General features: G+C 71.0%; 51 protein-coding genes (2 of these 51 running past the window's edge). 26 read left to right on the forward strand and 25 right to left on the reverse strand.

The annotated features are described in order from the left end of the window. Positions 1-438, reverse strand: the 5' portion of a protein-coding gene (locus BM339_RS40910) for a flavoprotein (RefSeq protein WP_075024338.1). 111 nt of this gene lie to the left of the window's left edge; only the first 438 of its 549 coding nucleotides appear in the window; its start codon is at positions 436-438; its stop codon lies beyond the left edge, outside the window. 34 nt (positions 439-472) lie between these two features. Then, positions 473-838 carry a nuclear transport factor 2 family protein gene (locus BM339_RS40915; RefSeq protein WP_021594745.1) on the reverse strand — a complete coding sequence of 122 codons (366 nt, stop codon included), beginning with the start codon at positions 836-838 and terminating at the stop codon, positions 473-475. A gap of 53 nt (positions 839-891) precedes the next feature. On the opposite strand from BM339_RS40915, the gene BM339_RS40920 reads away from it, so the two are divergent. After that, entirely contained in the window at positions 892-1,458 is a 567-nt protein-coding gene (locus BM339_RS40920; RefSeq protein ID WP_075024339.1) for a thioredoxin family protein, read from the forward strand. A gap of 46 nt (positions 1,459-1,504) precedes the next feature. Here BM339_RS40920 and BM339_RS40925 read toward each other — a convergent pair whose 3' ends face one another. From BM339_RS40925 to BM339_RS40940, 4 genes are all read right to left on the reverse strand, one after another. Beyond that, positions 1,505-1,867, reverse strand: a complete 363-nt coding sequence (locus BM339_RS40925) for a hypothetical protein (RefSeq protein WP_143118800.1) — start codon at positions 1,865-1,867, stop codon at positions 1,505-1,507. Positions 1,868-1,940: 73 nt separating this feature from the next. Further along, positions 1,941-2,600, reverse strand: coding sequence for a response regulator (locus tag BM339_RS40930; RefSeq protein ID WP_021594742.1), 660 nt, complete (start codon positions 2,598-2,600; stop codon positions 1,941-1,943). Between the two features lie 14 nt (positions 2,601-2,614). Further along, positions 2,615-3,751, reverse strand: coding sequence for a sensor histidine kinase (locus BM339_RS40935; RefSeq protein ID WP_218163893.1), 1,137 nt, complete (start codon positions 3,749-3,751; stop codon positions 2,615-2,617). A 154-nt stretch (positions 3,752-3,905) separates the two neighbouring features. Next, a complete protein-coding gene (locus BM339_RS40940; RefSeq protein WP_075024341.1) occupies positions 3,906-5,996 on the reverse strand; it encodes a DNA gyrase/topoisomerase IV subunit B in 2,091 nt (696 codons plus the stop codon). Positions 5,997-6,208: 212 nt separating this feature from the next. Between BM339_RS40940 and BM339_RS40945 the strand changes: the two genes are divergently transcribed. The 3 genes from BM339_RS40945 to BM339_RS40955 all read left to right on the forward strand — a co-directional run bounded on the left by BM339_RS40945 (position 6,209) and on the right by BM339_RS40955 (position 8,531). Then, complete coding sequence (locus BM339_RS40945; protein WP_021594739.1) at positions 6,209-7,111, forward strand: ABC transporter ATP-binding protein; 903 nt, start codon at positions 6,209-6,211, stop codon at positions 7,109-7,111. After that, the gene (locus tag BM339_RS40950; RefSeq protein WP_083598456.1) at positions 7,108-8,181 is read left to right on the forward strand and encodes an ABC transporter permease; all 1,074 of its coding nucleotides are present in this window, start codon (positions 7,108-7,110) and stop codon (positions 8,179-8,181) included. Before BM339_RS40945 ends, BM339_RS40950 begins: the two co-directional genes overlap by 4 nt. Before the next feature lie 119 nt (positions 8,182-8,300). Further along, positions 8,301-8,531 carry a DUF7455 domain-containing protein gene (locus BM339_RS40955; RefSeq protein ID WP_021594737.1) on the forward strand — a complete coding sequence of 77 codons (231 nt, stop codon included), beginning with the start codon at positions 8,301-8,303 and terminating at the stop codon, positions 8,529-8,531. Positions 8,532-8,714: 183 nt separating this feature from the next. On the opposite strand, the gene BM339_RS40960 is transcribed toward BM339_RS40955, so the two are convergent. After that, positions 8,715-9,440, reverse strand: a complete 726-nt coding sequence (locus tag BM339_RS40960; RefSeq protein WP_075024342.1) for a GNAT family N-acetyltransferase — start codon at positions 9,438-9,440, stop codon at positions 8,715-8,717. 24 nt (positions 9,441-9,464) lie between these two features. Between BM339_RS40960 and BM339_RS40965 the strand changes: the two genes are divergently transcribed. Next, positions 9,465-10,217: a YaaA family protein gene (locus BM339_RS40965; protein ID WP_021594735.1), complete on the forward strand. Its 753-nt coding sequence runs from the start codon at positions 9,465-9,467 to the stop codon at positions 10,215-10,217. Between the two features lie 120 nt (positions 10,218-10,337). Here the strand turns inward: BM339_RS40965 and BM339_RS40970 are convergent, their stop codons facing one another. From BM339_RS40970 to BM339_RS40980, 3 genes are all read right to left on the reverse strand, one after another. Further along, positions 10,338-12,011, reverse strand: coding sequence for an RNA polymerase sigma factor (locus BM339_RS40970; protein ID WP_075024343.1), 1,674 nt, complete (start codon positions 12,009-12,011; stop codon positions 10,338-10,340). Between the two features lie 253 nt (positions 12,012-12,264). Continuing rightward, a complete protein-coding gene (locus BM339_RS40975) occupies positions 12,265-14,352 on the reverse strand; it encodes a SpoIIE family protein phosphatase (RefSeq protein WP_177287901.1) in 2,088 nt (695 codons plus the stop codon). A gap of 452 nt (positions 14,353-14,804) precedes the next feature. Continuing rightward, positions 14,805-15,395, reverse strand: coding sequence for an HhH-GPD-type base excision DNA repair protein (locus BM339_RS40980; RefSeq protein WP_075024345.1), 591 nt, complete (start codon positions 15,393-15,395; stop codon positions 14,805-14,807). 94 nt (positions 15,396-15,489) lie between these two features. On the opposite strand from BM339_RS40980, the gene BM339_RS40985 reads away from it, so the two are divergent. The 10 genes from BM339_RS40985 (at position 15,490) to BM339_RS41030 (ending at position 25,571) form a co-directional block, all read left to right on the forward strand. Then, positions 15,490-16,197, forward strand: a complete 708-nt coding sequence (locus BM339_RS40985) for a molybdopterin-dependent oxidoreductase (protein ID WP_218163894.1) — start codon at positions 15,490-15,492, stop codon at positions 16,195-16,197. After that, positions 16,184-16,891, forward strand: a complete 708-nt coding sequence (locus tag BM339_RS40990) for a cytochrome b/b6 domain-containing protein (protein WP_143118801.1) — start codon at positions 16,184-16,186, stop codon at positions 16,889-16,891. The genes BM339_RS40985 and BM339_RS40990 overlap by 14 nt, the downstream gene beginning before the upstream one ends. 135 nt (positions 16,892-17,026) lie before the next feature. Further along, positions 17,027-17,275, forward strand: a complete 249-nt coding sequence (locus tag BM339_RS40995; protein ID WP_021594729.1) for a hypothetical protein — start codon at positions 17,027-17,029, stop codon at positions 17,273-17,275. 186 nt (positions 17,276-17,461) lie between these two features. Further along, positions 17,462-19,000, forward strand: a complete 1,539-nt coding sequence (locus tag BM339_RS41000; protein ID WP_075024348.1) for a hypothetical protein — start codon at positions 17,462-17,464, stop codon at positions 18,998-19,000. A gap of 97 nt (positions 19,001-19,097) precedes the next feature. Continuing rightward, positions 19,098-20,630 (forward strand): TY-Chap domain-containing protein, encoded by a 1,533-nt coding sequence (locus BM339_RS52020; RefSeq protein ID WP_256255767.1) that lies wholly within the window; start codon positions 19,098-19,100, stop codon positions 20,628-20,630. Between the two features lie 61 nt (positions 20,631-20,691). After that, positions 20,692-22,968, forward strand: a complete 2,277-nt coding sequence (locus tag BM339_RS41010) for an SseB family protein (protein ID WP_075024350.1) — start codon at positions 20,692-20,694, stop codon at positions 22,966-22,968. Next, on the forward strand, positions 22,965-23,333 hold the full coding sequence (locus tag BM339_RS41015; RefSeq protein ID WP_021599015.1) for a hypothetical protein: 369 nt from the start codon (positions 22,965-22,967) through the stop codon (positions 23,331-23,333). The genes BM339_RS41010 and BM339_RS41015 overlap by 4 nt, the downstream gene beginning before the upstream one ends. Before the next feature lie 29 nt (positions 23,334-23,362). Further along, positions 23,363-24,115 (forward strand): LamB/YcsF family protein, encoded by a 753-nt coding sequence (locus tag BM339_RS41020; RefSeq protein WP_021599014.1) that lies wholly within the window; start codon positions 23,363-23,365, stop codon positions 24,113-24,115. Continuing rightward, positions 24,112-24,726 (forward strand): 5-oxoprolinase subunit PxpB, encoded by a 615-nt coding sequence (pxpB, locus tag BM339_RS41025; RefSeq protein ID WP_075024351.1) that lies wholly within the window; start codon positions 24,112-24,114, stop codon positions 24,724-24,726. The genes BM339_RS41020 and pxpB overlap by 4 nt, the downstream gene beginning before the upstream one ends. Continuing rightward, on the forward strand, positions 24,723-25,571 hold the full coding sequence (locus BM339_RS41030) for a 5-oxoprolinase subunit C family protein (protein WP_075024352.1): 849 nt from the start codon (positions 24,723-24,725) through the stop codon (positions 25,569-25,571). Before pxpB ends, BM339_RS41030 begins: the two co-directional genes overlap by 4 nt. Before the next feature lie 30 nt (positions 25,572-25,601). Here BM339_RS41030 and BM339_RS41035 read toward each other — a convergent pair whose 3' ends face one another. From BM339_RS41035 to BM339_RS41045, 3 genes are all read right to left on the reverse strand, one after another. Then, on the reverse strand, positions 25,602-26,297 hold the full coding sequence (locus BM339_RS41035) for a histidine phosphatase family protein (RefSeq protein WP_075024353.1): 696 nt from the start codon (positions 26,295-26,297) through the stop codon (positions 25,602-25,604). Positions 26,298-26,370: 73 nt separating this feature from the next. After that, the gene (locus tag BM339_RS41040; RefSeq protein WP_075024354.1) at positions 26,371-27,456 is read right to left on the reverse strand and encodes a winged helix DNA-binding domain-containing protein; all 1,086 of its coding nucleotides are present in this window, start codon (positions 27,454-27,456) and stop codon (positions 26,371-26,373) included. A gap of 72 nt (positions 27,457-27,528) precedes the next feature. Beyond that, positions 27,529-30,063: an AAA family ATPase gene (locus BM339_RS41045; protein WP_075024392.1), complete on the reverse strand. Its 2,535-nt coding sequence runs from the start codon at positions 30,061-30,063 to the stop codon at positions 27,529-27,531. 215 nt (positions 30,064-30,278) lie between these two features. Here BM339_RS41045 and BM339_RS41050 point away from each other — a divergent pair, with 215 nt between their 5' ends. Together BM339_RS41050 and BM339_RS41055 are read left to right on the forward strand one after the other, a co-directional pair. Next, positions 30,279-31,028: a ribonuclease HII gene (locus BM339_RS41050; RefSeq protein ID WP_075024393.1), complete on the forward strand. Its 750-nt coding sequence runs from the start codon at positions 30,279-30,281 to the stop codon at positions 31,026-31,028. 71 nt (positions 31,029-31,099) lie between these two features. Beyond that, positions 31,100-31,732, forward strand: a complete 633-nt coding sequence (locus BM339_RS41055; protein WP_021600223.1) for an HhH-GDP family DNA glycosylase — start codon at positions 31,100-31,102, stop codon at positions 31,730-31,732. Positions 31,733-31,745: 13 nt separating this feature from the next. Here the strand turns inward: BM339_RS41055 and BM339_RS41060 are convergent, their stop codons facing one another. Both BM339_RS41060 and BM339_RS41065 read right to left on the reverse strand, forming a co-directional pair. Beyond that, positions 31,746-33,185, reverse strand: coding sequence for a TerD family protein (locus tag BM339_RS41060; RefSeq protein ID WP_075024355.1), 1,440 nt, complete (start codon positions 33,183-33,185; stop codon positions 31,746-31,748). A 124-nt stretch (positions 33,186-33,309) separates the two neighbouring features. Then, complete coding sequence (locus BM339_RS41065; protein ID WP_021599851.1) at positions 33,310-33,945, reverse strand: TetR/AcrR family transcriptional regulator; 636 nt, start codon at positions 33,943-33,945, stop codon at positions 33,310-33,312. 118 nt (positions 33,946-34,063) lie between these two features. Here BM339_RS41065 and BM339_RS41070 point away from each other — a divergent pair, with 118 nt between their 5' ends. Then, positions 34,064-35,605 (forward strand): MFS transporter, encoded by a 1,542-nt coding sequence (locus BM339_RS41070; RefSeq protein WP_143118802.1) that lies wholly within the window; start codon positions 34,064-34,066, stop codon positions 35,603-35,605. 5 nt (positions 35,606-35,610) lie between these two features. Here the strand turns inward: BM339_RS41070 and BM339_RS41075 are convergent, their stop codons facing one another. Next, entirely contained in the window at positions 35,611-36,660 is a 1,050-nt protein-coding gene (locus BM339_RS41075) for a lipoate-protein ligase LplAB (protein WP_024936798.1), read from the reverse strand. 323 nt (positions 36,661-36,983) lie between these two features. Between BM339_RS41075 and BM339_RS41080 the strand changes: the two genes are divergently transcribed. The 3 genes from BM339_RS41080 to BM339_RS41090 all read left to right on the forward strand — a co-directional run bounded on the left by BM339_RS41080 (position 36,984) and on the right by BM339_RS41090 (position 39,113). Further along, a complete protein-coding gene (locus BM339_RS41080) occupies positions 36,984-37,268 on the forward strand; it encodes a winged helix-turn-helix transcriptional regulator (RefSeq protein ID WP_021594200.1) in 285 nt (94 codons plus the stop codon). Positions 37,269-37,342: 74 nt separating this feature from the next. After that, positions 37,343-37,900 carry a carboxymuconolactone decarboxylase family protein gene (locus tag BM339_RS41085; RefSeq protein ID WP_075024358.1) on the forward strand — a complete coding sequence of 186 codons (558 nt, stop codon included), beginning with the start codon at positions 37,343-37,345 and terminating at the stop codon, positions 37,898-37,900. A 247-nt stretch (positions 37,901-38,147) separates the two neighbouring features. Next, complete coding sequence (locus BM339_RS41090; RefSeq protein WP_075024359.1) at positions 38,148-39,113, forward strand: pirin family protein; 966 nt, start codon at positions 38,148-38,150, stop codon at positions 39,111-39,113. A 2-nt stretch (positions 39,114-39,115) separates the two neighbouring features. On the opposite strand, the gene BM339_RS41095 is transcribed toward BM339_RS41090, so the two are convergent. Continuing rightward, positions 39,116-40,069 (reverse strand): hypothetical protein, encoded by a 954-nt coding sequence (locus BM339_RS41095; protein ID WP_143118803.1) that lies wholly within the window; start codon positions 40,067-40,069, stop codon positions 39,116-39,118. Between the two features lie 165 nt (positions 40,070-40,234). Between BM339_RS41095 and BM339_RS41100 the strand changes: the two genes are divergently transcribed. Continuing rightward, positions 40,235-41,113: a serine hydrolase gene (locus BM339_RS41100; RefSeq protein ID WP_075024360.1), complete on the forward strand. Its 879-nt coding sequence runs from the start codon at positions 40,235-40,237 to the stop codon at positions 41,111-41,113. A 109-nt stretch (positions 41,114-41,222) separates the two neighbouring features. Continuing rightward, entirely contained in the window at positions 41,223-41,924 is a 702-nt protein-coding gene (locus BM339_RS41105; protein WP_021594195.1) for a DoxX family protein, read from the forward strand. A 60-nt stretch (positions 41,925-41,984) separates the two neighbouring features. Here the strand turns inward: BM339_RS41105 and BM339_RS41110 are convergent, their stop codons facing one another. The 3 genes from BM339_RS41110 to BM339_RS41120 all read right to left on the reverse strand — a co-directional run bounded on the left by BM339_RS41110 (position 41,985) and on the right by BM339_RS41120 (position 47,435). Then, on the reverse strand, positions 41,985-45,875 hold the full coding sequence (locus tag BM339_RS41110; RefSeq protein WP_075024361.1) for a vitamin B12-dependent ribonucleotide reductase: 3,891 nt from the start codon (positions 45,873-45,875) through the stop codon (positions 41,985-41,987). A 122-nt stretch (positions 45,876-45,997) separates the two neighbouring features. Continuing rightward, on the reverse strand, positions 45,998-46,468 hold the full coding sequence (gene nrdR, locus BM339_RS41115; RefSeq protein ID WP_075024362.1) for a transcriptional regulator NrdR: 471 nt from the start codon (positions 46,466-46,468) through the stop codon (positions 45,998-46,000). 634 nt (positions 46,469-47,102) lie between these two features. Further along, complete coding sequence (locus BM339_RS41120; RefSeq protein WP_075024363.1) at positions 47,103-47,435, reverse strand: LysM peptidoglycan-binding domain-containing protein; 333 nt, start codon at positions 47,433-47,435, stop codon at positions 47,103-47,105. A 176-nt stretch (positions 47,436-47,611) separates the two neighbouring features. Here BM339_RS41120 and lexA point away from each other — a divergent pair, with 176 nt between their 5' ends. Further along, the gene (gene lexA, locus BM339_RS41125; protein WP_021594191.1) at positions 47,612-48,298 is read left to right on the forward strand and encodes a transcriptional repressor LexA; all 687 of its coding nucleotides are present in this window, start codon (positions 47,612-47,614) and stop codon (positions 48,296-48,298) included. A 45-nt stretch (positions 48,299-48,343) separates the two neighbouring features. Here lexA and leuS read toward each other — a convergent pair whose 3' ends face one another. Together leuS and BM339_RS41135 are read right to left on the reverse strand one after the other, a co-directional pair. Beyond that, on the reverse strand, positions 48,344-50,812 hold the full coding sequence (gene leuS, locus BM339_RS41130) for a leucine--tRNA ligase (RefSeq protein ID WP_021594190.1): 2,469 nt from the start codon (positions 50,810-50,812) through the stop codon (positions 48,344-48,346). 173 nt (positions 50,813-50,985) lie between these two features. After that, positions 50,986-51,600, reverse strand: coding sequence for a TerB family tellurite resistance protein (locus BM339_RS41135; protein ID WP_143118804.1), 615 nt, complete (start codon positions 51,598-51,600; stop codon positions 50,986-50,988). A 125-nt stretch (positions 51,601-51,725) separates the two neighbouring features. Between BM339_RS41135 and BM339_RS41140 the strand changes: the two genes are divergently transcribed. Continuing rightward, positions 51,726-53,270, forward strand: a complete 1,545-nt coding sequence (locus BM339_RS41140; protein WP_021594188.1) for a long-chain-fatty-acid--CoA ligase — start codon at positions 51,726-51,728, stop codon at positions 53,268-53,270. Between the two features lie 68 nt (positions 53,271-53,338). On the opposite strand, the gene BM339_RS41145 is transcribed toward BM339_RS41140, so the two are convergent. Both BM339_RS41145 and BM339_RS41150 read right to left on the reverse strand, forming a co-directional pair. Continuing rightward, entirely contained in the window at positions 53,339-54,607 is a 1,269-nt protein-coding gene (locus BM339_RS41145) for a cytochrome P450 (RefSeq protein ID WP_075024364.1), read from the reverse strand. A 128-nt stretch (positions 54,608-54,735) separates the two neighbouring features. After that, positions 54,736-56,127 (reverse strand): aspartate aminotransferase family protein, encoded by a 1,392-nt coding sequence (locus BM339_RS41150; RefSeq protein WP_021594186.1) that lies wholly within the window; start codon positions 56,125-56,127, stop codon positions 54,736-54,738. A 162-nt stretch (positions 56,128-56,289) separates the two neighbouring features. Here BM339_RS41150 and BM339_RS41155 point away from each other — a divergent pair, with 162 nt between their 5' ends. Next, positions 56,290-57,171: an alpha/beta fold hydrolase gene (locus tag BM339_RS41155; protein WP_075024365.1), complete on the forward strand. Its 882-nt coding sequence runs from the start codon at positions 56,290-56,292 to the stop codon at positions 57,169-57,171. Here the strand turns inward: BM339_RS41155 and BM339_RS52025 are convergent. Then, on the reverse strand, positions 57,152-57,293 hold the final stretch of the coding sequence (locus tag BM339_RS52025; RefSeq protein WP_256255772.1) for a GMC family oxidoreductase. 554 nt of this gene lie beyond the right edge of the window; only the last 142 of its 696 coding nucleotides appear in the window; its start codon lies off the right edge, out of view; it ends in the stop codon at positions 57,152-57,154. The genes BM339_RS41155 and BM339_RS52025 overlap by 20 nt on opposite strands.

Here is a 57,293-nt window from a genome sequence, read left to right on the forward strand (position 1 = left end):
GGACGGGTCCAGCAGGACGGTGACGCCCCAGGCGCGGAGTTCGGCGATGCTGCGCCCGAAGACCGGGTGGCGGGCCAGGGCCGCGTTGGGCCAGGGCGCCGCGACGATGGGCAGGCCCAGGCCGACGGCCTCGTTGAGGAGGCCGAGCGCGAGGGTGTCGCTGGTCCCGTGGGCCCACTTGTTGACGGTGTTGAACGTGGCGGGCGCGACCGCCATCGCGTCGGCGGGCGGCAGGACGTCGGGCTCCTCCGGCCGCTTGTAGTCGGACCGGACGGGGCGGCCGGTGATGCCGGCGAGCCGCGCGGCGTCCAGGAACTTCAGGCCGGACGGGGTGGAGACGACGCACACCGTCCAGCCGTCCGAGCGGAGCCCTTCGACGAACGCGGGGAGGTCCGCGGCGGGACGGCCGCCGCAGGCGATGACATAGAGCACGGGCACCTCCCCACCCTGCCATGGGGCCGGGAGGTGCCGATCAGGTCTTCGCGATGTCGTCCGGGCCCCAGTGGGCGTCCATCCGGACGATCTTGCCGTCGGCGCCGAAGGTCATGACGTCGATGGCGCGGATCCGCATGCCGGGGATGTCGATGGTGAAGGCCATCGCGGCGCGGTCGCCGTGGGAGCCGCGGATGGGGCCGTCCAGGCTGAGCTTGGCACCGCCGGCGATGGCATTCGTGTAGAACTCCTCGATCGCGGCGCGGCCGGACATCGGCGGGTTGCCGACCGGGTCCTCGATGACGGCGTCCTCGGCGTACAGGCCGGATATGGCCGCGGCGTCACCGGCGTTGAAGGCGTCGATGTAGGTCTGGAGGACCTGCTTCATGTGCTCCTGGGTCGGCATGCGCGAAGCCTAGCAAGCGGTTGCTTACCGATCTACGGGTGTTGGATGGCCTCATGGCGATCGCATCCTTCATGGTTCCCCTCGGTTCACCCGTGCCCGCGTTCAAGCTCCCGTCCGTCGGCGGGGAGGTCGTGGCGGCCGACGACTTCGCGGACGCGTCCGCCCTGCTGGTCGTCTTCCTGTCGAACCACTGCCCGTACGTGCGGCGGATCGAGGCCGGCCTGGGCGCAGTCACCACGGAGTACGCCGAGAGGGGGCTGGCCACCGTCGCCGTGTGCAGCAACGACGTCGCGAACTACCCCGACGACGACGCCGATCATCTGCGCGAGCAGGCCGAGCGCGCCGGGTTCCGGTTCCCCTACCTCGTGGACGCGTCGCAGGAGGCGGCGAAGGCGTTCCGGGCCGCCTGCACGCCCGACTTCTTCCTCTACGGCCGGGAGCGCACGCTCGCGTACCGGGGCGAGTTCGACGGTGCCCGGCCCGGCAACCAGGTCGAGGTGGACGGCGCCTCGCTCCGGGCCGCGCTCGATCTGGTGCTGGCCGGGGAGGACGTCCCCGAACCGCACACGCCGAGCATCGGCTGCGGCATCAAGTGGAAGCCGGGCAACGGCCCGGCGTGATCACGCGGCCTGAACCGATGACGCGGCCTGAATCACGGCGGGCGAGTCACGCCACCGTTTTCCGGCCCTTGCGGGGCTGCGGCACCGGATGCCGCAGACCGCGCTCGGCGCAGTCGGCCAGCGCTTCGAGGAGGTCGGCCGGGCTGCCTGTGGCGTCGTCGTAGTGCCAGAAGCGGATGAGGTTCTCGCCCTCGGCGCCCGGGTTGAAGCGGCCGAGGGCGAAGCATCCGGCGATGGCCATGCGGACGATGACGCGTTCGCTGTCGTCCAGCCGGCTCACGTAGGCGGCCGCGTCGATCAGGCCGATCGCGGCGCGGGCGTTGCGGCCGCCGTCGCAGGGGTCCGGGCGGTTGATCCGCCATTGCGCGTACGGGCGCAGGTACTCCGCGATCATGAGGGTTCTGAGCACGTCCTCATGCTGGAGCCGCGCGGGCGCGGGCGCCCGCACCTTGACCCGGTCCTTGCCGGACGCTGACCGATGATCAGCCGGTGAGGCCGTGCCGGAAGGCGTAGGTGACGGCCTGCGCGCGGTCGCGGAGGTTCGCCTTGGCGAACAGGTTGTTGATGTGGGTCTTCACCGTCGCCTCGGAGATGAACAGGTCACCGGCGATCTCGGCGTTGGAGCGCCCCTGCGCGATCAGGGTGAGCACCTCCGCCTCGCGGCGGGTCAGGCCGTCCGGCAGCTCGCCGCGGGCGGCCCGGCGGGGGCTCTCGCCGGTGGCGACCGCCTCGACCAGGCGCCGCTGGACCGCCGGGTCGAGCTGGGACGCTCCCCCGCGGACGGCGGTGACGGCGCGCGCGATCTCGTCGGCGTCGGCGTCCTTGGTCAGGTAGCCGCGGGCTCCGGCGCGCAGCGCCGCGAAGATCGACTCGTCGTCGGCGTAGGTGGTGAGGACGACGATCCCGACGTCCGGGTGCGCCTCCTTGATGCGGCGGGTCGCCTCCACGCCGTCCACGCGCGGCATCCGCAGGTCCATGAGGACGACGTCGGGACGCATCTCCTCGACCATGGCGATCGCCTGCTCCCCGTCGCCGCACGCGCCGGCCACCTCGATGCCGGGCAGCAGCTCCAGCAGGAGGACCAGGCCCTCGCGCACCACGGTCTGGTCATCCACGACCAGGATCCTCGTCTTGTCGCTCACCGCTCCGTCTCCCGTCACGCCGGCACCCGGAGGGACACGCGGAACCCCGTGCCCTCCGGTCCGGTGACCAGGGTGCCATCGATCAGCTCGGCGCGCTCCCGCATCCCCACCAGGCCGTAGCCGCCACCGCCGAGCTGCACCACGGCCTCCGTCCCGCCGCTGTCGGTCACTTCGAGCTCGACCTTGTCGGCGAGGTAGCGCAGCGTGACATGTGCGCGCGCGCCGGGCGCGTGCTTGCGGACGTTGGTGAGCGCCTCCTGCGCGGTGCGGACGACCGCCAGCCCCGCCTGGGGCGTCAGCTCGCGCGGCTGCCCGGTCACCTCGACGTCGCAGGGACGGCCCGTGCTGGCGTAGAACTCCTCGGCGAGCTCCGCGATGACCTCCTTGGGCTCCGGCACCTCGCCCCGGAGGGTCGCGAGGGCCCGCCGTGTCTCGTCCAGACCGGTGCGGGCGAGGTTCCGCGCGCGCTCCACCCGGTCCAGGGCCTGGACGCGGTCGCCGTCCCGCGCGAGCAGCAGCCTCGCCCCTTCCAGATGGACGATCTGCGCCGACAGCGAATGGGCGAGGATGTCGTGGATCTCCCGTGCGAGGTGGGACCGTTCGGCGAGCACCGCGCTGGCGGCCTCGGCGCGCCGGGTGGCCTCCTGCGCGGCGACGCCCTGGCGGCTCGCGACGGCGCCCAGCGTGAGGCCCACGAACGCCGACATGAGGCCGAGATCGGCGCCGCCGGACCGGAACGCCTCCCCCAGCACGCCGATCGAGGCGATGGTCAGGCCGCTGACCGCGAGGCCCCAGGGCAGCGGCAGCCGCATCAGCAGCACCCAGAGCCCCGCCATGCAGAAGAAGAAGCCGCCGCCGGCGTGGGGCGCGAGCGCGTACAGCGCCATCGCCGCCCCCATCGCCCCGAGCAGCAGGCCGATGCCGATCGTCCGCCAGCGGGCGCTGTCGCGCCGTACGACCCAGATGCCCGTCCCCAGCAGCGAGAACATGATGACGTTGAGGGTCGCGATGGCGAGCCCCGCCCCGTGCAGCGCCGGCGCGGGCTCCTCGTGGATCAGGCCGCGGACGTAGGCGTAGACGCCCCACATCACCAGAACGCAGACGACGAGCGCGCGGGTCAGCCGCTCGATCGTGTTCGCCTCGCACTTCACGCCACGACGCTAACCGAGGCGGCTCCGCCGGGGGCCGGGAGCACGTTGTCCAGCGTGTTCATGCCCAAGACGGTAGGACACCCGCGCTCCGCGCGGATCGGCGCGCGGCTGTACTTCCGGTTCTCCACCGCAGGGTGGACGCCGCGCCCCGCGCTCAGGTGTCGATGCGCTCCGCGTCCAGCTCGGTGGCGCCCGCGGTGATGAACGCGCGGCGCGGCGCGACCTCGCTGCCCATCAGCAGGTCGAACACCTTGCCCGCCTCCTCGGCGTCCTCGATGCGGACGCGCCGGAGCACCCGGTGCCGCGGGTCGAGGGTCGTCTCGGCCAGCTGGTCGGCGTCCATCTCACCGAGGCCCTTGTAGCGCTGGATCGGCTCCTTCCAGCGCTGGCCCTTGCGCTCCAGCTCGACGAGGCGCTGCCGCAGCTCGGCGTCGGAGTAGGTGTAGATGTACTTGTCCTGGCCCTTCTTCGGCTTGATCAGCTCGATGCGGTGCAGCGGCGGGACGGCGGAGAAGATCCGGCCGGCCTCCAGCATGGGCCGCATGTAGCGGTAGAAGAGCGTGAGGAGCAGGGTGCGGATGTGGGCGCCGTCGACGTCGGCGTCGGCGAGGATCACCACGCGCCCGTAGCGGGCGGCGTCGATGTCGAACGTCCGCCCCGAGCCGGCGCCGAGCACCTGGATGATCGCGGCGCACTCGGCGTTCTTCAGCATGTCGGCGACGGACGCCTTCTGCACGTTGAGGATCTTGCCGCGGATCGGCAGCAGCGCCTGGAACTCGGAGTTGCGGGCGAGTTTGGCGGTGCCGAGCGCCGAGTCGCCCTCGACGATGAAAAGCTCGCTGCGGTCGTCGGCGGTGCGGCAGTCGACGAGCTTGGCCGGGAGGGCGGAGTTCTCCAGGGCGTTCTTGCGGCGCTGGTTGTCGCGCTGGGTGCGGGCGGCGATGCGGGTCTTGGCCGCGCCGACGACCTTCTCCAGAACCGCCCTGAGCTGCTGCTTCTGGCCGCGCGACGGGTTCTCGAAGATCGCCCGCAGCTCCCGCATCACGACCTGGGAGACGATGCGGGTCGCCGCGGAGGTGCCGAGGACCTCCTTGGTCTGGCCCTCGAACTGCGGCTCGGGCAGGCGGACCGTCACCACGGCGGTGAGGCCCTCCAGGACGTCCTCCTTGATGACGTCCTCGTCGCCGTTCTTCAGCAGCTTCGTCGCGCGGAGCTGCTCGTTGACGACCCGCAGGACCGCGCGGTCGAAGCCGCGCACGTGGGTGCCGCCCTTCGGGGTGGCGATCACGTTGACGAACGACTTGGTGATCGTGTCGTAGCCGTTGCCCCAGCGCAGCGCGATGTCGACCTCGAGGTCGCGCTCGACGTCGGTCGGCGTCAGGTGGCCCTGGTCGTCCAGGACCGGAACGGTCTCGGTGAAGTGGCCGCGCCCCTGGAGCCGCAGCACGTCGACGATCGCGGTGTCCTTGGCGAGGTAGGTGCAGAACTCGCCGATGCCGCCGTCGAACCGGAACCTCTCGTCGACGACCTCCTCGCCGCGCTCGTCGCGGACGTCGATGGTGAGGCCGGGGATGAGGAACGCGGTCTGGCGCATCCGGTCGAGGACGAGGGACTGCTCGACCGTGACGTCCTTCAGGAAGATCTGCAGGTCGGGCCAGAAGCGGACACGGGTACCGGTGACCTTCTTGGCGACCTTGCGGATCTGCCGCAGGCCCGACTTCTTCTTGAACCGGGCGTTGGGGCGCCCGTCGTCGGCGAACTCGCCGGGCAGCCCGCGCCGGAAGCTGATCGCGTGGGTGTGCCCGTCGCGGTCGACCTCCACGTCGAGGCGGGCGGAGAGCGCGTTGACCACGGACGCGCCGACGCCGTGCAGGCCGCCGGACGCGGTGTAGGACACCCCGCCGAACTTGCCGCCCGCGTGCAGCCGCGTCATGACCAGCTCGACGCCGGGCAGGCCCGTCTTGGGCTCCAGGTCGACCGGGATACCGCGGCCGTTGTCGCCCACCTCGAAGGACCCGTCGGCGTGCAGGGTCACGCTGATGTGGGTGCAGTGGCCGGCGAGGGCCTCGTCGACGCAGTTGTCGACGATCTCCCACAGGCAGTGTGCGAGGCCCCGGCTGTCGGTCGACCCGACGTACATGCCGGGTCGCTTGCGCACGGCCTCCAGCCCCTCCAGCACCGACAGGTGCCGGGCGGAGTAGCCGTGCGGGTCTTCGGTTGGCACTTCGGCGGTGGCGGCGGTCAACGTGCGTGTGCTCCTCGGGGGTAGGACGGTCGGCAGAAGGGTACCCCCGCCTGCCGACAATCCACCGAAAGGCTCGCCGCCACCGACGTTCGGGCACGTCCGTGCGGCGGGCCCGGACGGTTCGCCAGCGTACCCGGACTCCGACTTCTAGACCTGAACGTCCACCTTTAGGTGGGTGTGCTCGGAGAAGTTTCGTCCTTACCGTCCTCTGCATGGCGCAAACGATCGAGGTCACGGGCCTCCGCAAGCGATACGGGGACGTCCGGGCCGTGGACGGGGTGACGTTCGCGGTCGAGGAGGGCGAGTTCTTCGGCATCCTCGGCCCGAACGGCGCGGGCAAGACGACGACATTGGAGATCATCGAGGGCCTGCGGGAACCCGACGAGGGGGAGCTGAGGGTGCTGGGGCTGCCGCCGTGGCCCCGGAACGCGAAGCTGCTGCCCCGCATCGGCGTCCAGTTGCAGGCGTCGTCGTTCTTCGAGCGGCTGACGGCGCGGGAGCAGTTGCGGACGTTCGGCTCCCTGTACGGCGTCCCGGCCAAGAAGGCCGACGCGATGCTGGAGTTGGTCGGCCTGGACGACAAGGCCGACGTCCGGGTGGAGAAGCTGTCGGGCGGCCAGGCGCAGCGCCTGTCCATCGCGTGCGCGCTCGTCCACGACCCGGAGCTGGTGTTCCTGGACGAGCCCACCGCGGCGCTGGACCCGCAGGCGCGCCGCAACCTGTGGGACGTGCTCCGGACCATCAACACCGAAGGCCGCACCATCGTCCTGACCACGCATTACATGGACGAGGCGGAGAACCTCTGCGACCGCGTCGCCATCATGGACTCGGGAAGGATCCTCAAGCTCGGTCCCCCGGCAGTGCTGGTGCGCGGTCTGGACGCACCGGCCAGGATCAGCGTCGCGAGCGGCCTCCTGCGGCTGGCGGACGCGCGGCTGCTTCCGGGCGTGGACGGCGCGGACGACGACGGCGTCTCCCTGACCCTCTCCACCCGCGACCCGTCCGCCGTCGTCGCGGCCATGGCCGCGAAGGACGCTCTGGACGGCGTCCAGATCCGCGGCGCCACCCTCGAGGACGTCTTCCTGGAGCTCACCGGACGGGAGTACAGAGCGTGAGCACATACGACAGCTTCAAGAGCCTGTCCAGGGCCATGTTCCTGGGCTTCTGGCGCGACCGGTCGGCGCTGTTCTTCACCGTGCTGTTCCCCCTGATGTTCCTGGTCATCTTCGGCGGGGTCTTCGGCAACCAGACGACGTCCAAGGTGAAGATCCTGGAGGTCGGCCAGGCGTCGATCATCGACCAGGCCGTGGCGGGGGGCTCCGGCGAGATCGGCAAGGTCATGCAGGTGGAGAAGTCGTCCGACCTCGCGGGCGCCCTGCGCACCGTCGAGAAGGGCGACGCGGACGCGGTGGTCGAGCAGCACGGCGACCAGCTGGTCGTCCACTACTCCGCGGCCGACCAGGTGAAGTCCGGGACGGTGCGGGGGCTGATGAACTCGATCGTCCAGTCGGCGAACATCGCGGCCAGCGGCAAGCCGCCCGCCTACCACGTGACCGACCGGCAGGTGGAGGACGACTCCCTGAAGGCCATCCAGTTCTTCACGCCGAGCCTGCTCGGCTGGGCACTGGCGTCGGCGGGCGTCTTCGGCGCCTCCCAGACGCTCGTGTCCTGGCGGACCAAGGGCATCCTGCGCCGGCTCCAGCTCTCTCCCGCGCCGATCCCCACCGTGTTCGCCGCGCGGGTCGCGGTCAGCCTCGTCATAGCCCTCGTGCAGTTCGCCCTGTTCGTGCTGGTGGCCCAGCTGCCGGTGTTCGGGCTCCAGCTCAACGGCGCCTGGTGGATGGCGATCCCGATGGTGCTCGCGGGGGTGCTCGCCTTCCTGTCGATCGGGATGCTGATCGGCGCGTGGGCCAAGACGCAGGAGACGGCCCAGGGCGTGACGCAGCTCGTGGTGCTCCCGATGGCGTTTCTCGGCGGCTCGTTCTTCCCGCTGGACGCATCACCGGGCTGGATGAGGGCCCTGTCGTACATCTTCCCGCTGCGGTACCTGAACGAGGGCATGCTCAATGTGATGGGACGGGGCCTCGGGCCGACCTCCGCGCTGCCGCAGATCGCCGTTCTGCTCGGCGTCGCCGTCGTCGGCGCGCTGATCGCCGTGCGCCTGTTCCGGTGGGACTCCGTCTAATGTGACCTCGGTCACTTATTGGGCCATTCTGCTGTGGGCGTACGAAGAACCAGGTTGGGAACGCCAGCGTCGGGTTAGATGTTGTCCTAAGTACCGACCCCGAGCATGAGGAAGGTGCCGTGACTGGAGCCCTTGCCCCAACCAAGCCGCTGACCGTCGCCGACCGATGCGACCGCTGCGGCGCTCAGGCCTACGTCCGTGCAGTCCTTGTAGGCGGCGGCGACCTTCTGTTCTGCGCCCACCACGGGCGCAAGTACGCAGAGGCTCTCCGCGCCAACGGGGCCGACATTCAGGACGAGACCGATCGGCTCAACGAAACCCCGGCGACCGCGGTGGACGACGAGCGGTAGCCCTCGAAATAGCACGAGCCCCGGAACGGCGGCCACCGGACACGGTGGCCGCCGTTCACATTTCCGCCCCTTCGTCACTCCGCAGAGCCAAATGGACACCCACTCCGCAGTGTAATTACACAATCACTTAACGTAGCGGAAATCGGGATTCAGGTGATGCTGATCACGAGGGACGCCTGAGTCTCACCCGGCCGTGACATTCTTCACGCGGTAGTGATAGCCCCCGGCGGGCACGAAGCCCTCCGCCGCGTACATGGACCGGGCCGGGGCGTTCCGTTCGACCACGACCAGGTACGCCCGCTCGCACCCCTGCTCGCGTCCCCAGGCGAGGAGCGCTCGCAGGACGCGCCGCCCCAGGCCACGCCCGCGCGCCTCCGGGGCCACGGCCATCGCGTAGACGCCGAGCCACTCACCCTGGGGGACGCCGCGCCCGACGGCCACGCCGTCCAGCGACGCATAGCCGGCCGGCACACCGGTGAGGATCTTCTCCGCCATCGGCAGCTGATGGGCGTAGCGGCCGTCCACCGACCACCAGAGATCGAGCCACTCCCTGCTCGGCTCGTCCACGATCTCCACGTCCGCGCGTCCGGAGGCGTCCGGAACGTCCGCCACCATCGCGAGCGTCGGATCGGCGATCTCGTAGCCCCGTGCCTCCAGGAACGCGTCGAGGCCCGCCGGCCTCGCATGGGCGTCCATCGAGAACACGGTCGGCAGCCCCAGCGCGCTGTAGAAACGCTCCGCCCGATCGACGGCATGCTCCAGATCCCCTGGATCGTCCAGGGGCAGGACGGAGTTGGCACGCTTGGTCACGCCCTCCGCATGGCGGAGCAGCCAGCCGCCAATATCCTGGCTGAACGGCGCGGGCCACGCCTCGGCGACGAGCCGGCCGAACTCCAGGAGCTGTTCCATCAGCCACCGCTTTCGAGGGGAATCGTGCACATCCTGCTGCCGCCGTCGGAGAAGAAGGCCACTGGCGGGGACGGTCCGCCCCTCGACCTGGCCTCGCTGAGTTTCCCCGGCCTCACGCCCGTCCGTGAGCGCGTCCTCGCGGCCCTCGCCGAGGTGTGCCGGCGGGACGACGCACCGGACGTGCTCGGCCTCTCCCCCGGGCAGGCGGACGAGGCCCTCGCCCGCAACAGGGCGCTGCCCGAGGCGCCCGCGCTGCCGGCGGCCCGGCTCTACACGGGCGTCCTCTACGACAATCTCGACCTCGCCGCCCTGGACGCCGAGGCCGCCGCCGAGCAGATCATCGTCTTCTCAGGCCTGTGGGGCGCGCTGAGGCTCACCGACCGCGTCCCGCCCTACCGGCTGGCCATGGCGGTGTCCCTGCCGCCTGCGGGACGTCTGGGAGCGCTGTGGCGCCCGGCGATGCGCCAGGTGATGCACGAGGCCCTCCAGGATGGCGACCTGGTCGTCGACATGCGCTCCGGCCCGTACGCGTCGGTGTGGAAGGCGCCGCGGCCCGCCGTCGCGGTGCGGGTGTTCCGGGAACGGCTCGTCCGGGGCGTCCCGAAGCGGACCGTCGTCAGCCACATGGCCAAGGCCACCCGCGGGCGGATCGCGCACGACCTGCTCAAGGCGGGCGCGTCGCCGCGCACTCCGGACGCGCTGCTGAAGGCCGTGGCCGACCTCGGCCACACCGCCGAGCTGAACGGCACGAACCTCGACATCGTCCTCCACGACTGACGCTCGCGACACGCCCCGCAGGGCGGCGCAAGAACGCGGCGGAAGAAGAACGCAGCGCAAGAACAACGCGGCATAGGAGCAGGGCCCCGCACCAGGCGGGGCCCTGCCTCACGCGTGTTCTCAGTCCAGGTAGTCGCGCAGCACCTGGGAACGGGACGGGTGACGCAGCTTCGACATGGTCTTGGACTCGATCTGCCGGATGCGCTCGCGGGTCACCCCGTACACCTTGCCGATCTCGTCCAGCGTCTTCGGCTGCCCGTCGGTGAGGCCGAACCTCATCGACACCACGCCCGCCTCACGCTCGCTGAGCGTGTCCAGGACGGAGTGCAGCTGCTCCTGCAGCAGCGTGAAGCTGACCGCGTCCGCCGGGACGATCGCCTCGGAGTCCTCGATGAGGTCGCCGAACTCGCTGTCGCCGTCCTCGCCGAGCGGCGTGTGCAGGGAGATGGGCTCGCGGCCGTACTTCTGGACCTCGACGACCTTCTCCGGGGTCATGTCGAGCTCCTTGGCCAGCTCCTCCGGGGTGGGCTCGCGGCCCAGGTCCTGGAGCATCTGCCGCTGCACCCGCGCCAGCTTGTTGATGACCTCGACCATGTGCACCGGGATGCGGATGGTGCGGGCCTGGTCGGCCATAGCGCGGGTGATCGCCTGCCGAATCCACCAGGTGGCGTACGTGGAGAACTTGTAGCCCTTGGTGTAGTCGAACTTCTCGACCGCGCGGATCAGGCCGAGGTTGCCCTCCTGGATCAGGTCCAGGAACAGCATCCCGCGCCCGGTGTAGCGCTTGGCGAGCGAGACCACCAGGCGGAGGTTGGCCTCCAGGAGGTGGTTCTTGGCGCGGCGGCCGTCCTCGGCGATCCACTCGAAGTCCTCGAGGTCCTCCTCGGACATCGCGGGACCGGACACGGCGAGCCGCTCCTCGGCGAAGAGCCCGGCCTCGATCCGCTTGGCGAGCTCCACCTCCTGCTCGGCGTTCAGCAGGGGGACCTTGCCGATCTGCTTGAGGTAGTCCTTGACCGGGTCGGCGGTGGCGCCGGCGGCCGCGATCTGCTGGGCGGGCGCGTCCTCGTCGTCGTCGCCGAGGGTGAAGCCCTCCTCCTCGGTCGGGGTGTCCGGCTTGGCGCCGGGCGCGGGCTTGGCGGCGGCGGGCGCGGCCGGCGCCTCGTCCCCCTCGGCCTCGGGCTCCTCGACCTCGGCGGCCGCGTCGTCCTCCAGCTCGACGTCGAGGTCGGTCAGGTCCTCGTCGAGGTCGACGTCGACGTCGACCTCGTCGTCGACCTCCGGCGCGTCGCCCTTCTTGGCCGGCGCGGCCTTGGCGGCCGGCGCGGCGGCCGGGGCCGCGGCCTTCTTGACGGGCGCCGCCTTCTTGCCCTTGGCCTTGGCGCCCTTGGCGGGCGCGGCCTTCCTGCCCTTGGGCGGCGCGGGCTTGGGGGCCGCCGGGCGGGGCTCGGCGACGGCCTCCTCCGGCGCGTCGTCGCCGACGACGGCGGTCACCGTGTCGGGCTGCTCCTTGGCGGCGGCGGCGGTCTTGGGCCTGCGTGCCGGCTGCGTCGCGCGCTTGCGCGGACGCTTGGGCGCCGCGGAGTCGGCAGCGCTCACCATGACGGTCACACCCTCCTTGCTGAGGCTCCGCAGAATGCTGGAGGCCTTCGACACGGGGATGTCGGCCTCCTCGAACGTACGTCGTACGTCGTCGGCGTCGAGGTAACCCTGGGACCGTCCACGCTCGATCAGTTGCGCGATGACGTGATCGTGCAGATCTGACGCTTTCGAGGTCGAGCTAGCAGGCGACACAAATACCTCTCGAACGAACGTGTGGCTTGGTTGACCCAAGTGCCCTGACGGGCCCGGCCTCACACTGGGTGGGACCACACACGGAGCGGACCTCCCGGTGCGGGACCGCAGCGTACCCGCTCTCTCTGGGTCAAGCATTCTGGCACTGCTGCGCATTCCGCCTTGGAGTCCTACCCGGTAACTCTCCACCTTAGAGGGCGCGGGACGGTCCTTCGAACGCGCTCCACCGTCTTCACGCCGTCTTCGGCGGGCTTCACGCGGGCTTGGGCGGGACGTGCAGGGCAAGCACGGTCACATCGTCTACCTGCTCATATCCGGCAAGCATCCGATCGACCAGGAAGTCGACGAGTCTTTCGGGATCTCCTACCACTTCAGGTGGGGCGTCGGCCGCCACGGCGACGAGCTCCTCCAGCCCGGCGTCCACCCCACGCCTACGGTTCTCCACAAGTCCATCGGAATAGAACACCACAGTGTTGCCGGTCTCGATGGAAAAACTTGTCTGCTGCCGCTGGCTCGGCCAGCCGAGCGGCGTTCCGGGCTCCAGCGTGCTCACGCGCGCGGGCGCGTCGGGCGAGATCAGAAGAGGCGGCGGATGGCCCGCGTTGCTGAACTCCCCCTGCCCCGTCTCAGGGTCGATGACCACGTACGCGACGGTGGTGAACTGCTCCTCGTCCTCGGTCGCGCTGAACAGCCGGTCGAGCCCGGCCAGTACTGCGGCGGGACGCGGATCGTTGAGCGCGAGCGCGCGCAGGGCGTTGCGGACGCGTCCCATTCCGGCCGCGGCGAGGACTCCCTTGCCCATGACGTCGCCCACGGCCACGGCGAGCCGGTCGTCCGGGAGGCGGAAGACGTCGTACCAGTCGCCGCCCACCTGCACGTGGCGCGTCGCGGGGTTGTAGCGAGCGGCCAGGACCATGCCCGGCAGCTGCGGCAGGTCGCTCGGCAGCAGGCTGCGCTGCAGTTCCTCGGCCGTCTTGTGCTCGCGCTCGAACAGCAGCGCCCGCTCCACGGCCAGCGCGCACTGGCCCGCGAGCGCCTCCAGGAAGACCCGCTCTTCCTCGGTGATCTCCCTGGGCCGGGTGAAGGAGAAACGCAGCGCGCCGATCGGGGCGCCCGCCGCGAGCAGCGGCAGGCCAACCCAGGCGCGTTCCTCGGTGTGCTGGGCGAACAGATCGCGCTCACCGTGACCGAGTTGCAGGCGCAGGCTGTCGGGATGCTCGGCCAGAAACGGCCGACTCTCGCGGACCGCCACCGACATCACGGTCTGGTCGCTGACCTTGATCGCGTCGCGGGACGCCGAGGCCGATGCCGTCTCGCCGTCCGTCCCGGGCTGGGACGGGGCCACGATGCTGAGCCGCAGCTTGTCGTCGTCCAGCAGCGCCACCGCGGAGTAGTCGGCGCCGATGGCGGACCGTCCGACCTCGGTGATGACCTGGACGACCTGGGAGACGGTCAGGGCCTCGGCGAGCATCGAGGTGGCCTGCTGGAGCCGCGCGGTGCGCAGCGCCGCCGCCGACAGCTGCTCGGTCAGCCGGCCCCGCATCTCCTCGGCCTCGCGCTGCCCGGTGACGTCGGTGTTGGCGCCGACCCACTCGATCACCGCGTCGCCCTGCCAGATGGGCACGGCCCTGACGTCGAAATGGCGGTAGGTGCCGCTCTTGGTGCGGATCCGGTAGTTGGTCTCGAAGACCCGGTTCTCCTCGACGCACTCGCGCCAGACCGCCTCGATGCGCGGCCGGTCCTCCGGATGCACCACCGACAGCCAGCCACCGACCGCGTAGTCGTCCGGCGTCTGGCCGGTGATCGCGCGCCACTCGGGCGCGTCGTCGATCACACCGCCGCCCGGCGCGGCGACCCACACCACCTGAGCGCTGGCCTCCACGAGCGACCGGTAGCGCTGCTCCTTGCGGCGGATGACCTCTTCGGCCCGGCGCCGCTCCGTGACGTCCAAGGCGGTCAGGACGACCCCCGGGCGCTCATCGTCGCCGTTCCTGGCGGGCAGCCACGTGCACGCCAGGATGCGCTCCTCGACGGCCGTGGCCACGCCGGAGGCGTCGCCGGGCGGCCCTTCCGGGGTGTCCGCGGGGACGACCAGATCGAGGTCGCTCACCGGCCGGTCCTCGTCGATCACCTTGCGCAGGGCCGTCTCGAACGCGGCGGCCACGGCCTCGGGCAGCACCTCGGAGGGCCTGCGCTTCTGCAGATCCCGGACGGCCACGCCCAGCAGTGCCGCCAGCGCGTCGTTGGCCCTGCGGCAGCGCAGGTCGCCGTCGAAGAACGCCAGCCCGCCGGGGGCCTCCTTCAGAAGGGTCGCATACAGTGCGGCGTCGGACGCATCCATGGGCTGCCCCTCCACCCCTGAGACGCGGGGATGCGGGACGGACGTCTCGGTGCTCAAGGACAACACCTCCGCCCCAGAGGGTCCCGTACCGCGCGGCAAGTTTTCATCACTATGAGTGAATGGGAGCAGGTTAGCGCTCCCGCCTCCATCACAACACCGGTCGGAGTCAGGTAATCATCATCCCGATGGTTCGCCGCGTACGGAAGCCCTGATGAACATCCTTGTCCCTTCGGCCCCGGACGAACGCGTCGGTTTTGGACGCCGTCCCGGAAGGACGCGCGAGGCGGCCGTCCGGACGGCGAGTAGGAGATGTTACGGCGCCTCGGCATCACAGGGTGTCAACCCGCCTCGCTCGGCGAGTTGACAGGCCGGTCGGCCGTCTCCGCAAGCGTCCTGCCTGGCGGTATCCGCTTTCCAGCGGCCCTGCTCGCCTTCCTGGCGATCTTGTTCGCTTACTTGGCGGCCTTGGTGGCCTTGGCGGCGGCCTTCATCTCCTGCTTGAAGGCACGCACCTTTGCGAGGGACTCGGGGCCGGTGATGTCGGCGACCGACCGGTGCGAGCCCTCCTCACCGTACGCGCCGGCGGCCTCCCGCCAGCCTTCCGGCCGGACCCCGTACTGCTTGCCCAGCAGCGCGAGGAAGATCTGCGCCTTCTGCTTGCCGAACCCTGGAAGACCGTTCAAGCGCTTGAACAGCTCCTTGCCGCTCTCGACGTCCTTCCACACGTTCTCGGCGTCCCCGTCGTAGTGCTCGACGAGGTACTGGCACAGCTGCTGCAGGCGCTTGGCCATCGAACCCGGGTAGCGGTGGACGGCCGGTTTCTCCGACAGGAGCGCCGCGAACCGCTCGGGATCCTGCGCGGCGATCTCGTGCGCGTCCAGATCATCGGTGCCGAGCCGCTGGGCGATGGTGTACGGCCCGGTGAAGGCCCACTCCATCGGAACCTGCTGGTCGAGCAGCATGCCGGCCAGCGCGGCCAGCGGGCTGCGCCCGAGGAGCTCGTCGGCCTCCGGACGCTGCGTGAGATGAACCTTCGTGGCCATGCGCCCAGCTTAGGGCGGGCTCCGAATCTGTCAGAAGTCTTACGGACATCACGGAAACCTGGCGGGCCGCATGCCGCGGTGTTCGAATGGAGGGGTGAAAGAGGAGGAGCGAGCGGAAGGCAGCCCGGTCGGACGGCGGGTCGTGCTCACGATGCTCGGCCTCGGCGCCGCGGGGGTCGCCGTCGGAGCGTCCGTCCAGGACAAGGTGAGCCGGACCCTGGCGCCGGTAGGACCGATCGGGGACGTCCTACCGGCGGCGGGCGGGTTCCGGTATTACTCCGTCACCCCCAGCGTGAAGCGTCACAGCGCCGCGACCCACCGGGTGACCATTACCGGCCTCGTGGACAAGCCGCAGTCGTTCGGCATGGCCGACCTGGCGCGGTTCCCGCAGACGGTGCTCGACAGGGACTTCCAGTGCGTGACGGGCTGGCGTGTGCCGGATGTGCGGTGGGTGGGCGTGGCACTGCCCGACCTGCTCGACGCGGTCGGCGTGTCCTCCCAGGCACGCGCGGTGCGGTTCACGTCGTTCGACGGCGTCTACACCGAGTCACTCACGCTGGCACAGGCGCGTCGCCGAGACGTTCTGGTGGCGACCCAGATGATGGACGACAAGCCGGTCACTCACGACCACGGCGGGCCGACGCGGCTGTACGTGGCGCCCATGTACGGCTACAAGTCGCTGAAGTGGCTCGACGGCATCGAACTCACCGACAAGGTGAGGCCCGGTTACTGGGAGAACCTCGGTTACGACGTGGACGCGTGGGTCGGACGGTCGAACGGGCGTGATGATGAGCCGACCTGACCACCCTTCGAGGTGGCTCGTCCGGTTCACCAGAGCCGAACGTTCGATTCACCATGCCACCGCGCTCCTGATGTTGATCTGCCTGGTGACCGCGGCAATGCTCTACCTGCCGATGCTGTCGACACTGGTGGGCCGCAGGGAGATGGTGAAGACCGTGCACGTGTGGTGCGGCTTCGCGCTGCCTGTGCCGGTCCTGCTCGGGCTCGCGTCCCGCGCGTTCAGGGCCGACCTCCGCCAGTTCAACAGGTTCGTCCCGGCGGACTGGGACTGGCTCAAACGCAGCGACCGTCGGGCCGTGCAGGGCGGCCGCGGGATCCTTCCCGTGGGGAAGTTCAACGCGGGACAGAAGCTGAACGCGGCGTTCACGGCGGGCGCGATCCTCATCATGCTCGGCACCGGCGAGATCATGACCTTCCCCGGGCCGTGGGGCGACCGGTGGCGGACGGGCGCGACGTTCGTCCATGACTGGCTGTTCCTCATCATCGTCGTGGTGACCGCGGGGCACCTGTGGGAGGCGTTGCGGGACCGTGGCGCGCTGAACGGGATGCTCACGGGACGGGTCGATCCGGGCTGGGCGGCGCGGCATCACTCCCGTTGGGCGGACGCGCAGGTCAGGGCTCGGACCGGCGATCCGGACGAAACCTCCGGTGACCGGGGGTCAGAATTTGCGAAACGACGTCCCGGTACGTCTTGACTTGCCCCGCAAAAACGCTGGAATGGGACATCGAGGCGGGGTTCGCGGACGCTTCCATGGCGGCCGTAGGTGGTGCCGCGTCTCGGCCGGCGGCATCCCCGTCCGCCGGAACCCCGTGCGCGGAGGTGTGCGCAGATGCCTGCACTGGCCGATCACCGGAGCGAGATCCGCGACGCGCTCGCACGACGGCTCTGTGACGAGTTCACGACCTTCCCGTCGGAGGCGGTGCACCGGTGCGTGGCCGACGTCCAGGCGTGCATGGCCCATCTGGGGCTCGATGCCACGCCCGCCAGGGTCGAGCGGATGGCCCGCGAGCATCTCACCGGAATCCTTAAATCGGAGCCGCCCTCCGGGCGTGCGCCCGCCGGTGGGGTGGACGGCTGAGCGGCCGACCGGTGGGAGGCCTGTGGCGCGGCGGCCCATTCCGGCCTTCACCGGTGTCCTTCACACCGGCCTCGCCGGATCTGAGAAGCTAGGACGGTGAGTCCCCGCAGCCGCAACCGCTCCTCCGGGGACCCGGCCTGGGACGGCCCCACACCCTCGAACGAGATCTCGGCGATTTTCGACGGCATGCTCCGGCACGCCCGGGAACTGCTCGCCGTCCGCAGTCCTTTGGACGCCGAACTCATCGTCAGCGAGATCCTCGGCTCGTGGTGGGGGCAGCGCGTGCCCGACGGGGACGTCGAGGAGGTCATCGGCGAGGCCCTGGTCGCCCATGCCGGGGCCGCGCGGACGCCGGCCGCGCTCGCGCTGCTCACCGGGGTCGCCTACATGGGAACTTCCAGGCAGGCGGCCATGGCCGAGCGCGCGGCCCTGGAACTGATGGCCGACGGCGTCGCCAGGCCCGGATGGGCCGACCGGGTGGGCATGGTCGAACCGGAGGCCTGCTACGTGTCCAGGGACGTCTACGGCGACCAGGACTCCGTCATCTGCACCTACACCTACGGGGGCACCGAGCGGCACGCCCTGGTCATCCTGGTGGACCGCAACAAGGCCGGAGCCGTCCAGCCGTCCACCGGCCCGTTCACTCCCGCGGCACATGCGGGACGCCCGCCCACGAGCGGGATGGTCAGGGACGCCTGGGTCTCGTCCCAGGTGGAGAAGCTCCTCGACCATTGCCGCAGGGAAGGCCGCGACAACCCGCTGATGCGCTTCGAGCAGTTGGACTCACGCGACACAAAGGCCTTACTGCGGAGCGCCCTCGATCTCACCAACACAACCGACGACCCGCCGGTGAGCGAGAACTTCGGCTCCTACCACGCGTTCGTGCGCGCGCGGGTGGACATCCTTCCGCCGGGTGGGCGGCTGCCCCAGCCGCCGGTGTACGGGCGGGACAGGCGCGCGACGATCGCGGCCAGGTTCCTCGCCTCCGATGAAGCGGAAGAGCTGTCGGACCTCTCCGCGGCGAGCCGCTGCGTGGACCGCATCATCGACTACGGCTGCACCCACGACTTCGGCCGGCCGTTGCGGGTCAGCCCGATCAAGTGCGAGATGTTCCTGCTCGACTGGCTTCCGCGGAAGGTTCTCCTCTCCCCGTCGGAACAGGAAGCGGTCCCCCACGTGCTGGCCGCGTGGGTGCGCTGGGCGGGCAGGCGCACGGGGCTGCCGGAAGAGGGGATCAGAGCCACGCTGGACGCCCTCTGGGACGCGACCGCGAAGTTCGCCGAGGCGTACCGCGACCCGTCCGCTTTCGGTCTCGACCGTGAACTGGTCGACCGCCTGCTGCCCGACGGCGACCTGGAGGCGCTGCCCCGCCGGGCGTTCGCCCTGCCGTTCCTCTCGGGCACGCACCGGCACTCCGGCCGGCACGGCTTCATCAACCTGTCGAAGCTCGATCCCGCCGATCCCGACGACCGCCGCGTCATCCTGGAGTTCGAGCACCCCGGCGGCGACGAGGACCACCTCGACGCGCACGTCCGCCTCGCGGAGAGGCTGTGGGACGGTGATCCCCCGCAACTGTGGGACACCGCCCAGTCGCTCCTGGACGTCGGCTACGAACGCCACGAGATCCTGCACAAACTCATCGACGTCCTCGACCGCTCCGGGGGTGATCCAGAAGCCCTGCGCGAGGGTCTGCGTGTGCTTCGTCACGAACCACCGCCCGAGTGAACTCCCGGTTTGCGCGCGGCGCTCCCGGCGACAATCATCGGTTCCCGGGCATGGTCTCGCGGGACCCGGGTCAGGCCCCCGGTCGTAGGGAGTGATCTTGTTGGAGTGGTCCGAGTTCGCCCGGCGGCTGGGACGTGAGCTTGCGGGTCTCGAAACGGACACGATCCTCATCGTGCGCGAGCGCGATGAGAGCCGTCACTACGTCCAGGCCATGCGCGAGCCCGACCGGCTCTACGCCGAGGCCGTCAGCAACAACTTCCTGGAAGGGCCGCTCCTCCTCACCCTGGCCGACGAGGAGGTCATGAGCGACGCGGGCTGGCGCCCGCCCGCCGACCCCGCCCCGCGCAACTGGTGGACGGAGCTGCCGGAGACGGGCATGCCCGGCGGGATGCCGGCCGTGACCGACGCCGACTACTCGCGGCTGGCGGACGTGATGGTCACCGCGCTCAGGGACGTGCAGGGCGTACGGCGCCCGTCGGACCTCGTGTACGAGTCGTTCCACCGGCACGGGAACGGCCTGATCGAACTCCTCGGCTTCGGCATCGACGTGGCCGACCCGTCGCGCGTGAACAAGCGCCGCGCGTCGTCCGGCGCCGTCCCGGAGGCGAACCCGCTGCCCGCCGGCCCTCCCTCCACGGGCACCCCCATGCCGCTGCCGGAGCAGGCGGTGCCCGGCATGAACGCCGAACTGCTCGAACCCCGCCTGGCCGAGGCCAAGGCGAACGGCGACAACACCACCTACTTCAGGCTGCTGGCGAGCGCCGACCTGGTTCTCCCGGCGACCGCCTCGGCCGTGGAGGATCCCGACCGCGCCGAGTTCCCCACCATCACGATCGGCGGCGACACCTACATCACGGTGTTCACCTCGCCGGGTGCCCTCGCGCGCGCCGGCGACCGCCACCCCGGCCTGTACCGGCGCGTGTCCTTCGGGCAGCTGGCGTCCGGCTGGCCCGACCCCGCCTGGCGGCTGGCCATCAACTGGGGCCTGCCGAGCGAGGTCCTGCTGGACTCGTCCGTCATCGGCCGGCTGCACACCGGTCAGGACGTCACGCCCGCCGCGGCACCGGACGTCCCCAACCCGTACGGTGCGGTCGAACCGAACGCGCTCGCCGGGCCGAACCCCGTCGCCGGCGGTTCCGCGCCGGCGGTCAACGGTTCGGGCCCTGTCGAGGACGGCCCGTTCGACGACTCCCACACCGCGATCGATCCGTACACGGCGGCCGACCTGCGGGCGGCGCTCGAAGCCGGTTCCCCGGAGCCGCCACGTCCACGCCCGGAGCCGGAGCCTGAGCCTGAGCCGGAGCGCACGCGGCCCGAGCCGGCGGCGGCCCCCCTGGGCGCGCCGACCAACTCCCCGGTCGATCCCCCGGCCAACTCCCCGGCCAACTCCCCGGCCAACTCCCCGGCCGACATCCCGGCCGCCCTCCCGGCCGAGGATCCGCCGGCTCCGCGAAGGGCGCCGGCCCACGGCAAGCGGCCCGCCAGCGTCCCCATGCGGCCACCTCACGGCACCCGTCTCTGGCGTACGACCGGCGAAGGCGACCGGACACCGCTCGCGATCTTCGACGCGGTGGGCGGCATCTGGGCGCCGGTGAGGGCGGACGCCGTTCCGGCTCCCTGGACCGAGTGACCCAGCGTTCGGCTACCGTCGAGTACGGCATCCTCCCCGCGGACGTGAAAGTGGATCCCGAGTGGACTGGAACGACTTCGCCCAACGGCTGACTCTGGAGCTTTCACGCCTGCCCGTCACGTCGTTCCTCATCGTGCAGGGGCCCAGCGGGTTGCCCTATGTCCAGGCCATGAGGTCGGAGGGCGCGCTGGACGCCGAGGCCGTCGGAAGCGCGTTCCTGCCCCGTCCGCTGGCACCGCGCCAGGAGCGGCGGCTGAGGGCGCTCGGCTGGGAGCCGCCGGACGAGGAGGAGCGCAAGAACTGGTGGGACCGGCTCACCTTCCGGGAGCGCGGCGGGCGTGCCTCCACCGAACTCCTGGAGGCGTGCGCCCTTCTCGCCGGGCAGATGATGGGCGCGTTCCGCGACGTCTACCGCATCGAGTCCCCGCTCGAACTCGTCTACCAGGCGAGCAGATCCGGCCCCGACGGCGGGCCGCTGGCGCTGCCGGGTCTCGGCATCCCGCTGGCCGTCCCCGAGGAGCAGGGCCGTTCCGGGCAGGCGGCGTCCCGCCGGGCGCGTCCCTCCGGATCCACCCTGGAGAGGGCGCTCACCGAGGCCCGCGAACGCGGTGACCAGCACGGGTACCTGGAGCTTCTCGCACGCGCGGTCCTCTACCTGCCCGCGTCCGGCGATCCGGAGGCGGCCGGGCAGCAGTTCGCCACGGCCCAGTTCGGCGACGGCACGTTCATCCTCGCCTTCACCTCCCCCGAGGCGATGGATCGTTCCCTCCAGGGGCAGGCGGTCCATCACCGCCAGGCGACGCTGGCGGAGCTGTCCCGGCGCTGGCCGCACCCGGAGTGGCAGCTGGCCGTGAACCCGGGCCTTCCCAGCGCGTGCTACCTGGACGCCAACGCGCTGCTCGAACCCGAGGAGCCGCGCCGGGCCGCGCCCACGCCGCCCGCGCCCACGGACGTCCACGTGGCGGGCCCGTCCAAGCGGACCCGCGGCAAGGCCGCCCGGCGGGACCCGGCCGCGGGACGCCGGGCCCCCAAGTCGCCGGAGAGCCCCGAACGGGCCCGGACCGGACCGGAGGTACCCTCCGAGGCTCCCGCGCCGTCACGGGCGGGCACAGCCCCGGCGGGCACCTCACCCGCGCGCCGACCTCCCGCTCCGGCGCCCCCGGCTCCGCCGCCGCCGGTGGCGCCGTCCGCCGCGGCGCCACCGGCCGCCGCGCCAACGGCTCCTCTCCCGCCGGTTCCGGCTCCGGCTCCGGCTCCACCAGCCCCGGCCGCGCGGCCGGCGGCTCCCGCCCCGCGTCCCGCGCCCGCCCCGCGTCCCGCGCCCGAGCCGCGGACTCCCGAGCAGCGGACTCCCGAGCAGCGTCCCGCCCCTCCTCAGCCGGCCCGCGCCCCGGAGGCCCCGGCGGCGCGGGAGACGCCCTCCGACCAGCGGCGCCTGCCCTCGCGCCCGTCCGGTGCCCCGGTGAACCCGTCCCGCGAAACGCCGAGCGACCCCCACGGCCTCCCGGTGGCGCCCCTCTACGGCCAGCGCGATCGCGACAAGGCGACCACCCGGCAGCAGAGCATCCCCACTGCCGCGGCCCAGGCCGATACCCGTATCGGAGGAGCGGGATCCGCTCAGGAGGTCCCTCCTTCCGGGCATGGCGGGCAGGGCGTCGTCCAGGACGCCCCGAGCCCGGCCCCGAGCAGGCCGGGCGCACGAGACGCCGCGTCCAGGCACACAGCGCAGGACGTCCCTGTCGCGGGTCACGGACGTGGCGGCGCGGGGGGCAAGCGCGATGTGCCGGCGACGCCGCCGCAGAGCGCGCCGTCCCCCAAGGAGCAGCAGCCTCCGGACAGGGCGTCCCAGATCGTGGTGATGCAGAAGGTCCTGCGGCCGGAACATGTGCAGCACTACCTGGAAGGCGGTTACGACCTCGTCGCCGGTTACGTGCACCGGTTCCAGGACCTGCGGGAGATCAGGACACCCGCGGCACTGATCCGGGCGCTCGGGCTGGTGTACGAGGGGTCGCCGTTCTCACCCGCGGACGAGCAGGTCTTCGTCCTCCGCTGGCCGGCGGTCAAACCGGCCCTGTTCCGGCGCCCGCTGGGCGGGATCGACGAGTGGAGCATGGGGATCATCCCCGGCGGCTGGGTGATCGAGAAGGCGCCGTTCCCCGGCTCCGGCTACGCGCCCGGCGACGGGCCCGCCATCCCCGAGTTCAAGATCGAGAGCCAGCGGCTGCCGCACGCCGCCGAGATGTACCGGCTCGACTCCGAAGGCGCGGAGACCCTCGTGGCGGGTTACGACGCCGACCTGCGCAGGTGGGTCGTGAAGCGGCCGGGAGGACACCGGTGACCATCAGGCACGGCTTCTACGCGACCTGGCGGGGCACCGAGTACGAGGCGAGCCCGGACGAGGACCTCGTGCGGCTCTACGCCACGCGGCAGGCCGAAGGGTTCCGTCAAGTCGCACCGGACAGGTACGTGCGGGTGGTGCCCCTGTCGGAGGTCGACCAGCTCCGGTACGTGACGACGCACTGCACATGGCGTGGCGAACCGTTCGTCGTCCTGGGCGAGCACGACGGCTGGTTGCGCGTGGAGTACAGCGGAGGCAAGGCGCCACTGGCGGAGGCACTCGGGCTGGAGCTCTTCGACCGGGGCGTGTACCAGGCGTGGGCGTCCGAGCACGAGGTCGAGGGTCTGCACGAGGAGACCGTCTGAGGCACGCGGATCGGTGGTAGGTCTTGGGCATGGCGGTCATCGACATCAACGCCGACCTCGGCGAGGGGTTCGGCATCTGGGAGCTGGGCGACGACCTGGCGCTGCTCGACGTCATCACGAGCGCGAACGTGGCCTGCGGTTTCCACGCCGGCGACCCGTTGATCATGCGCCGGGTGTGCGCGGCGGCGGTCGAGCGCGGGGTGACCATCGGCGCGCAGGTGTCCTACCGGGACCTGGCCGGTTTCGGTCGCCGCGAGATGGACGTGGCCGCACCGGAGCTGACCGCCGAGATCCTGTACCAGCTCGCCGCGCTGGACGGCATCGCGCGCGTCGAGGGCGGGCGGGTGGCCTACGTCAAGCCGCACGGGGCCCTCTACAACCGGGTCACGCGCGACGCGGCGCAGGCGCGTGCGGTGGCCGACGCGGTACGGGAGTACGACCCGTCACTGCCCTTGCTGACCCTCCCGTCGTCCGCGGTGCGCGACGTCGCCGACGGGCTCACGGTGGTCACCGAGTGCTTCGCCGACCGTGCCTACACCCCGTCCGGGGCACTCGTGTCCCGCCGCGAACCCGGCGCGGTCATCCACGACCGGGAGGCAGTGGTGGAGCGCGCGGTACGCATGGCCGTGAAGGGCACCGTCGTCGCCGTGGACGGCAGCGAGGTCGCGTTGAAGGCCCGGTCCATCTGCGTTCACGGTGACACGCCCGGTGCGGTGGCGCTGGCCCGGTCCGTCCGGTCGGCCCTGTCCGACGCCGAGGTCGCGCTGGAGCCGTTCGCGTGAACGTCCTGCGGGCCGGTGACCGGGCCCTGCTCGTCGAGACCGGCGACCTGGCGACCGCGCACCGGCTGAACGCCGCGCTGAGGGACACGCCGCTCCCCGGCGTCGTCGACGTCGTCCCCGGCGAGCAGACCGTCCTGGTGATCGCCGGCGCGTCGGCCGATCTGGACCGGATCGCGGCGGGGGTCCCGCGGCTGCGGCTGCCCGGCGACGCCGAGGGGGACGCGGAGCCGGTGGAAATTCCGGTGGTCTACGACGGCGAGGACCTCGACGAGGTCGCCGACCTCACCGGGCTGTCCCGCGACGAGGTCGTCCGCCGCCATTCCGCGGCCTCGTACACGGTCGCCTACCTGGGGTTCTCCCCCGGCTTCGGCTACCTGTCGGGGCTGGACCCGGCGCTGCACGTGGCGCGGCGCGAGTCTCCCAGGACGTCTGTGCCGGCCGGCTCGGTCGCGATAGCGGGACCGTACGCGGCCGTGTACCCGTCCCGGTCGCCGGGGGGCTGGCGGCTGCTCGGGCACAGCGGCCTGCGGTTGTGGGACGTGTCGCGCGACCAGCCGTCCCTGCTCCGGCCCGGGATGCGCGTCCGGTTCGTGCCCGAGGAGCGTCCTTGATCGAGGTCGTGCGACCGGGGCCGCTGGCGACCGTCCAGGACCTCGGCAGACCCGGCCGCGCCCACCTCGGCGTGCCCCGGTCCGGGGCCGCCGACGAGGGCGCGTTCCGGCTGGCCAACCGGCTCGTCGGCAACCCCGAGAGATCGGCGGGCGTGGAGTTCACCTTCGGCGGTGCGGCCCTGCGCTTTCGTGACCGCGCTTGGGTCGCGGTGACCGGGGCGCCGGTGCCGGTGCGCATCGACGGCCGTGCCTGCGGGACGCACGCACCGTGTCATGTGCGGGACGGTGCCGTCCTCGAACTCGGCACGCCCTCGGCAGGACTCCGGAGCTATCTCGCCGTGCGGGGTGGTGTGGTGGTCGATGAAGTGCTGGGGAGTCGTTCCACCGACCTGCTGTCCGGTCTGGGACCGGCGCCCCTCTCCCCTGGCGACCGGCTGCCGGTCGGCTCGGTCGAGAACCTCGATGACATCACCGTTGACGTCGCGCCGGCGCCGCCTCTCCCTGAGATACCGGTGTTGCGCATCATCCCCGGGCCGCGTGATGACTGGTTCACCGAGGACGCCATGGTCACGCTCACGTCCAAGCAGTACGAGGTGTCGCCGGACAGCAACCGCGTAGGCGTCCGGTTGGACGGACCGCCCCTCGTCCGCGCGCGCGACGGCGAACTGGGCAGCGAAGGCATGGTGACCGGTTCGCTCCAGGTTCCGCCCAGCGGGACGCCGATCATCTTCCTGTCCGACCATCCGACGACGGGCGGGTACCCGGTGGCCGCCGTGCTCGCCTCCGCCGCGATCGACGTGGCCGCGCAACTCCGTCCCGGGCAGAAGCTGCGTTTGCGTCTCTAGGTCGGTTCGGTCTCTAGGTCGGTTCCGTCTCTAGGTCAGCGGTGCCGGGGCGGACCAGTCCAGATGGGAGACGTCGTTGAACCCGCGGATCGACGCCAGGCCGCCGAGCCGCACCAGCCGCGAGATCGACCCGTTGTCGGGGGCGAGGAACGCGAACAGCCTGGCGCCCGTGGCCGACGCGAGCGCCTGCGCGATCACGCCGCCGTGGGTGAAGACCGCGATCCGGCCGCCCGCGTGCGCCGCGGCGAGCCGGGTCATGCTCTCCTCGACACGCGCGGCGAACGCCTCGGAGTCCTCCGCACCCGGGATGACGTCCCAGCGCTCTTCGGCGAACATCCGCTGGGCCACCGGGTCGTTCTCGGCGACCATCTTGCGGAACAGCCCGCCCTCCCACTCGCCCAGGTGGACCTCGCGCAGCCCGGCCTCGACCTTGGGTTGCAGGCCGAGTCGGCGGGCCAGCGGCGCCGCAGTCTCCTCCGTGCGGCGCAGAGGTGTCACGTAGAGGGCGTCCAGGTCCTCCCCGGCGAGGCGCTCGGCGACCCGCTCGGCCTGTTCGCGGCCCTCGGGGGCCAATTCCGGGTCGCCCTGGCCGTTCACCAGCGGGAACGGCCGGTCAGGATGCGCCGGTGCCGAGGCGCCGTGCCTGATCAGGAGCACGTCGGTGGCGCCCTGCGGGGCCTCGTAACGTGTCTGCCGGTACTCGTTCGGTTCGTCCCGCTCGTCCACGCTGGGCACCCTAGACGACCATGGTGGACGCGGTGTGCGGCGGGGCTCGCTTCGCCGGGGGAGGCCCGCGCGGTCAGGACAGCAGAGGCTTGAGGCGGTTCGTCTCGTCCTTGAGCGGGCCCGCGGGGATGTCCTCGAATGCGGTCACGGCCAAGTCGCCGTTCTTGGCGTCCCAGACGCCGGCGACCCGTCCCCCGTACAGGACGACCGGGGAGATCCAGCCGGCGGCTCGGCTCGCCTTGCTCCTGTGCTCTGCGGGCACCAGGTACGTCGCGCTCGTTCCGGCGCCCAGCACGTACTGATCGAAGGCTCCGAGAAGCCGGACGGAATCCGTCGGCCGGGTCTCCATCAACTCGTCCTTGTGCTCCTCCAGGACGAACATGGGTTCGCCCTCCACCTCGACGGTGGCCAACTCGTCCTCTGCTGCGGCGAACCAGGCCTTGAGGTCCTTTTTGCGGTTCTGCTTGCGCATCAGCCAGTTGTCGAACGCGTCGGCGGTCGCAGGACCGTGAGCGCCCAGGTACGCGTGGATCACAGTGCGGGCGGCGTCCTCCACCGCCGGAAGGCCCGCCCAGCCGGGCAGCCATCGGGCAGGTGAGGTGAACGTGACCCTGTTGCCCTGCGGGGGGCCGTAGCAGAGCACGCCCCACCAGGCCAGCGGCTTCAGCAGCGTTCCCCAGCCGGAGCCGAGCACGTCGGCGAGATGCTGCGATCCCGTCCTGTCCACGACGGCCCGGGTGAGTTCCTCACGGGTGAGCGCGGCGCCCTCGGACAGGGCGTCGGTCGCCGCGGCCGCGATCGCCTCCAGGTCGGCCGGGGTGGCGCCGAAGGTCCGCTGCCAGCTCCCTTTCTCCCAGTGGCGGGCGGCCGAGCAGAGCACGAGATGCGCGGCGGCCTGGTCGGCGGGCAGGAGGTGCAGGGTGCCGCGCGCCGCCCATGTCTTGACGAGCGTCCGCTCGTCCAGCAGCGCCCGTGCCACCTCGCCTGCGACGGGGGTCCGCTGGCGCACCGCGACGGCGAGCTCGGCCGCGGAGGCGACCTGCGCCTGCACGCCCGCCAGCCGCCGGGCGATGTCCAGCGCGGGGACTTCCTCCGCCTGCTCGACGTACTGCCGCCGCATCCGCCAGGCCAGCACCTGATCCCACGTCACCGAAGACATGCCCCGATTACACCGCAGCCCACCGACGGTCTACGCACCCTCCGGCGGACCGGGTCAGGCCAGGCGATGGGGTCAGGCCAGGCGGTGGGTCAGCTCGCTGAAGGCGTCCCGCACATCGTCCGTGGTGAGGAGCGTCAGGTCGGCGGTGGTCGCCGCGGATCCGAGCCGCGCCGCTCTGAGGGCACGGCACGCGCAGGCCTTCTCGTACATGGAACGGGCGAAGCGGCCGTTGCCCAGCTCGTCGATGCGGCCCGTTCCACACGCGCGCTGGAAGACGAGGGCGAGGTCGTCCAGAGCACGCTCCTCCCATCGGTCACCCCCCTGCTCGGCGATGAGCTGCGCGATACGGAGCAGTTCGTCCGGCCCGTAGGAGGGGAAGTCCACGCGCACGTCGAAGCGGGAGGCGAGGCCGGGGTTGGACGACAGGAAACGGCCCATGTCCGCCTCATATCCGGCCAGGATGACCACGAGGCGGTCACGGTCGTCCTCGGCGCGCTTGAGCAGTGTCTGCACCGCCTCCGCGCCGAACGCGTCCCCGCCGGAATAGCCGGGGTTGCTGAGCGCGTACGCCTCGTCGACGAACAGGACGCCGCCCAGGGCCGAGTCGATGACCTTGTTCGTCTTCAGCGCCGTCGCGCCGAGATGTTCGCCGACGAGGTCGGCGCGCTGGGCCTCGACGACCTCGGGCCGGGCGAGGAGGCCGAACGCGGCGAAGATGCGGCCGAGAACCCGGGCGACGGTGGTCTTGCCCGTGCCCGGCGGTCCTGTGAAGACGAAGTGGCGTGTCGGCGGACGGGTGACCAGGCCCTGCTCCTGCCGCATCCGTGCGACCTGGAGCTGGGCCGCGATCTCCCGGACCTGCCGCTTCACCGGCTCCAGCCCGATCATCGCGTCGAGCGAGCCCAGCGCCTCGTCCAGCGTCGGGGTCTCGGCGTAGCCGCGGAACCGTTCGGTGACCTCGGCGAAGGCGGTCTCGACGTCTTCGGCGCGCACGGTGACCAGATCGTCGGCGGTGGGTCTGGCGGGCTCTCCGGACGCCGAGACGGACTCGACCACGCGGACGTCCCGCGCGCGCGCCGCCGCCTCTGTCAGCGACCGGACGAACCGTCCGTTTCCCAGATCGTCGATGATGCCGCGCCGTTCGACCTCGTCGAAACGGTCCGCGAGTCGTCTGCGGGCCTCCGCGTCCAGACGGTCGTCGCGGAGGCCGGTGTGGTACTCGGCGATCTGCAGCAGCTCCGAGGGCCGGTAGGACGGGAAGTGCACGCGCGTGCCGAACCGGGAGGCGAGCCCGGGATTGGAGTCGAGGAACTCGGCCATCTGTGCGTCGTACCCGGCCAGGATGATGACGAGGTTGTCGCGGTCGTCCTCGGCGCGCTTGAGCAGCGCCTGGACCGCCTCGTCACCGAACCGGTCGGGCTGCCCTTCGGCGGAGTTGACCAGGCTGTACGCCTCGTCGATGAACAGCACCCCGCCCAGGGCGGAGTCGACGAGCCGGTTGGTCTTGATGGCCGTGGCCCCGAGGAACTCGCCGACCAGGTCGGCACGGTGCGCCTCGACCAGGGCGGGCTCAGGGAGCAGGCCGAACGCGTAGAAGATCTTGGCCAGCACGCGGGCGACGGTGGTCTTGCCGGTCCCCGACGGCCCCACGAAGACGAAATGCCGCATGGGCTTCTCGGTGGGCACCCCCGCGGCCGCACGCATGTGCGCGGCCTCGATGGACGCGGCGATGGAGCGCACCTGCCGCTTGACCGGCTCCAGCCCGATCATGTTCTCCAGTTCCGCGAGCGCGTCCGCCACGGAGATGTCCGGTGACTCGTCCGTCCTGCGCTCCGGGGGCGCCTGCCGTTCGGGGACGGACGCGGCATCGGCCGCCTGCGCCGCGGCACGCTGGTCCGGGACCCCCTGCGCGGCCGTGGCACCGGTGTCCTCACCGGTGGGACGGCGATCGGGCCTGGCCGGCCTGTCCGGCCGTTCACGCGGCCCCGCCATGCCGTCCCCTTTCGGGCTGGCCTGCTCCTGCACCCAGCCTGTCTCGTACGCCTCCGCGGGCACCGTGCGCCTGGCCCGGTCCCAGCGGTAGGCGAGGACGGCCAGCGCCGCCGCCCAGCCGGGCGCCACGCCCGCCGCCGGCAGCGGATGCGCGAGCGCCGCCGCCACCACTCCCGCGGCGGCCAGGGCCAGGAGGGTCGTGCGCCACGGCGTGTAACCGCGCAGGCGGTAGGCGACGAACGCGACGGGCGCGGCCAGGGCGCCGAGGAGCACGGCGGGGTTCAGGTACAGCGGCGTCCCGTCGTCCGGGTAGAGCCCGCCCAGGGGGACCGACACGCCGAGCCACGCCAGGATGACCGCGACGACCGCCATCCCCGTGGGCGAGCGCAGCGTCAGGTGGACGACGACCACCGCGATCACCGTGAACGCGGCCGCGCCGAGGATCGGCCCGCCCAGGACGACCGTCGCGGAGAGCACCAGGGCGAGGAGCAGCACCGCGCCCAGGAACCGCAAGCCGGGAGTGACCTGGAAGTAGCGCCACCGCAGGCGCTCGAAAAGATCCCGCGCCGCGGCGTCCTTCGCCGGGCGGGAGCGGGACCTGCCGAACAAAGCCATCAAGAGCGAGTAAAGCGCAGGACCGCCCGGAACGGGACTCCCCCGGCCCGGTTCGTTGCGTTCTCCCGACCCTGCCTGGTGCGGAACCGAACGCACCCGGCGCGGGGGCCACGACATTCGTCCTGTCCAGAAGTCCGGGCCCTACGATCGGTGACGCGAGCCGTCACCTGCCTGAAGGAGATCCCTTGACCGACTCCACCGGCGCCCTGCCTGGCATGGTGCCTCCGCCCGCCGCGGCCGAAGGCGTCTCGCGCGTCGCGGGCTACGAGATCGAGGAGGAGCTGCTGGCGGCGCCCTCCGGGAGCGGTGCCGCCGTGCGGATCGCCGGGGTGGACGAGGTCGGGCGCGGCGCCTGGGCGGGCCCCGTCGTGGTCTGCGCCGCGATCACGGACCTGAGCCCGCCGCCCGTGCTGCCCGGACGCGGGAAGAAGACGGTCGCGCTGACCGACTCCAAGCTCCTCACCGAAGCCCACCGCGCGTCGTTCGCCGAGCTCCTCCCCGGATGGCTCGCCGGTCACGCCGTCGGCGCGTCCAGCCCCGAGGAGATCGACGAACTGGGCATGACCGAGGCGCTGAGGCGCGCCGCCGTCCGCGCGCTGGAGGCACTGCCCGTCCGGCCCGACGTCGTCATTCTCGACGGAAAGCATGATTTCCTGAGCCGTCCCTGGCGCGTGCGGTGCGAAATCAAGGCGGACCAGAGGTCGGTCACCGTCGCGGCCGCGTCCGTCCTTGCGAAGGTCCACCGTGACCGGCTCATGGCAGAACTGGACGGTGAATTCCCCGGGTACGGGTTCGCCGACAGTGCCGGGTACCCGTCACCCGTCCATCAGAAGGCTCTCCAGGAGCACGGGCCTACACCCCACCACAGGCTTTCGTGGTCCTATTTGGATGACCTTCCACAATGGCGTCACCTGAAGAAGCACCGTGACCCGCTCGCGGGAGAAGGCCAGCTCAGCCTCCTCTGACACCGCCTCGCGCCCGTGCGATGAGTCATCCGCACCGGCTCGGGTAGGCGGCAGCACAGGAGGTACATGCCATGGATGCCGTCGTCAAGAAGCTGATGCACGAGTCCGGCGGTACGTTCGCCGAAGAGGCCGGCATACCGCTGAAGGACCAGCCGGCAGCGCTCTTCAAGCTGCTGGTGCTGGCGAACCTGCTGAGCGCCCGCATCTCGTCCGACATCGCCCTGTCCGCGGCGCGCGAGCTGTTCGACGCCGGGGGCGGGACGGCACGCGGGATGGCCAGACTGACCTGGCAGGAGCGCGTCGACGCGCTCGGGCGCGGCCACTACGTCCGCTACGACGAGAGCACCGCCTCCCGGCTGGGCGACATGGCGGAGATGGTCCAGGACCAGTACCAGGGCGACCTGCGGCGGCTCGCGATAGCGGCGGAACGCGACCGCAAGAAGGCGTCGGACCTGCTCCAGGAGTTCCCCGGCATCGGCCCCACGGGCGTCGACATCTTCTGCCGTGAGGCGCAGGCCATCTGGCCGTGGCTGCGCCCCTACGTCGACGACCAGGTGAGGAAGGGCGCCGAACGGCTCGGCCTGCCGGCCGACCCCGACGAGCTCGCCGCGAAGGTGCCGGACAAGGACCTCGCCCGGCTCACGGCCGCGCTCGTCAGGGTGGCCCGCGACAAGAAGCTCGCCGACCAGCTGAAGGCCGCGTAGCCGCGGCGGGCGGTCAGTCCTTGCCGCGCGACGCGACCCACTCCAGGTTCCACCCGTACGCCTGGTCGACCGTCATCTTGCCCCAGCGCGGCCGGCCGGGCGGCGGGAGGACGTACCGGCCCTCACGGCGCACGACCAGCTCGCCGTTCACGTTCTCGATGAGCGCCAGGACCGCGTCGCGGGACGCGTCCATGCAGTCGTTCATGCGCATCTCGATGGGCGCCGCGTTCACCGGGAACAGCGTGGCGACGGCGTCCAGGCCGCGGAAGTCGTCGGCGCCCTCGTAGATCTCGGCGAACACCAGGATCCGCTTGAACTCGGCCGTGTGGTCGAGGTTGATGTGGAGGTTCTCCCCCGAATCGATCGCTCCGGTGCGGTCGTCCTTGTCGAGCTGGATGAACGGAGCGCGGTTCAGCGCGCCCATGTCGCCGAGCGCGTGGATGATGCCCTTGCGGCCGTCCTGCAGCTCCCAAAGGCAGCACAGGTCGAGGTCGAGGTCGACGCCGCGGCGGCGCTTGCCGAGCCGTCCCTTCGCGACGCCCTCGCGCGCGCTCCAGTTCAGGTTCACGCGCATGTGGCCGGACGTCGCGCCGTGCTTGGTGAGGGACACCGACGGGGAGTTCTTCGTCAGCGAGATCTTGCCGTCCTGCTGCTGCGGCTGGGGCTGCTGGGGCGCCGCCGGAGGAGGGGGCGGAGGCGTGTACTGGCCAGGGGGCGGCGGCGGAGCGTACTGACCCCCGGGCGGAGGAGGAGGCGGCGGCGCGTACTGCCCGCCTGGAGGCGGCGGAGGCGTGTACTGGCCGCCGGGCGGCGGGGGCGGCGCGTACTGCTCCTGTGCCGGCGGGGGCGGCGGGGCCTGCGGCTGCGGAGGCGCGGGCGGGGGCGGCGGCTGCGGAGGCGCGGGCGGGGGCGGCGGGGCGGCCTGGCCCGGGTCGTCGACCGAGATCCCGAAGTCGCCGGCCAGGCCCGCGAGCCCCGAGTCATAGCCCTGGCCGACGGCCCGGAACTTCCACGCGCCCTGCCTGCGGTAGAGCTCGCCCAGTACGAACGCGGTCTCGCTCGTGGCACCCTCGCTGTCGAACCGTGCGACCTCGGTTCCGGCCGCCGCGTCCACCACGCGCACGTACAAGCCCTGGAACTGGCCGAACGTCCCGCCGTCGGAGGACGCGGCGATGACGATCTTGTCGATGGCGGGCTCGACGCGGTTCAGGTCGACCGCCAGGATGTCCAGGACGGTCGGACCCTGCTGCTTGCCCTCGTGCCGGACGGCTCCGGACGCGTGCGCGGGCTGGTTGTAGAAGACGAAGTCGTCGTCCGTCCGCACGCGGCCCGTCTCAGCGAGCAGGAGCGCCGACGCGTCCGCGTCGGGCACGCCGGGCCCACCCTGCCAGCCGAGTTCGACCCGTACCGAGGGGACCGGCACCGCGGTGTTGGCGCCCTTCTGCATCGACATGAACGCTCCTCAACATCGATCGATGTCACCAACCTAGAGGCAGTCGCACGGCCCCGCGACCTGCCATGGAAGGATGACGCACGGCAGGGTCGGCGAGTTCCGTTCCGCACGGCGCGGCACGGCCTCAACCGGCCGATTCGGTGGGCGGCGCACCGGGGAGCGGCGCCGGCTCGGGGGTGCGCAGGCCGTCCAGGACGATCCGCAGGTTGCGGTCCCACTGGTGCTCGCTCGCGTGCAGGCCGACCGTGTGGTCCCCGGTGGAGACGGAGACCAGCAGGAACGCGACGTCCTGCCACGCGATGTCCGCCCGCATGGCGCCGGCGTCCTGGGCCCGCTCCACGAGCATGTGGATGCGCTCGCGCAGTTCCGCGCGCGCGTCCCCGAGGGCGCCGCCCAGGGCTTCGCTGATATCGCACAGTTCGTTCCGGAGCGTGATGTAGGCCGCGGCGAAGTCGCAGAAGCCCTTCCACGGGTCGGGATCGGCGAGCCCCTCGTCGCCCTTCTCGATGATCTCGCCCATGACCTCGGCCAGGACGGCCTCCAGAAGCGCCTCCAGCGTGCTGACCCGCCGGTAGAACGTGCCGACGCCGACCCCGGCGCGGCGGGCGATCTCGTGCGCGGTGACCTCGCCGCCGATCTCACCGGCGGCCTCCCGCGCCGCCTCGACGAGGCGCTCCAGGTTGCGCCGGGCGTCGGCGCGCGGCCGGCGGCCGGAACCGTCGTCCAGCAGCCGGTCCACGGCGCTCCGGGTGCCCTCCATGCCGCGATCCTAGCCATAAGCGGACGCTTACAGTCCGATTCAAGTGGACAGCAGCGGTCCGGTTACGCTAGCTTCATCGAAGCGGACGCCACCGGTCCGCTTAGCGAGAGGATTGATCATGGCATCGGACCGCTCCCCCGCCATGAGGATCTCCGCCCTCGCCGCGGGATTCGTGATGGCGAGCGTGGACGCCACGGTGATGCAGATCGCCGGGGCGACGATCCAGCAGCGGCTGGACGCGCCGCTGGCCCGGCTCACCTGGGCCGTCGACGGCTACGTCCTGGCGTTCGCGGCCCTGCTGATGCTCGCCGGCGGCCTCGCCGGCCGGCTGGGAGCGCGGAGGGTCTACCTGTGGGGCATGGCGGTGTTCTTCGCCGCGTCGCTGGCCGCCGCGCTCGCACCGGCGATCGGGGTGCTCATCGCCGCCAGGATCGTCCAGGGCGTGGGCGCCGCGCTGTTCATGCCGAGCTCCCTCGCGCTGCTCCTCAGAGAGTTTCCCGACCCCCGCGGCCGCACCCGCGTGCTCGGGCTCTGGTCGGCGATCGTGTCCGCGTCCTTCGCGCTCGGCCCGACGGTCGGCGGCGTCCTCGTCGGCGCCTTCGGCTGGCGGAGCATCTTCCTGATCAACCTGCCGTTCGGCATCGCGGGCATGGTGCTGACCCGCCGTTTCATCACCGCCGCCCCGGGCCGCCCCGCGTCTCTGGGCGTCCCCGGCCACGCCCTGCTGGTCGCCGGGCTCGCCGCGCTCAGCTTCACGCTGATCGAGGGACCGCATCAGGGATGGGTCTCACCTCCGGTCCTCGCCGCGGCCGGCGTGGCGCTGGTGACCGTCCTGCTCCTCCCGCTGCGAGAACGCCGCGCCCGCATCACCGTCATGCCGTGGACCATGTTCCGCGACCGGCCCTTCACCGGCGCGAACGCCGTGGGGCTCCTGTTCAACGCGGCGTTCTACGGAACGCTCTTCCTGGCGGGGCTGTACTTCCAGCACGCCGCCGGCGCCGGCCCGCTCAGGGCGGGGCTCCAGATCCTGCCGCTGACGGTCTTCATCCCGCTCAGCAACCTGGCGTTCGCGCGCCTCTCCGAACGCATCCCGAACGGCCCCCTCCTCACCGGCGCGCTCCTGCTCGCCGCGGCGGCCTCCTTCGCGCTGACCGGCATCACTCCCGCGAGCCCGTACTGGGCGACGGGTGCCGCCCTCGCGGTGACCGGCATCGCGGGCGGCATCGTCTCACCCGCCATGACCGCCGTCATGGTCGACGCCGCGGGCCCGGAGAACGGCAACGTCGCCGGTTCCGTCCTCAACACCGGCCGCCAGGTCGGCACCCTGATCGGCATCGCGGCCATCGGCGCCGTCCTGGGCGCGTCCTCCGGCTGGACGACCGGCGCGACCATCGCGTTCGCCCTGATCGGCACGTCCTACGTCATCGCCGCCGGGATCGCCTGGCGCCTGATAACCGCAGAACCCGCCCGCCGAAGCCGCGACCACCCCACCACCACCGGCCAGGCGGCCAAAGCTTGGTCGCAGACCGTGATCGCCAACGCCTCCCACGGCCACCCGGCCGGCTCGGGCGGGTCGGCCGGGTCGACCCGGGTCGACCGGGTCGGCGACCTGCACGACGACCGCCCGGGCGCGGAGAGGGACGCGACATGCGGACCGTGAGCCGGTCAGGGAACCCTGGCGGTCCAGCCGGACGTGCTGAACTTGTCGGTGACGTACTTCTGGGCCAGGCGCAGCTCGTCGTCGCTCACCCGGTCCCGGGTCAGGCCGTACCGCGAGCGGAAATGGCCGATCATGCGGTCGATGATCTCTTCCCGGGGAAGGCCGGTCTGCCGGCGGAGCGGGTCCACGCGCTTGACCGCGCTGGCGATCCCCTTGTCGGAGACTTTCTCCCGCCCGATCCGCAGTACCTGGAGCATCTTGTCGGCGTCGATGTCGTACGCCATGGTCACGTGGTGCAGCACCGCGCCCGCGGCGAGCCGCTTCTGTGCCGCACCCGCGATCTTGCCCTGGTCGGAGGTGATGTCGTTCAGCGGCTGGTACCAGGCCCTGATCCCGAGCCCGCCGAGCGCGCCCAGCACCCAGTCGTCGAGGAACGCGTAGCTCTCGGCGAACGACATGCCCGCCACCAGCGTCTCCGGCGCGTACAGCGAGTAGGTGATGGTGTTGCCCGGTTCGATGAACATGGCCCCGCCGCCGCTGATCCGGCGGACGACCTCCACCCCGTGCAGCTTCGCCGCCCCGGCGTCGACCTCGTTGCGCAGCGATTGGAAGCTGCCGATCACCACCGCCGGCGACGCCCACTCCCAGACGCGCAGCGTCGGCGGTCGCCGGCCCGCGCCGACCTCCTCCGCGAGCACCTGGTCGAGCGCCATGTGCAGGGCCGGTTCCTGCGGCGGCTCGTGGATCAGCCGCCAGTCGTGGTCGCGCCAGTCGGACGCCCGCGCGACGGCCCTCCGCACGGCGATCCCCACGGCCTCGGCGGTGATGCCGAGCATCACCGTCTCGCGCGGCAGGGCCGCCTGCACGCGCACGCCGATCGCCCGCGCGTCGAGCCCCGCCGGAAGCCCCTCCAGGGCACCGTTGATCGTCTCCAGAGCCTCGTCCGGCTCCAGAAAGAAGTCGCCGCTGATCCTGGGGGATCGCAGCAGCCCGTCCACGACATCGACATCAGCGACGACAAGCTTGCCGCCAGGAACCTTGTACTCACCGTGCATCACGTACAAGTGAACCCCGCCGCCCCACACTCTCTTCCACACCACCCCACCGCACGCCCACACCACAGCACAGCACCGCACGCCCGCACCACCGCACCGCACCTCCGCACCACCGCACCGCACGCCCGCTTCACCGCACATCCGCGGCATCGCACCGCGCGTCGGCGGCGCGGTGTCGGGGGTTGGTGCGACGGTGTCGGGTGTTGGTGGGCGGTCGGTCGCTGTTACGTGGGGGCGGCTAGTGTTTCGGCTACCGACTTATCGGAGGGGGTATGCCAAGACCGGGAAGGCCTGTCCGCGGTTCGGGCGGTGGGCGTCCGCTCATGGCCGCTCTCGATCTGTTCGGCCGGCGGTGGACGCTGCGCATGATCTGGGAACTGCGGGACGCCCCTCTCGGCTTCCGCACTCTGCAGCAGCGGTGCGACGACATGTCGTCCAGCGTCCTGCGGCAGCGGCTCCTCGAACTGACCGACGCGGGCCTCGTCCACAAGACCCCGGAGAACCTGTACGCCCTCACCGACCTGGGCCGGGACGTCCACGAGGCACTCCGTCCCCTGTCGCGATGGTCCGACCGGTGGGCCGAGTCGTTCGACGCCGACACCCCTTGACCTGCCACCCCTCTTGCGCTTCGGTTTTCGAAGCAGCACACTGCTTCTAAAATCGAAGCACCCGGAGGAGCACCATGCCGCGCATCGCCCCGCTCGACCCCCCGTACTCACCGGAGATCGCCGCCGCCCTGGCCAAGTGGATGCCGCCGAACGTCACGCACGACCCGCTCGTTCTGTTCCGCACCTTGCACCGCGCCCCGGAGCTGGCGTCCCGAATGCGCGTCCTGGGCGCCGGACTCCTCGCCCACGGCAGCCTTCCCGCCCGCGACCGCGAGATCGTCATCCACCGCACCTGCGCCCGCGCCGGCTGCGAGTACGAGTGGGGCGTCCACGCCGCGACGTTCGGTATGGCCACCGGACTCGGCCCCGAACAGATCGAGGCGACCGTGTCCGGCGCCTCCGCCCCCTGGTCTCCCAGAGAGTGGCTCCTGCTCAGCGCGGTCGATGAACTGCACGACTCCGCCCAGATCTCCCGGCCCACCTGGGACGCCCTCACCGTCCACTATGACGAGCCCCAACTGCTGGAGCTCCTTGTCCTCGCCGGCTGGTACCGCGCCATCGGTCAACTGATCAACACTCTGGAACTCGACAACGAGCCCTGGGCCCGCCCCTTCCCCACTCCGCCCACCTGACCGGCTGGCAGCCGCCCTGTCCGATCCAGCTGCTCGGAACTCGTGGCCGGGCGGCCCGCCACCCTGCGGTTCATCGCCGGCATGCCGGGGGTGTTCGAGGCTGAGCTGCACCACGCTCGTCAGCTCGCCGCGTCGAAGAGGGGCCCGGTGTACACGAACGCGCATGCCACCGGGTACGGAGCCTGGCGGTTCACCGGAAGGCCGGATAGGGCATCGTTGAGGGGTGGCGTCTCGGGAGGGCGGTTCGGTGAGCAATCTTGATGTCCGGCCCAAGCCGGTCGAATGCGGAGGCCGCGACCGGGTGCCGGGGCGGCCGGTCCATGAGCTGTTGCCGCCCCGCCGGGTGCCGCTTGGTGAGAGCACGGTCGTCCGGAGGCTGCTGCCCAGCCTGGGTCGGCGCATGGTGGGCGCGTGGTGCTTCGTCGACCACTACGGGCCGGACGACATCGCCGACGAGCCAGGGATGCAGGTGCCGCCCCATCCGCACATCGGCCTGCAGACGGTGAGCTGGCTGCACGGCGGCGAGGTGCTGCACCGCGACAGCCTGGGCAGCCTGCAGACCGTCCGGCCGAAAGAGCTCGGGCTGATGACGTCGGGACGGGCCATCGCGCATTCGGAGGAGTCGCCGCGCGGGCACGGCCCGATCCTGCACGGGGCTCAGCTGTGGGTGGCGCTGCCGGATTCGGACCGCTATTCCGAGCCCGCGTTCGAGCACCACGCCGACCTGCCCGTCGTGGACGGTCCTGGCTTCCGCGCCACCGTCATCCTGGGTGATCTGGACGGGGCGGCATCGCCCGGCACGGTGTTCACGCCCATCGTGGGGGCGGACATCGTCCTGGACGACGGAGCCGACATGCGGCTGCCCGTCGATCCGGACTTCGAATACGCGGCGCTCACCATGTCCGGCGTCACGGAGGTCGACGGGATGCGCGTGGAGCCGGGGTCGATGCTGTACCTGGGATCCGGACGCCGGGAACTGCCGCTGAGGGCCGACGGCGAGAGCGGTCTCCTGCTGCTCGGCGGTGAGCCGTTCGAGGAGAAGCTCGTCATGTGGTGGAACTTCGTCGCCCGGACGGGAGAGGAGATCGCCCGGGCCCGCGAGGACTGGATGACGGGCGACCGGTTCGGCACCGTGCGCGGCTACGACGGCGCCCCGATCCCGGCTCCGGCCATGCCCGCCACACCCCTCAAGCCGCGCGGTCGCACCCGCTGAACTCATCTGCGCACGTAATTCGTCAGGACGGTCATCATCAGGACGCCGCCGGCGATGGCGAGGCCGTGCTGGACGAGCGTGACGGCCGGGTACTCGGCGGCCGCGTAGTCGCCTGGACGGAGAACCGCCACCGCGAGCTTCCAAGAGCTCCACGCGAACAAGGAGCCCGAGGCGACGAATCCCAGGGCCATCGGCACCCAGACCGGCATGTTCGGACGGGCGGAGGCGATGGCCCAGACGCTCCAGATCCCGAAGAGTGCCCAGAGCGCTGAGTTCGCCATCAGGAGCCGGGTGTTGAGGTCGACGAGGTCGTGGTGTGCCGGGTCCAGGCCGCGCGTACCGCCCAGCGACCAGTACGTCCAGAGAACGGCCGGTATGGCGGTGACGGCGGTCAGCGTGCGCACGCGGCGGACGGTCGCCGGCTCGCGGTCGGCGAGACGTCCGAGGAAGGCGGCCGGCCAGCGTTCGCGCATGTAGATGGGGAGGGCGACGGCCAGCCCCACCGCCATGCCGGTGAATCCGATGCCGATCAGCAGCAGTTCCCAGGACGGCGCCGCGTCGCCGCCCGAGTCTCCATCGTCGCCGCCGGTCTTCACACCCGCCGCACCCAGGAGGGCGCTGAGCAGTCCGTAGGGCAGAAGAGGGATCAGGAACCCACTGCCCGTCCACGCGAGGACGACCAGGGGCGCGTCCGAGGTCCGCCATCGCCGGCCGTGCGCCAGGACCAGCCCCAGCGCGACCCCGGTCGCGGACATGCCGACCGTCACCGTGTTGAGGACGATCCAGTCCGTGTCGCCGAAATCGGCGGCGGCGTGCCCGAGGAGGGCGACCACGACCCAGACGATCTTCACGGCCAGGTACAGCGACAGCGACGCGGCGGCGCCGTACCCCGCGAGGCGCCGTACCGCGCTCCACCTCGGCCCGACGGCCCCCGGCACAACGGGCATCTCACTCATGAGCCGAAGCCTGGCGTTGACCGTCATGCGGCGGCCTCCCCCGCGCGGGTCATCCGCCTCCCCCGTCCGGCCGAGCCCTCCCGCCAAGGTGAGAGGGGGGTAACGGTGGGGTAACACGCCGCTCGCGAAGCTCACGATCATGCAGACCGAGGCAGGAGCGCGTCCGTGAGGCGCGCGGGGTTTCTCGCCGCCGTGGCGCTCGCGGCGACCGGCATACTCGCCGCGGGGTCGCAGGCGATCGCCTACCGGCCCGCGCCCGTCCCCCTCCCGACGGTCATGACGATGACGCCCACGCCGAAGCCCACGACGCCGACGTTCCAGCGCGACGCGCTGACCCGGGCGCTCGACGCGTACCTCGATGACCGTCCCGGACGCCTGTCGGTGTCGGCGCGCGACCTGACCACCGGCCTCTCCTACACCTACGGCGGGAGCCTGCGGACGGCGACGGCGAGCATCGTCAAGGTCGACATCGTCATCGCGCTCCTCCTCAAGGCCCAGCGCGAGAAACGCACCCTCACCCCCACCGAGAAGGCACTGGCCGAACGTGCGATCACGGTCAGCGACAACGCCGCCGCCACGGCACTGTGGCAAGCGATCGGCGGCGCGGACGGCCTGGCGTCCGCCAACCGGAAGCTGGGCCTGCGCGACACCGAACCCGGGCCGGGCACTTCCTGGGGCTCCACCACGACGAGCGCCGCCGATCAGGTCAGGCTGCTGACCGCGCTGACATCGGACGAAAGCCCGCTCCATACCGCGAACCGCCGGTATGTCCGCCGCCTGATGGGGGACGTGGCGCCGGAGCAGGCCTGGGGTGTGAGCGTCGCCGGGTCCGACGCCGAGCTGAAGAACGGCTGGCTCCCCCGCGACAGGCACGGCGGCCGCTGGACGGTCAACAGCATCGGCATCGTGCGAGACGGCGACCGTACCCTCCTGCTCGCCATCATCTCCGAACGCGGCACCACGATGCGGGACGGCATCGAGACCGTCGAGCACGTCTGCGAGACCGTCGCCGCATCCCTCGCCCAGGTCTCCGGCGACCGCTGACCGGGCCTCTCGCGACCGCTCTCACCTGCGGTGTTCGCGGTTTTCGCGCGAAGGCCGTCATACTCTCCGTCGAAACAGGGCCATTTCCACGCGCAAAGGAGACGACGGCATGCGCTCTCGGCCGCTGTACGACGTCGTGGCAGTGCTCGCACGGCTCGGCGTGGGCGTCGTCTTCATGGCGCACGGCTGGCAGAAGATCGAGGCGGGCGTCACCGCGACGAGCCGCACGTTCGACACGCTCGGCGTCCCGCTCCCGACCGCGGCGGCCGTCTACTCGGCGTTCGTCGAACTCCTCGGCGGGGCCGCGCTGATCGCCGGGCTCGGCCTGCCCGTCACCGGCGCCCTGCTGTTCATCGACATGGCCGGCGCGTTCGTGTTCGTCCACGCGGACCAGGGCCTGTTCATGGTGGACGGCACGACCGTCCAGAACGGCTACGAGCTCGTCCTGGCCCTGGGCATGGCCAGCCTGGTGTTCGCGGCGGGCGGCGGCGGCCGGCTGACCCTCGACCAGTGGGTCATCGGACGGCGCGGGCGGCACCCCGCCGACGATGACGACGACAACGACGCGGCCAGCTTTGTCGAGTCCTTGCGCCAGGCCGAGATGCAGCCCGCGAAGCGGCCGCGGTCACCGCGCCGCCCGAAGAACCAGCCGGAGCCCCCCGCGCTGCCGGAGGGCACCGACACCGCGGCGAAGGACCCCGCCGACACCGAGGACGACGTGCTGGTGGCGGGCCGCCGCAAGTCCCAGCGCCGCCGCGCCGCCACCACCCAGCCGATCAAACGCGGCGACGACAAGAACCCCACCACCTGACCCACCACGCGAAACGGCCGGGACCCCGGTCTCCCGGAGCCCCGGCCGTTCACCGGATCGTCAGCTGCAGCCGCTGGTGGAGCCGCAGCCCTCGCAGACGTAGCAGCTGCCCGCGGGGCGCATCTTCGTTCCGCAGGTGAGGCAGAGCGGCGCGTCGGCGGTGCGGCCCTGGCGGCTCTCGATGACCTCCATCGAGGAGTGCGCCTCGGCGGCCGGGGCCGGGGCGGGCGCTGCCGGACGGGTGATCTCGGCGGACTGCGCCAGCGACTCGTGGTCGACCTCGTCCTCGGCGTGCAGGGCGGCCGGGTCCTCGCCGTTGGCCTGCATCGCGCGCTCCTCGGCGGTGAAGATGCCGAGGCCCGCGCGCTCCTCGTACGGCAGGTGGTCCAGCGCCAGCCGGCGGAAGATGTAGTCCATCACCGAGGTCGCCATGCGGATGTCGGGGTCGTCGGTCATGCCCGCCGGCTCGAACCGCATGTTGGTGAACTTCTCCACCCACGTCTCCAGCGGGACGCCGTACTGCAGGCTGATGGAGATCGCCATGGAGAAGGCGTCCATCACGCCGGCGAGCGTGGAGCCCTGCTTGCCGAGCTTGAGGAACACCTCGCCGACGCCGTCGTCCGGGTAGGACGACGCGGTCATGTACCCCTCGGCGCCCGCGACGGAGAAGCGCGTGACCGTCGCGGGACGCTGCTTCGGCAGCCGCTTGCGGACGGGACGGGCGACGACCTCGGCCGGCGCCTCCGCGGCGGGCTCGGCCTTCTTGCCCGCGGCGGACAGCGGCTGGCCGACCTTGCAGTTGTCACGGTAGATCGCCAGCGCCTTGAGCCCGAGCCGCCAGCCCTCGAAGTACACCTTCTCGATGTCCTCGATCGTGGCCTGCTCCGGCATGTTGACGGTCTTGGAGATCGCGCCGGACAGGAACGGCTGGACGGCCGCCATCATCCGGACGTGCCCCATCGGGCTGATCGCCCGCTCCCCCATCGCGCAGTCGAACACCTCGTAGTGGTCGGGGCGCAGGCCGGGGGCGTCCACGACGTGGCCGTGCTCGGCGATGTACTCGACGATCGCCTCGATCTGCTCCTGCGGGTAGCCGAGCTTCTCCAGCGCCCGCGGCACCGTCTGGTTGACGATCTGCATGGATCCGCCGCCGACGAGCTTCTTGAACTTCATCAGGGCGAGGTCCGGCTCGATGCCGGTCGTGTCGCAGTCCATCATCAGCCCGATCGTCCCGGTCGGGGCGAGCAGGCTGGCCTGGGCGTTGCGGTAGCCGTGCTTCTCGCCGGCCTTCAGGCAGTCGGCCCACTGCTTGGCGGCGGCGGCGTGGATCGCCTTGTCCATCGCGTCCAGCGTCCGGATGCCGTCGTTGGCGGCGGCGTGCTTGCGCATGACGCGCTTGTGCGCCTCGGCGTTGCGCGCGTACCCCGCGTACGGCCCGACCACGCCGGCGATCTCCGCCGACCGCCGGTAGGCGACGCCCGTCATCAGCGACGTGACCGCCGCCGCGAGGGACCGTCCGCCCTCGGAGTCGTAGGCGTGCCCGGTCGCCATGAGCAGCGCCCCGAGGTTGGCGTAGCCGATGCCGAGCTGGCGGTAGTCGCGGGTCGTCTGCGCGATCTTCTCCGTGGGGAAGTCGGCGAAGGTGATGGAGATGTCCATCGCCGTGATGATCAGCTCGGTGAGCTTCACGAACTTCGCGACGTCGAACGTCCCCGCGTCGGTGAGGAACTTCAGCAGGTTGATGCTGGCGAGGTTGCAGGACGAGTTGTCCAGGCTCATGTACTCCGAGCACGGGTTGGACGCGGTGATGCGCCCGGTCTCGGGGTTGGTGTGCCAGTCGTTGATCGTGTCGTCGTACTGGATGCCCGGGTCGGCGCACTCCCACGCCGCCTTGGCCATCAGCCGGAACAGGTCCTTGGCCTTCACGGTGTCGACGACCTCGCCGGTCATCCGGGCGCGCAGCCCGAACTCGCCGTCCGACTCGACGGCGTGCATGAACTCGTCCGACACCCGGACGGAGTTGTTGGCGTTCTGGTACTGGACGCTGCCGATGTCCTTGCCGCCGAGGTCCATGTCGAACCCGGCGTCCCGCAGCGCGCGGATCTTGTCCTCCTCGCGCGCCTTGGTCTCGATGAACTCCCCGATGTCGGGGTGGTCGACGTCCAGGACGACCATCTTGGCGGCCCGGCGGGTCGCGCCGCCCGACTTGATCGTCCCCGCGGACGCGTCGGCGCCGCGCATGAACGACACCGGGCCGCTGGCCGTCCCGCCGGAGGAGAGCAGTTCCCGGCTGGAGCGAATGCGGGACAGGTTCAGGCCCGCGCCGGAACCGCCCTTGAAGATGACGCCCTCTTCCTTGTACCAGTCGAGAATCGACTCCATCGTGTCGTCCACCGACAGGATGAAGCAGTTGTGCACCCGGATGTTGTCGCTGAGGAACTCACCGCTCTCGGTCTGGATGTCGTAGACCTCCATGGTGCCGAGTTGCTCGATCTGCGCGATCTGCAGCCGCTTGGTCGCCTTGGCGGGACGTCCCGGCTTCTCGAAGCCCTTGTGCAGCTTGAGTGCCTTGACGGGGTCGATGAAGCCGATCTCGTCCGCGAAGATCCGGCGGTCCCCGGCGTTCTGGATGCGCAGCGTCCAGCACGGCTTCTGTTCCGGGCGGTTCGGCTTCTTGACGCCCACCCGGGAGAAGATGCCGAAGCGCAGCAGGAGTCGCTGCATCCCTCGGATGAGCTTCTCGGAGATCATGTCGACCTCGACGACCGTGGACGACTCGCGCTCGGACACGAATCCTTCGGCCTGGAAGATGCTGCGCAGATAGCAGGCGACGGTGGGGAGCGATGCCGTGAAGAGCCGCTCCGGGACGACCATGTCGACACCCCGTGCGAGAAGCCCCCATTCGTCGACGTACTCCTCTAGGGGCTTGCCGTAGAGCCGGGTACGGCGGCAGTCGAGGGCGGCGTCCTGCGTCTCGACCGTGCGCTCGTGGCGGTGGACACCCGGGAACACCGCGTTCAGGTGACGGCCGACCCACTCCAGTTCGGCGTCGGTCACCGTCATGGCCTCGATGGTCAGCGACCGGTTCGTCCCGGTCTCGTACCGCCCCACGAACCCGTCGGACTGCAGCCAGCCCGCGAGCGCGGCCTCCGACATCTCACGAGGAGAGATCTCCGCGTCGCCGAAGGCGTCCCGCCTGTGCCATTCGAGCAGGTCACCGGTCTTGAGCTCGCCGGCCTGGACGAAGCTCCCCGTGCCGTCGCCGGTCGCCTTCCAGACGAGGTGGTCGGCGGTGACGTCCAGCGTGTAACCGGCCTTCGTGTGGATCCGCAGGACGTCCTTGCGGCCATTGGCCTTGGTGGCGACGATTCGCGTCAGCCCAGAGGCGTCATAGACCTTGGTGCCGACCATGTCGTCCTCGACGAGCTTGCCGATGGGAATCAGGCCGGCGGGCGTGCTCACCAGCGATTCATAGGGCAAGCAGGCGCTCACCTGTTGAGGGGACTTGGTGCCGACGTTGAACCACACGGGGGAGTTGAAGCTGAACAACTGGTGGACGAGGGCGTACTTCAGCTCGTGGTCGAAGACCTCGGCGTCCTGCTCGGAGGCGAAATACCCCTCCCGGAGACCCGTCTCCACGTACATCCGGGCGACGCGGTCGACGAGCTGCTTCAGGCTCCATTCCCGCTGCGGCGTGCCGACGGCGCCGCGGAAGTACTTGGACGTGACGATGTTGACGGCGTTCAGCGACCAGAAGTCGGGGAACTCGACGCCGCGCTGCTCGAAGTTCACCGAGCCGTCCCGCCAGTTGGTCATGACGACGTCACGACGTTCCCAGCGCAGCTCGTCGTACGGATGCACGCCGGGCGTGGTGAAAATGCGCTCGACCTTCAGCCCTTTGCGGCCCCCCTTGCCGCGCCGTGCCGCCGAGCCGCTCACCGTCTCCGTCATGACCTTCCCCCTCTCGGGCCCTCCCGCCGGGCCCTGTTCAGGAACAACCCCGCCGCCGCGCGGGCCATGCCCGCCCGGAGGCGCCTTCTACATGTGCTGCTGTGTGTTTCCGGCCCTGTCCCCTACCGGGACGGGCCGGGCTCCCCCGAGGAGGCCTTCCGCAGTGTCTCGATCTCCTTGGCGAAGTCGTCCAGCGATTCGAAGCTCCGGTAGACCGAGGCGAATCGCAGATAGGCGACCTCATCGAGTTCGCCGAGCGGCCCCAGGATGGCGAGGCCGATCTCGTGCGAGGGGATTTCCGCGGAGCCGGAGGACCTGATCTCCTCTTCGACCCGCTGCCCCAGCTTCGCGAGCGCATCCTCGTCGACCGGGCGGCCCTGGCAGGCCCTGCGCACCCCGGCGATGATCTTTTCTCGGGAGAACGGCTCGGTGACCCCACTGCGCTTGGCCACCATCACGAGCACATTCTCCTGCGTCGTGAATCGCTTGCCGCATTCCGAGCACGACCGGCGACGCCGAATGGCGCCCCCGTCGTCGGTCGAACGACTGTCGATCACTTTGGTGTCAGGGTTACGGCAGAACGGGCAGTGCACGTTGGACCCCTCCCCTGACGTAAACGAGTTACACCGATGTGAGTGCCATATATAGGGAACTACATCGATGTGACTACTAGATGTTGTGGTCAACCGTACGGCTCGCCGCAGGCGTTCGCAACCTGATCCGGAGCCTCCCGAGCCACATCCGCCACGTCCGCGCAGGTCACCTCCGACCTCCCCTTTTTCCCGCCGGGCGTGTCGTCACCCACCGTCCCCACCCCCCATGCCACCGTCACAAACCCCCCCAATCCCCGACCCCACCCATCGCACCCGCCAGCGACATAGGGCGTCGTCGGTGAAGGCACGGGTCCAGGACGCCGCACAGGGGGCCGGGTGAGGCTTCAGAGCCGACGTGAACGCCTCGCACGCGCCGGTACGCTCGCCAGCACCCCTCAAGCCTCGGGGAGCCACCCTGAGAGGGCACGTGTACCCGCCGGCTTGCTGGGGGGCGGTTCGGCGATGGTCGCCTCGTGCGCGACTCCGGACCCGGCGGCACGTCTCCCAAGGAGCGACCCTCGACACTCCCCCGCTGTGAACCTCTCGCGCGCGCCGGGCGTTGGGGACGGCGCGTTGGTTTGAGGAGGTTGGTGTGCGCGGTGGCTGCGCCGGCGCTCGCCGTGGCCGGCGGGGGTCAATTGGTGGGGAGGCGTAGTTCTTGGCCTGGGTGGACGGTGGGGTCGCCGGCCAGGCCGTTGAGGTCGATGATGCGTTGGACGACCAGGCGGGGATCGGTGTCGGGGTCGGCGGCGGAGGCTATGTCCCAGAGGGTCTCGCCGGGTTCCACGGTCACCGTTCGAGCCGGGCGCTTGGTTTCGCGGTCTTCTCGGGAGCCGGCGAAGGCGCCGGGGCCCACGGTGAGCCAGAGCAGCACGAGGGTCACCGTGGCGGCGAAGCCGATCACCACGGCGCGGCCGCGGCGGGTCAGGCGGATCGGGGTTCGGTCACTGTGGGGTGAACCAGACATCTCTCCCCTCCATGACGTCGAATGCATTTTCGATCGAACGTCTGTACGATGTTCTATCAGGCGACGTCCGCAAAAAGCGAGCACCTCTTCGAACAATTGTTTGATCATTAGGCCTGGACGCGGTAGCGTGCCATGACAAGGAGTGACGGATCGAGGCGCCCGGGAGGCGACTAGCGATGAGCAAGGTCCGGGAGCTGCCCGACGGGCCGATGGACGAGACGGGCCTGACCCAGCGACAGCGCATGGTGCTGGAGGTGATCCGCGACTCGGTGCAGCGCCGGGGGTACCCGCCCTCGATGCGCGAGATCGGCGAGGCCGTCGGACTGACCAGCACCTCCAGCGTGTCGCACCAGCTCCGGGCGCTCCAGCGCAAGGGCTTCCTGCGCCGCGACCCCAACCGGCCGCGCGCCGTCGAGGTGCGGGTGCCGGGGGCGACGCCGGTGCGGACGGACGAGGAGCCCTACGAGCCGGCCCCGGCGCACCCCACGCCCGCGTACGTGCCGCTGGTCGGGCGCATCGCCGCGGGTGGGCCGATCCTCGCCGAGGAGGCCGTCGAGGACGTGTTCACGCTGCCCAAGCAGCTCGTCGGCGAGGGCACCCACTTCCTGCTGAAGGTCACCGGGGACTCGATGATCGACGCCGCGATCGCGGACGGTGACTGGGTCGTCGTCCGGCAGCAGCCGGTGGCCGAGCAGGGCGACATCGTGGCGGCCATGATCGACGGCGAGGCCACGGTGAAGACGTTCAAGCGCCGCGACGACGGCCACATCTGGCTGATGCCGCAGAACCCAGCCTACGAACCGATCCCCGGCGACGAGGCGTCCGTGCTCGGACGGGTCGTGGCGGTCCTCCGCAAGATGTGACGAGCAGCGGCCGCCGGAGCTCCGGCGGCCGCTGCTTTTTGCCCTCTAGCGCTTCGGGACGATGTTGACGATCTTGGGTGCGCGGACGATGATCTTGACGATGTCGGCGCCGCCCAGGGCGTCCTGGACCTTGACCGAGGCCAGCGCCTGCCGCTCCAGCTCCTCCTCGGCGATGCCGGGCGGCACCTCCAGGCGGTCGCGGACCTTGCCGGCCACCTGAACGACGCAGGTGACCGACTCCTCCACCAGCAGGGCGGGGTCGGCGGACGGCCAGCCCGCATGGATCACCGGGGCGGTGCGGCCCAGCAACTCCCACGCCTCGTCGGCGGTGTAGGGCGCGAACAGCGACAGCAGGACCGCGATCGTCTCGGCTGCCTCCCGGACGGCCGGGTCGGCGGCGCCGGGGCCGGAGTCGATGGCCTTGCGGGTCGCGGTGACCAGCTCCATGATCCGCGCGATCGCGACGTTGAACCGCTGCGTCTCGACCAGGGTGGTGGCCTCGTCGACGGTGCGGGCGGTGACGCGGCGCAGGGCGGTGTCGCCGGAGGTGACGTCGACGCCCGGCGCGGACGTCACCTCGGAGGCGATCCGGTGGACGCGCGACAGGAACTTCGACATGCCGTGCGGGGACACGTCCGCCCAGTCGATGTCGTCCTCGGGCGGGCCGGAGAACAGGATCGCCAGCCGGACGACGTCCACGCCGAACTCGGAGATCTGCTCGCCCAGGTCGACGCCGTTGCCCAGCGTCTTGGACATCGCCTTGCCCTGGTTGATCACCTGGCCCTGGTTCAGCAGCCGGGTGAACGGCTCGGTGAAGTCGACCATGCCCATGTCGTGCAGGACCTTGGTGAAGAACCGGCTGTACAGCAGGTGCAGGATGGCGTGCTCGACCCCGCCGGTGTACTGGTCGACCGGCATCCACTTGCGGACCTGCTCGACGTCGAACGGGCCGCCCTCGTAGCCGGGCGAGCAGTACCGGAAGTAGTACCAGGACGAGTCGACGAAGGTGTCCATGGTGTCGGTGTCGCGGGTGGCGGCGCCGCCGCACTTGGGGCACTCGACGTTCACCCAGTCGGACGCGGCGGCCAGCGGCGAGGTGCCCTTGGGCGCCAGGTCGGCGCCGCGCAGGCCCTCGGGCAGCGCGACCGGCAGCTGGTCGTCCGGGACGGGGACCTCGCCGCACGACGGGCAGTGGACGATCGGGATGGGGCAGCCCCAGAACCGCTGCCGGGACACCAGCCAGTCGCGCAGCCGGAAGTTCACCGACGCGCGGCCGGTGCCGCGCTCCTCCAGGATCTCGGTGATGCGGGCGATGGCGTCGGCCTTGGTCAGCCCGTCGATCGGGCCGGAGTTGACGATGGCGCCGTCGCCGGGGGTGGCGGCGCCCGTCTCGGCCGGGTCGGGCAGGCCGGTCTCGACGACGACGCGGACGGGCAGGCCGAACTTCAGCGCGAAGTCCAGGTCGCGCTGGTCGTGCGCCGGAACGGCCATGATCGCGCCGTGACCGTATTCGGCCAGCACGTAGTCGGAAGCCCAGACCGGCAGCCGCTCGCCGTTGACCGGGTTGACCGCGTAGCGGCCCAGGAACACGCCGGTCTTCTCACGCTCGGTGGACAGCCGCTCGATCTCGCTCTCGCGGGAGACCTCCTCGCGGTAGGCCTCGAACGCGGCCCGGTGGTCGGGGTGGCAGATCTCCTCGGCCAGCTCGGCGTCGGCGGCGACCACCATGAAGGTGGCGCCGAACAGCGTGTCGGGACGGGTGGTGTAGACGGTGACGGGCTCGTCGCGCCCCTCGATGACGAAGTCGACGTCGGCGCCGGTGGAGCGGCCGATCCAGTTGCGCTGCATCAGCAGGACGCGCTCGGGCCACTTGCCCTCCAGCTGCGCCATGTCGTCCAGCAGCCGGTCCGCGTACTCGGTGATCTTGAAGTACCACTGGGTCAGCACGCGCTTCTCGACCAGCGCGCCGCAGCGCTCGCAGTGCCCGCCGACGACCTGCTCGTTGGCCAGGACGGTCTGGTCCTTCGGGCACCAGTTGACGTGCCCGCCCTTGCGGTAGGCCAGGCCCCGGTCGTAGAAGCGCAGGAACAGCCACTGCGTCCACTTGTAGTACTCGGGGTCGGAGGTGTGCAGGCGCCGCGTCCAGTCGAAGGAGGGGGCGTAGCGGCGGAACGAGGCGGCCTGCGTCTCGATGTTGGCGTAGGTCCATTCGGCGGGGTGCGAGTCGCGCTTGATGGCGGCGTTCTCGGCGGGCAGGCCGAAGGAGTCCCAGCCGATCGGGTGCAGAACGTTGTAGCCGCGCTGGAACCAGTAGCGGGCGGGGACGTCGCCGATGCCGAACGCCTCCGCGTGCCCCATGTGCAGGTCACCGCTGGGGTAGGGGAACATGTCCAGGGCGTAGCGGCGCTCCCGGGCGGTGTCCTTCTCGTCCGCCTGGAACGGGTCGAGCTCCGCCCAGCGGGCCTGCCACTTGTCCTGAACCGCCCGTGGATCGTAGTGCTCGTCGCTGCTCACGCTTCAGACTCCGCTTTCCTGCTCACTGGGTCGTGGCCGTCCGCCGACATGAAACGGCCCCTCGCACAGGAGGGGCCACCACGCTGACGTCAAATCGTCAACGTGGTCCTTCGAGGAGCAGCCTGGCTGACATACATCAAGAGTAGCGCAGCCGCAAGCCCTCCCGCCGGGGATCAGTGTCCGGACTGCTGGCGGGCCATGGAGACGACGCCGGTCACCTGGACGCGGGTCAGCTCCAGATCGGCGCCGACGGCGGCGAGGGTCTCCTCCTCGGAGGCGGTCAGCGGGCCGTCGACCAGGGCGATCTCGGCGGCGGCGCGCAGGATGCTCTCCCGCGCCTCGGGGGCGAGGGCCGAGGCGGCGCGGGCCATCTCGACGCGGACGTCGTCGAAGGGGCGGCCGAGGTCGGCCGTCAGCGCGGCGTCGCCGTAGCCGGTGTCGCCGGCCTGCTGGACGACGGCGACCGCGCGGGTGCGGGCCGCCGCGTCGGTGTAGTCGCCGGAGCGCAGCACCTGCGCGATGGCCATGCGCAGCAGCATCGCGGGCATCTGGGCGAGCTGCGCGGTCGTCGGCACGTTCAGGACGCCGGTGTTCCAGCGCCCGTGGCACGTGTCGCATTCGACGAATTCGCCGCCCGCCTTGGTCAGCGGGATGACCGGGATGAAGAACAGCGTGAAGAAGTTGCGTCCCTGCCGGCGCCGGTACTCGCGGTCGCCGCCGCAGTCGGGGCAGTGGAAGACGCCCCGGGTGAGGGTGAAGAAGACCACCCGCCAGCCGAAAATGATCAAGATCCCGCAGCCTTTCTCGATGAAACGGCACATCGTATCGGTGCCCGGTGCGGCAGGATCGCGGAACGGTTTCATAGACTCGGCGGTAACTAACCGGCCGGTCACCTTTCCGCGCGAGGAGTGCCATGCTCAACCTGTCCGTGCTACTGGAGGACGCCGCCAGGGAAACGCCCGACCGCGACGCGGTCGTGTTCGGCGATCTCCGGCTCTCCTACTCGTTCCTCGACTCGGTCGCGAACCAGGTCGCGAACCTGCTGCGGGAGCGCGGCATCAAGCCGGGCGACAAGGTGGCCCTGTCCAGCCCGAACCTCCCGTACTTCCCGATGGTCTACTTCGGGGCGCTCAAGGCGGGCGCGGTGGTCGTCCCGCTGAACGTCCTGCTCAAGCCCCGGGAGATCGCCTATCACCTGGGAGACTCCGGCGCGAAGGCGCTCTTCTGCTTCGAGGGGACGCCGGAGCTGCCGCTCGGCGAGATGGGGTACGCGGGCTTCGAGCAGGCCGAGGGGTGCGAGCACTTCTTCCTGCTGCCGGCGGACCCGTCCGCCGCCGAGTCCCCGATCGAGGGCGCCGACCTGTTCTGGGCGGCGCTCGCCGGGAAGCCGGGCACGTTCGACACGGCGCGGACGGAGCCGGACGACACCGCCGTCATCATCTACACCAGCGGGACGACCGGCCAGCCGAAGGGCGCCGAGCTCACGCACAGCAACCTCCTGATGAACACCATGGTGGACGACACGCTCTTCTACCGGACCCTGCACGACACGTCGCTGGTGACGCTGCCGCTGTTCCACATCTTCGGGCAGACGTGCGTGATGAACGTCGGCCTCTACCGGCGCGCGACGCTCGTCATGCAGGCGCGGTTCGACGCGAAGCAGGCCGTCGAGCTGATGGTCAAGGAGAAGGTGAACATCTTCGCGGGCGTCCCGACGATGTACTGGGGGCTGCTGACCGACGAGACCTCGGAGGAGGACATCGCGACGATCCGGGAGAACCTGCGGGTGGCGGTGTCGGGCGGGTCGGCGCTGCCGATGGAGGTCCTGAAGGGGATCAAGAAGAAGTTCGACGTGGACATCCTGGAGGGCTACGGCCTGTCGGAGACGTCGCCGGTGGCCTCGTTCAACCGCCCGGACCGTCCGACCAAGCCGGGCTCGATCGGCCTGCCCGTCTGGGGCGTGGAGATGAAGCTGATCGACGACGGCTGGAAGGAGATCGAGGGCGAGGGGCCCGGCGAGATCGCCATCCGGGGCCACAACATCATGAAGGGCTACCACAACCGGCCGGAGGCGACCGAGTCGTCCATCAAGGACGGCTGGTTCCGCACCGGTGACGTGGCCCGCCGGGACGAGGACGGCTACTACTACATCATCGACCGCTCCAAGGACATGATCATCCGGGGCGGGTACAACGTGTACCCGCGGGAGCTCGAAGAGGTCCTGATGACCCACCCGGAGGTGTCGCTGGCCGCGGTCGTGGGTGTGCCGCACCCCTCGCACGGCGAGGAGGTCAAGGCGTACGTGATCCGGACGCCGGGCGCCACCGTGACCGAGGACGAGCTGGTCGCGTGGGGCAAGGAGCAGTTCGCCGGCTACAAGTACCCGCGGATCGTCGAGTTCCGCGACGAGCTGCCGATGACCGCCACCGGCAAGATCCTCAAGCGCGAGCTGCGCTAGCCGGCACCGCCCAGGGCCTCGGCGCGGGCCGAGGCCCTGGGTGCCGGCGCCGCGCCGCCCCTGCCGGATCAGATCGAGTAAGGCAGGCGCTTGATCCCGTTGATGAAGTTGGACTCCAGCCGGTCGGGGTCGCCGGACGCCCGGATGTTCGGCGTCCGGCGCAGCAGCTCGCGGAACATCACGGTGATCTCGCGCCGGGCCAGGTGCGCGCCGAGGCAGAAGTGCGGCCCGGGGCCGCCGAAGCCGACGTGCGGGTTCGGGTCGCGCAGGATGTCGAACTTCTCCGGGTCGGTGAAGACCGATTCGTCGCGGTTGGCCGACCAGTAGTAGAGGAGGAGCTTGTCGCCCTCCTTGATCTCGTGCTCGTTCAGCGTGGTGTCGCGGGTGGCGGTGCGGCGCATCCAGATGACCGGCGACACGTACCGGACGATCTCCTCGACCGCGCCCGGGACGCGGGCTTCGAAGTCCTCGGTGAGCAGGGCGCGCTGGTCGGGGTCGCGGGTGAGCAGGTCGAGGCCGTGCGCGATGGCGTTGCGGGTGGTCTCGTTCCCGGCGACGACGAGCAGGATGAAGAACGAGCCGAGCTCCTGGTCGGTCAGCGACTCGCCGTCGATGTTGGCGTTGACCAGGGCGGACGTCAGGTCGTCGGTGGGTTCGGCGCGGCGCTTGCGGCCGAGCTCCCCGACCAGTCCCTTCAGCGTCTCGCCCGCGGCGAGCAGCGCCATCGCGAGCTGCTCGGGGTCGTCGGACGGGATGAACTCCGCGTCGTTGCCCGCGAGGATGACGTTGGTGGCGTCCAGGACGGTCGTGTACCGGTCCTCGGCGATGCCCATCATGTCGCAGATGATCTTCAGCGGAAGCCGGGCGGCGACGTCCGCGACGAAGTCCCCGGTGCCGCCGCCGGCCGCGATGCTCTCGACGATCTGGCCCGCGACCGCCTCGACCCGGTCCTCGAACCGCTGGATCATCCGCGGGGAGAACGCCCGGGACACGATCCGCCGGATCTTGGCGTGCCGGGGGTCGTCCATGCTGATCATCGAGCCGAAGTACTCGTGCATGTCGCCCGGCATGTCCGGGATGCTGATGGCGCCCCTGCCGGAGCAGAAGTCCTGCGGGCGCCGGGACGCCTCGACGACGTCGGCGTGCCGGGTCAGCGCGTAGTAGCCGGGCCCCTGCGGTGCGATGACGATGTCGGGTTCTTCGAACAGGACCAGGGACGGGTGCCACCGCAGGGCCTTGAAGGCCTCGTGCCGGTGGTCGTGCGGCCGCCGCCAGAACTCCCAGTCCGTCAGGTTGATGTCCTCGACCTTGAGCACCTTCGCCCACCACCTCGTCATATCCGAACCCGATTCGGTTTACATGCAGCCTCTCAAAGTAAAGCCGCACGCGCACACTGATCGGGACGGTGACGCGCCTCACAGTAGTGGTCCCGGGCCCGGCGCGCGGCCGGGCCCGGACATCCAGCTCACATCCGGCCCCATGCCTCCTTGAGGACGGAACGGAGGATCTGCTCGATCTCGTCGAAGTGCCCCTGGTCGCAGATCAGCGGCGGCGCCAGCTGGACGACCGGATCACCGCGGTCGTCGGCGCGGCAGTACAGGCCCGCCTCGTAGAGCGCCTTGTCGAGGAACCCGCGCAGCAGCCGCTCGGACTCCTCGTCGTCGAACGTCTCGCGCGTGTCCTGGTCCTTGACGAGCTCGATGCCGTAGAAGTAGCCGTCGCCGCGGACGTCCCCGACGATCGGCAGGTCGCGGAGCCGCTCCAGCGTGCCGCGGAAGGCGTCCCGGTTGCGCCGGACGTGCCCGTTGAGGTCCTCGCGCTCGAACAGGTCGAGGTTGGCCAGGGCGACCGCCGCCGACACCGGGTGCCCGCCGAACGTGTAGCCGTGCGCGAACATCTCCGTCCCGTTCTTGAACGGCTCGAAGAGGCGGTCGGCCACCAGCATCCCGCCGAGCGGCGCGTACCCGGAGGTGACGCCCTTGGCGAACGTGATGATGTCGGGCGTGTAGCCGAACCGCTCCGCGCCGAACATCGCGCCGAGGCGCCCGAACGCGCAGATGACCTCGTCCGACACCAGCAGGACGTCGTGCCGGTCGCAGATCTCCCGGACGCGCTGGAAGTACCCGGGCGGCGGCGGGAAGCAGCCGCCGGCGTTCTGCACCGGCTCCAGGAACACGGCGGCGACGGTGTCCGGGCCCTCGAACTCGATGGCCTCCTCGATCCGGTCCGCGGCCCACCGGCCGAACGCCTCGGGGTCGTCGCGGTGCTCGGCGGCCCGGTAGATGTTGGTGTTCGGCACCCGGAACCCGCTCGGCACGAGCGGCTCGTACGGGGCCTTCAGCTCGGGCAGCCCGGTGATCGACAGCGCGCCGTGCGGGGTGCCGTGGTAGGCGACCGCGCGGCTGATCACCTTGTGCTTGCCCGGCTTGCCGGTGAGCTTGAAGTAGTGCTTGGCGAGCTTCCACGCGCTCTCGACGGCGTCGCCGCCGCCGGCGGTGAAGAACGCGCGGTTCAGGTCGCCGGGCGCGAGGGCGGCGAGGCGCTCGGCCAGCTCGACGGCCTTCGGGTGCGCGTACGACCACAGCGGGAAGAACGCCAGCTCGGCGGCCTGCTTGGCACCGGCCTGCGCCAGCTCCTCGCGCCCGTGGCCGGCCTGGACGGTGAACAGCCCGGACAGCCCGTCGAGGTAGCGCCGGCCCGCCGAGTCGTAGACGTAGGGCCCCTCACCGCGGACGATCACCGGGATCTCGTCGCCGCCCTGGGAGGCCGAGTGGCGCGCGAAGTGCATCCACAGGTGGTCGCGCGCCGCCTTCTGCATCGCGTCGTACCGCTTGCCAGTCACGTCCGGCTCCGTCATCACGCTTCCCTCGCTGCAATCGATCCAGTTGCCTTGATGCTAAGTGACTACGGATTCCGCTGTAAACAGATAAGTAGACGCCGGTATCCGAAGAATGACCACCCCGATACCCACCGCCCACCGGGACCCCGGTACCGTTCGCCGCGAACCGAGGAGGCGGACATGGGCGACATCACGACCGGATCTGTCACGGCGAACGGGCTCGACTTCGGATACCTCGCGGCGGGCCCGCAGGACGGGCCCCTGGCCCTGCTGCTGCACGGCTTCCCCGACTCGGCGCACTCCTGGCGGCACCTCATGCCGGACCTGGCCGCCGCCGGGTACCGCGCCGTGGCGCCCTTCATGCGCGGCTACGCCCCGACGTCCGTCCCGGAGGACGGCGCCTACCAGAGCGGCGCCCTCGCCGCCGACGCCGTCGCCCTGCACGAGGCCCTCGGCGGTGGCTCCGACGCGGTCGTCGTCGGCCACGACTGGGGCGCGTTCGCCACCTACGGCGCCGTGAACGCCGCCCCGGACCGCTGGCGCAAGGCCGTCGTGATGTCCGTCCCGCCCGTCTCGGTGATGACGACCGCGTTCCTCGACTACGAGCAGCTCAAGCGGTCGTTCTACATCTTCGTCTTCCAGACGCCGCTCGCGGAGGTCGCGCTGGGCCGCGCGTTCGTCGAAGGGCTGTGGCGCGACTGGTCGCCCGACGACGGCCGGGACCGGTCCGCGGACGTCGACCACGCCATGGACTGCCTGCGCACGCCCGCCAACGTCGCGGCGGCCATCGGGTACTACCGGGCCATGCTCGACCCGTCCCGGCTCCTCGACCGGTACGCGGCCGAGCAGCGGGCGACGACCGAGGTGGGCGAGCGCCCCGTTTTGTACCTGCACGGGGCGGAGGACGGCTGCATCGGCGCGGACCTGGTGGACCTGGACGCCGTCCGGGCGGAGCTCCCGCCGGGGTCGCAGGCCGCCCTCGTCCCGGGCGCCGGCCACTTCCTCCAGGTGGACGCCCCGGTCGAGGTGAACGCGCGCATCGTCAGGTGGCTGTCCGCCTGATCAGGTCGGCCGCCTTCTCCCCGATCATGATCGCGGGGGCGTTGGTGTGCCCGCGGGTGATCTGCGGCAGGACGGACACGTCGGCCACCCGGAGCCCGTCGACGCCGCGGACGCGCAGGTCC

This window comes from Actinomadura madurae (assembly GCF_900115095.1).
In the GTDB taxonomy this organism is placed as follows: domain Bacteria; phylum Actinomycetota; class Actinomycetes; order Streptosporangiales; family Streptosporangiaceae; genus Spirillospora; species Spirillospora madurae.

Bases quoted from the DNA above. Each gene is read 5' to 3' on its own strand.
- BM339_RS40915 (WP_021594745.1), bottom strand. From the start codon at position 838: ATGCCGACCCAGGAGCACATGAAGCAGGTCCTCCAGACCTACATCGAC.
- BM339_RS40920 (WP_075024339.1), top strand. From the start codon at position 892: ATGGCGATCGCATCCTTCATGGTTCCCCTCGGTTCACCCGTGCCCGCG.
- BM339_RS40945 (WP_021594739.1), top strand. From the start codon at position 6,209: ATGGCGCAAACGATCGAGGTCACGGGCCTCCGCAAGCGATACGGGGAC.
- BM339_RS40960 (WP_075024342.1), bottom strand. From the start codon at position 9,440: ATGGAACAGCTCCTGGAGTTCGGCCGGCTCGTCGCCGAGGCGTGGCCC.
- BM339_RS40975 (WP_177287901.1), bottom strand. From the start codon at position 14,352: ATGGATGCGTCCGACGCCGCACTGTATGCGACCCTTCTGAAGGAGGCC.
- BM339_RS40980 (WP_075024345.1), bottom strand. From the start codon at position 15,395: ATGGCCACGAAGGTTCATCTCACGCAGCGTCCGGAGGCCGACGAGCTC.
- BM339_RS40990 (WP_143118801.1), top strand. From the start codon at position 16,184: ATGAGCCGACCTGACCACCCTTCGAGGTGGCTCGTCCGGTTCACCAGA.
- BM339_RS40995 (WP_021594729.1), top strand. From the start codon at position 17,027: ATGCCTGCACTGGCCGATCACCGGAGCGAGATCCGCGACGCGCTCGCA.
- BM339_RS41000 (WP_075024348.1), top strand. From the start codon at position 17,462: ATGCTCCGGCACGCCCGGGAACTGCTCGCCGTCCGCAGTCCTTTGGAC.
- BM339_RS41020 (WP_021599014.1), top strand. From the start codon at position 23,363: ATGGCGGTCATCGACATCAACGCCGACCTCGGCGAGGGGTTCGGCATC.
- BM339_RS41040 (WP_075024354.1), bottom strand. From the start codon at position 27,456: ATGTCTTCGGTGACGTGGGATCAGGTGCTGGCCTGGCGGATGCGGCGG.
- BM339_RS41045 (WP_075024392.1), bottom strand. From the start codon at position 30,063: ATGGCTTTGTTCGGCAGGTCCCGCTCCCGCCCGGCGAAGGACGCCGCG.
- BM339_RS41050 (WP_075024393.1), top strand. From the start codon at position 30,279: ATGGTGCCTCCGCCCGCCGCGGCCGAAGGCGTCTCGCGCGTCGCGGGC.
- BM339_RS41055 (WP_021600223.1), top strand. From the start codon at position 31,100: ATGGATGCCGTCGTCAAGAAGCTGATGCACGAGTCCGGCGGTACGTTC.
- BM339_RS41060 (WP_075024355.1), bottom strand. From the start codon at position 33,185: ATGTCGATGCAGAAGGGCGCCAACACCGCGGTGCCGGTCCCCTCGGTA.
- BM339_RS41065 (WP_021599851.1), bottom strand. From the start codon at position 33,945: ATGGAGGGCACCCGGAGCGCCGTGGACCGGCTGCTGGACGACGGTTCC.
- BM339_RS41070 (WP_143118802.1), top strand. From the start codon at position 34,064: ATGGCATCGGACCGCTCCCCCGCCATGAGGATCTCCGCCCTCGCCGCG.
- BM339_RS41075 (WP_024936798.1), bottom strand. From the start codon at position 36,660: ATGCACGGTGAGTACAAGGTTCCTGGCGGCAAGCTTGTCGTCGCTGAT.
- BM339_RS41080 (WP_021594200.1), top strand. From the start codon at position 36,984: ATGGCCGCTCTCGATCTGTTCGGCCGGCGGTGGACGCTGCGCATGATC.
- BM339_RS41085 (WP_075024358.1), top strand. From the start codon at position 37,343: ATGCCGCGCATCGCCCCGCTCGACCCCCCGTACTCACCGGAGATCGCC.
- BM339_RS41095 (WP_143118803.1), bottom strand. From the start codon at position 40,069: ATGAGTGAGATGCCCGTTGTGCCGGGGGCCGTCGGGCCGAGGTGGAGC.
- BM339_RS41105 (WP_021594195.1), top strand. From the start codon at position 41,223: ATGCGCTCTCGGCCGCTGTACGACGTCGTGGCAGTGCTCGCACGGCTC.
- BM339_RS41110 (WP_075024361.1), bottom strand. From the start codon at position 45,875: ATGACGGAGACGGTGAGCGGCTCGGCGGCACGGCGCGGCAAGGGGGGC.
- BM339_RS41120 (WP_075024363.1), bottom strand. From the start codon at position 47,435: ATGTCTGGTTCACCCCACAGTGACCGAACCCCGATCCGCCTGACCCGC.
- lexA (WP_021594191.1), top strand. From the start codon at position 47,612: ATGAGCAAGGTCCGGGAGCTGCCCGACGGGCCGATGGACGAGACGGGC.
- BM339_RS41140 (WP_021594188.1), top strand. From the start codon at position 51,726: ATGCTCAACCTGTCCGTGCTACTGGAGGACGCCGCCAGGGAAACGCCC.
- BM339_RS41145 (WP_075024364.1), bottom strand. From the start codon at position 54,607: ATGACGAGGTGGTGGGCGAAGGTGCTCAAGGTCGAGGACATCAACCTG.
- BM339_RS41150 (WP_021594186.1), bottom strand. From the start codon at position 56,127: ATGACGGAGCCGGACGTGACTGGCAAGCGGTACGACGCGATGCAGAAG.
- BM339_RS41155 (WP_075024365.1), top strand. From the start codon at position 56,290: ATGGGCGACATCACGACCGGATCTGTCACGGCGAACGGGCTCGACTTC.